This is a genomic window from Paenibacillus sp. USHLN196 (assembly GCF_037144955.1).
Classification (GTDB): Bacteria; Bacillota; Bacilli; order Paenibacillales; family Paenibacillaceae; genus Paenibacillus; species Paenibacillus xylanexedens_C.
Window position 1 is genome coordinate 1 of sequence record NZ_JBBCYH010000024.1, and the last position, 57,671, is coordinate 57,671.

Annotated in this window: 57 protein-coding genes and 1 riboswitch (1 of these 58 running past the window's edge); of the genes, 3 read left to right on the plus strand and 54 right to left on the minus strand. The window is 47.5% G+C overall.

The features are described from left to right. Positions 1 to 247: 247 nt before the first annotated feature. On the minus strand, positions 248 to 799 hold the full coding sequence (locus WFI24_RS31855; protein WP_336765817.1) for a hypothetical protein: 552 nt from the start codon (positions 797 to 799) through the stop codon (positions 248 to 250). Positions 800 to 886: 87 nt separating this feature from the next. Here WFI24_RS31855 and WFI24_RS31860 point away from each other — a divergent pair, with 87 nt between their 5' ends. Continuing rightward, a complete protein-coding gene (locus WFI24_RS31860) occupies positions 887 to 1,477 on the plus strand; it encodes a TetR/AcrR family transcriptional regulator (protein WP_336765818.1) in 591 nt (196 codons plus the stop codon). An 84-nt stretch (positions 1,478 to 1,561) separates the two neighbouring features. On the opposite strand, the gene WFI24_RS31865 is transcribed toward WFI24_RS31860, so the two are convergent. The 37 genes from WFI24_RS31865 to pth all read right to left on the minus strand — a co-directional run bounded on the left by WFI24_RS31865 (position 1,562) and on the right by pth (position 41,829). Next, positions 1,562 to 2,899 carry a TrkH family potassium uptake protein gene (locus tag WFI24_RS31865; protein WP_336765819.1) on the minus strand — a complete coding sequence of 446 codons (1,338 nt, stop codon included), beginning with the start codon at positions 2,897 to 2,899 and terminating at the stop codon, positions 1,562 to 1,564. A 139-nt stretch (positions 2,900 to 3,038) separates the two neighbouring features. After that, entirely contained in the window at positions 3,039 to 4,550 is a 1,512-nt protein-coding gene (gene lysS, locus WFI24_RS31870) for a lysine--tRNA ligase (protein WP_336765821.1), read from the minus strand. A gap of 116 nt (positions 4,551 to 4,666) precedes the next feature. Further along, the gene (greA, locus tag WFI24_RS31875) at positions 4,667 to 5,146 is read right to left on the minus strand and encodes a transcription elongation factor GreA (RefSeq protein WP_336765822.1); all 480 of its coding nucleotides are present in this window, start codon (positions 5,144 to 5,146) and stop codon (positions 4,667 to 4,669) included. Positions 5,147 to 5,397: 251 nt separating this feature from the next. Then, the gene (gene dusB, locus WFI24_RS31880; RefSeq protein WP_145326548.1) at positions 5,398 to 6,417 is read right to left on the minus strand and encodes a tRNA dihydrouridine synthase DusB; all 1,020 of its coding nucleotides are present in this window, start codon (positions 6,415 to 6,417) and stop codon (positions 5,398 to 5,400) included. 91 nt (positions 6,418 to 6,508) lie between these two features. Next, a complete protein-coding gene (locus tag WFI24_RS31885) occupies positions 6,509 to 6,703 on the minus strand; it encodes a helix-turn-helix domain-containing protein (protein WP_440131322.1) in 195 nt (64 codons plus the stop codon). Then, a complete protein-coding gene (gene folK, locus WFI24_RS31890) occupies positions 6,664 to 7,212 on the minus strand; it encodes a 2-amino-4-hydroxy-6-hydroxymethyldihydropteridine diphosphokinase (RefSeq protein ID WP_336765823.1) in 549 nt (182 codons plus the stop codon). Before folK ends, WFI24_RS31885 begins: the two co-directional genes overlap by 40 nt. Before the next feature lie 9 nt (positions 7,213 to 7,221). Next, on the minus strand, positions 7,222 to 7,584 hold the full coding sequence (folB, locus tag WFI24_RS31895; protein ID WP_062838071.1) for a dihydroneopterin aldolase: 363 nt from the start codon (positions 7,582 to 7,584) through the stop codon (positions 7,222 to 7,224). A gap of 115 nt (positions 7,585 to 7,699) precedes the next feature. Further along, the gene (folP, locus tag WFI24_RS31900; protein ID WP_336765827.1) at positions 7,700 to 8,563 is read right to left on the minus strand and encodes a dihydropteroate synthase; all 864 of its coding nucleotides are present in this window, start codon (positions 8,561 to 8,563) and stop codon (positions 7,700 to 7,702) included. Further along, the gene (locus tag WFI24_RS31905; RefSeq protein ID WP_336765828.1) at positions 8,560 to 9,444 is read right to left on the minus strand and encodes an aminotransferase class IV; all 885 of its coding nucleotides are present in this window, start codon (positions 9,442 to 9,444) and stop codon (positions 8,560 to 8,562) included. Before WFI24_RS31905 ends, folP begins: the two co-directional genes overlap by 4 nt. A gap of 1 nt (position 9,445) precedes the next feature. Then, on the minus strand, positions 9,446 to 10,021 hold the full coding sequence (pabA, locus tag WFI24_RS31910) for an aminodeoxychorismate/anthranilate synthase component II (RefSeq protein WP_336765832.1): 576 nt from the start codon (positions 10,019 to 10,021) through the stop codon (positions 9,446 to 9,448). Positions 10,022 to 10,071: 50 nt separating this feature from the next. Further along, a complete protein-coding gene (locus WFI24_RS31915) occupies positions 10,072 to 11,685 on the minus strand; it encodes an anthranilate synthase component I family protein (RefSeq protein ID WP_336765834.1) in 1,614 nt (537 codons plus the stop codon). 139 nt (positions 11,686 to 11,824) lie between these two features. Then, on the minus strand, positions 11,825 to 12,763 hold the full coding sequence (gene cysK / locus WFI24_RS31920; RefSeq protein ID WP_145326541.1) for a cysteine synthase A: 939 nt from the start codon (positions 12,761 to 12,763) through the stop codon (positions 11,825 to 11,827). 348 nt (positions 12,764 to 13,111) lie between these two features. Then, a complete protein-coding gene (locus WFI24_RS31925; RefSeq protein ID WP_336765835.1) occupies positions 13,112 to 14,062 on the minus strand; it encodes a peptidyl-prolyl cis-trans isomerase in 951 nt (316 codons plus the stop codon). Between the two features lie 23 nt (positions 14,063 to 14,085). Further along, a complete protein-coding gene (gene hslO / locus WFI24_RS31930; RefSeq protein ID WP_336765837.1) occupies positions 14,086 to 14,976 on the minus strand; it encodes an Hsp33 family molecular chaperone HslO in 891 nt (296 codons plus the stop codon). A gap of 103 nt (positions 14,977 to 15,079) precedes the next feature. Next, positions 15,080 to 15,850: a type III pantothenate kinase gene (locus WFI24_RS31935; protein ID WP_336765839.1), complete on the minus strand. Its 771-nt coding sequence runs from the start codon at positions 15,848 to 15,850 to the stop codon at positions 15,080 to 15,082. A 6-nt stretch (positions 15,851 to 15,856) separates the two neighbouring features. Next, positions 15,857 to 16,723, minus strand: a complete 867-nt coding sequence (gene nadC, locus WFI24_RS31940) for a carboxylating nicotinate-nucleotide diphosphorylase (protein ID WP_336765841.1) — start codon at positions 16,721 to 16,723, stop codon at positions 15,857 to 15,859. Next, positions 16,720 to 18,354: an L-aspartate oxidase gene (gene nadB / locus WFI24_RS31945; protein ID WP_336765843.1), complete on the minus strand. Its 1,635-nt coding sequence runs from the start codon at positions 18,352 to 18,354 to the stop codon at positions 16,720 to 16,722. The genes nadC and nadB overlap by 4 nt, the downstream gene beginning before the upstream one ends. Positions 18,355 to 18,389: 35 nt before the next feature. Further along, positions 18,390 to 19,328, minus strand: coding sequence for a quinolinate synthase NadA (nadA, locus tag WFI24_RS31950; protein WP_017691350.1), 939 nt, complete (start codon positions 19,326 to 19,328; stop codon positions 18,390 to 18,392). Positions 19,329 to 19,626: 298 nt separating this feature from the next. Further along, entirely contained in the window at positions 19,627 to 21,672 is a 2,046-nt protein-coding gene (gene ftsH, locus WFI24_RS31955; protein ID WP_336765845.1) for an ATP-dependent zinc metalloprotease FtsH, read from the minus strand. A 100-nt stretch (positions 21,673 to 21,772) separates the two neighbouring features. Further along, entirely contained in the window at positions 21,773 to 22,312 is a 540-nt protein-coding gene (gene hpt / locus WFI24_RS31960) for a hypoxanthine phosphoribosyltransferase (RefSeq protein WP_145326534.1), read from the minus strand. A gap of 52 nt (positions 22,313 to 22,364) precedes the next feature. Next, positions 22,365 to 23,804, minus strand: coding sequence for a tRNA lysidine(34) synthetase TilS (tilS, locus tag WFI24_RS31965; RefSeq protein WP_336765846.1), 1,440 nt, complete (start codon positions 23,802 to 23,804; stop codon positions 22,365 to 22,367). Positions 23,805 to 23,848: 44 nt separating this feature from the next. After that, positions 23,849 to 24,796, minus strand: a complete 948-nt coding sequence (locus WFI24_RS31970) for a serine/threonine protein kinase (RefSeq protein ID WP_145326532.1) — start codon at positions 24,794 to 24,796, stop codon at positions 23,849 to 23,851. After that, entirely contained in the window at positions 24,780 to 25,532 is a 753-nt protein-coding gene (locus WFI24_RS31975; protein ID WP_076216755.1) for a VWA domain-containing protein, read from the minus strand. Before WFI24_RS31975 ends, WFI24_RS31970 begins: the two co-directional genes overlap by 17 nt. Positions 25,533 to 25,617: 85 nt before the next feature. Beyond that, positions 25,618 to 28,125: a stage II sporulation protein E gene (gene spoIIE, locus WFI24_RS31980; RefSeq protein WP_336765848.1), complete on the minus strand. Its 2,508-nt coding sequence runs from the start codon at positions 28,123 to 28,125 to the stop codon at positions 25,618 to 25,620. Positions 28,126 to 28,598: 473 nt separating this feature from the next. Further along, positions 28,599 to 29,132: a S1 domain-containing RNA-binding protein gene (locus WFI24_RS31985; RefSeq protein ID WP_237178574.1), complete on the minus strand. Its 534-nt coding sequence runs from the start codon at positions 29,130 to 29,132 to the stop codon at positions 28,599 to 28,601. A 198-nt stretch (positions 29,133 to 29,330) separates the two neighbouring features. Beyond that, positions 29,331 to 29,666: an FtsB family cell division protein gene (locus WFI24_RS31990; protein WP_336765849.1), complete on the minus strand. Its 336-nt coding sequence runs from the start codon at positions 29,664 to 29,666 to the stop codon at positions 29,331 to 29,333. Positions 29,667 to 29,678: 12 nt separating this feature from the next. Further along, positions 29,679 to 30,248 (minus strand): spore cortex biosynthesis protein YabQ, encoded by a 570-nt coding sequence (yabQ, locus tag WFI24_RS31995; protein ID WP_145326530.1) that lies wholly within the window; start codon positions 30,246 to 30,248, stop codon positions 29,679 to 29,681. After that, positions 30,245 to 30,529: a sporulation protein YabP gene (yabP, locus tag WFI24_RS32000; RefSeq protein ID WP_056697424.1), complete on the minus strand. Its 285-nt coding sequence runs from the start codon at positions 30,527 to 30,529 to the stop codon at positions 30,245 to 30,247. Before yabP ends, yabQ begins: the two co-directional genes overlap by 4 nt. A gap of 175 nt (positions 30,530 to 30,704) precedes the next feature. Continuing rightward, positions 30,705 to 30,983, minus strand: a complete 279-nt coding sequence (locus WFI24_RS32005; RefSeq protein ID WP_036606120.1) for an RNA-binding S4 domain-containing protein — start codon at positions 30,981 to 30,983, stop codon at positions 30,705 to 30,707. After that, positions 30,983 to 31,255, minus strand: a complete 273-nt coding sequence (locus WFI24_RS32010; RefSeq protein ID WP_017691362.1) for an HU family DNA-binding protein — start codon at positions 31,253 to 31,255, stop codon at positions 30,983 to 30,985. Before WFI24_RS32010 ends, WFI24_RS32005 begins: the two co-directional genes overlap by 1 nt. Before the next feature lie 309 nt (positions 31,256 to 31,564). Further along, the gene (gene mazG / locus WFI24_RS32015; RefSeq protein ID WP_336765859.1) at positions 31,565 to 33,058 is read right to left on the minus strand and encodes a nucleoside triphosphate pyrophosphohydrolase; all 1,494 of its coding nucleotides are present in this window, start codon (positions 33,056 to 33,058) and stop codon (positions 31,565 to 31,567) included. A gap of 146 nt (positions 33,059 to 33,204) precedes the next feature. Beyond that, complete coding sequence (locus WFI24_RS32020; RefSeq protein ID WP_336765860.1) at positions 33,205 to 34,953, minus strand: putative polysaccharide biosynthesis protein; 1,749 nt, start codon at positions 34,951 to 34,953, stop codon at positions 33,205 to 33,207. Positions 34,954 to 35,120: 167 nt separating this feature from the next. After that, positions 35,121 to 35,663, minus strand: a complete 543-nt coding sequence (gene spoVT, locus WFI24_RS32025; RefSeq protein WP_336765862.1) for a stage V sporulation protein T — start codon at positions 35,661 to 35,663, stop codon at positions 35,121 to 35,123. Positions 35,664 to 35,993: 330 nt separating this feature from the next. Further along, entirely contained in the window at positions 35,994 to 37,154 is a 1,161-nt protein-coding gene (locus WFI24_RS32030) for a peptidylprolyl isomerase (protein ID WP_336765864.1), read from the minus strand. Continuing rightward, a complete protein-coding gene (gene mfd / locus WFI24_RS32035) occupies positions 37,138 to 40,665 on the minus strand; it encodes a transcription-repair coupling factor (RefSeq protein ID WP_336765866.1) in 3,528 nt (1,175 codons plus the stop codon). The genes WFI24_RS32030 and mfd overlap by 17 nt, the downstream gene beginning before the upstream one ends. A gap of 274 nt (positions 40,666 to 40,939) precedes the next feature. After that, positions 40,940 to 41,170, minus strand: a complete 231-nt coding sequence (locus tag WFI24_RS32040; protein ID WP_017691368.1) for an anti-sigma-F factor Fin family protein — start codon at positions 41,168 to 41,170, stop codon at positions 40,940 to 40,942. A 98-nt stretch (positions 41,171 to 41,268) separates the two neighbouring features. After that, positions 41,269 to 41,829 carry an aminoacyl-tRNA hydrolase gene (gene pth / locus WFI24_RS32045; RefSeq protein WP_017691369.1) on the minus strand — a complete coding sequence of 187 codons (561 nt, stop codon included), beginning with the start codon at positions 41,827 to 41,829 and terminating at the stop codon, positions 41,269 to 41,271. Positions 41,830 to 41,969: 140 nt separating this feature from the next. Here pth and WFI24_RS32050 point away from each other — a divergent pair, with 140 nt between their 5' ends. Beyond that, positions 41,970 to 42,170, plus strand: coding sequence for a hypothetical protein (locus tag WFI24_RS32050; protein ID WP_076216763.1), 201 nt, complete (start codon positions 41,970 to 41,972; stop codon positions 42,168 to 42,170). Positions 42,171 to 42,467: 297 nt separating this feature from the next. Here the strand turns inward: WFI24_RS32050 and WFI24_RS32055 are convergent, their stop codons facing one another. The 14 genes from WFI24_RS32055 to WFI24_RS32120 form a co-directional block, all read right to left on the minus strand. Then, positions 42,468 to 43,421 carry a ribose-phosphate diphosphokinase gene (locus tag WFI24_RS32055; protein ID WP_017691370.1) on the minus strand — a complete coding sequence of 318 codons (954 nt, stop codon included), beginning with the start codon at positions 43,419 to 43,421 and terminating at the stop codon, positions 42,468 to 42,470. A gap of 100 nt (positions 43,422 to 43,521) precedes the next feature. Next, the gene (gene glmU / locus WFI24_RS32060; RefSeq protein ID WP_440131323.1) at positions 43,522 to 44,913 is read right to left on the minus strand and encodes a bifunctional UDP-N-acetylglucosamine diphosphorylase/glucosamine-1-phosphate N-acetyltransferase GlmU; all 1,392 of its coding nucleotides are present in this window, start codon (positions 44,911 to 44,913) and stop codon (positions 43,522 to 43,524) included. 78 nt (positions 44,914 to 44,991) lie between these two features. Then, positions 44,992 to 45,186: a hypothetical protein gene (locus tag WFI24_RS32065; RefSeq protein ID WP_336765872.1), complete on the minus strand. Its 195-nt coding sequence runs from the start codon at positions 45,184 to 45,186 to the stop codon at positions 44,992 to 44,994. A gap of 83 nt (positions 45,187 to 45,269) precedes the next feature. Further along, on the minus strand, positions 45,270 to 45,554 hold the full coding sequence (gene spoVG / locus WFI24_RS32070) for a septation regulator SpoVG (RefSeq protein ID WP_017691372.1): 285 nt from the start codon (positions 45,552 to 45,554) through the stop codon (positions 45,270 to 45,272). A 188-nt stretch (positions 45,555 to 45,742) separates the two neighbouring features. Continuing rightward, positions 45,743 to 46,570 carry a pur operon repressor gene (purR, locus tag WFI24_RS32075; protein ID WP_145326525.1) on the minus strand — a complete coding sequence of 276 codons (828 nt, stop codon included), beginning with the start codon at positions 46,568 to 46,570 and terminating at the stop codon, positions 45,743 to 45,745. A gap of 97 nt (positions 46,571 to 46,667) precedes the next feature. Continuing rightward, the gene (ispE, locus tag WFI24_RS32080; protein ID WP_336765874.1) at positions 46,668 to 47,522 is read right to left on the minus strand and encodes a 4-(cytidine 5'-diphospho)-2-C-methyl-D-erythritol kinase; all 855 of its coding nucleotides are present in this window, start codon (positions 47,520 to 47,522) and stop codon (positions 46,668 to 46,670) included. 149 nt (positions 47,523 to 47,671) lie between these two features. After that, on the minus strand, positions 47,672 to 47,848 hold the full coding sequence (locus WFI24_RS32085; protein ID WP_017691375.1) for a small, acid-soluble spore protein, alpha/beta type: 177 nt from the start codon (positions 47,846 to 47,848) through the stop codon (positions 47,672 to 47,674). Positions 47,849 to 48,102: 254 nt separating this feature from the next. Then, positions 48,103 to 48,378, minus strand: coding sequence for a biofilm formation stimulator Veg (gene veg / locus WFI24_RS32090; RefSeq protein WP_017691376.1), 276 nt, complete (start codon positions 48,376 to 48,378; stop codon positions 48,103 to 48,105). 153 nt (positions 48,379 to 48,531) lie between these two features. Then, positions 48,532 to 49,428 carry a sporulation peptidase YabG gene (gene yabG, locus WFI24_RS32095; RefSeq protein WP_336765876.1) on the minus strand — a complete coding sequence of 299 codons (897 nt, stop codon included), beginning with the start codon at positions 49,426 to 49,428 and terminating at the stop codon, positions 48,532 to 48,534. Between the two features lie 59 nt (positions 49,429 to 49,487). After that, positions 49,488 to 50,390, minus strand: coding sequence for a 16S rRNA (adenine(1518)-N(6)/adenine(1519)-N(6))-dimethyltransferase RsmA (gene rsmA, locus WFI24_RS32100; protein WP_272907837.1), 903 nt, complete (start codon positions 50,388 to 50,390; stop codon positions 49,488 to 49,490). Positions 50,391 to 50,394: 4 nt separating this feature from the next. Then, complete coding sequence (gene rnmV / locus WFI24_RS32105; protein WP_062838096.1) at positions 50,395 to 50,940, minus strand: ribonuclease M5; 546 nt, start codon at positions 50,938 to 50,940, stop codon at positions 50,395 to 50,397. Positions 50,941 to 51,095: 155 nt separating this feature from the next. Beyond that, positions 51,096 to 52,280, minus strand: coding sequence for a 3D domain-containing protein (locus WFI24_RS32110; RefSeq protein ID WP_145326520.1), 1,185 nt, complete (start codon positions 52,278 to 52,280; stop codon positions 51,096 to 51,098). 272 nt (positions 52,281 to 52,552) lie between these two features. After that, positions 52,553 to 52,806: riboswitch (cyclic di-AMP (ydaO/yuaA leader) on the minus strand. Positions 52,807 to 53,047: 241 nt separating this feature from the next. Next, the gene (locus WFI24_RS32115; protein ID WP_336765880.1) at positions 53,048 to 53,818 is read right to left on the minus strand and encodes a TatD family hydrolase; all 771 of its coding nucleotides are present in this window, start codon (positions 53,816 to 53,818) and stop codon (positions 53,048 to 53,050) included. Positions 53,819 to 54,150: 332 nt separating this feature from the next. Beyond that, positions 54,151 to 55,428, minus strand: a complete 1,278-nt coding sequence (locus tag WFI24_RS32120; RefSeq protein WP_336765881.1) for an HD domain-containing protein — start codon at positions 55,426 to 55,428, stop codon at positions 54,151 to 54,153. A gap of 306 nt (positions 55,429 to 55,734) precedes the next feature. Between WFI24_RS32120 and WFI24_RS32125 the strand changes: the two genes are divergently transcribed. Next, the gene (locus WFI24_RS32125; RefSeq protein ID WP_017691383.1) at positions 55,735 to 55,989 is read left to right on the plus strand and encodes an AbrB/MazE/SpoVT family DNA-binding domain-containing protein; all 255 of its coding nucleotides are present in this window, start codon (positions 55,735 to 55,737) and stop codon (positions 55,987 to 55,989) included. Positions 55,990 to 56,225: 236 nt separating this feature from the next. Here WFI24_RS32125 and rsmI read toward each other — a convergent pair whose 3' ends face one another. Together rsmI and WFI24_RS32135 are read right to left on the minus strand one after the other, a co-directional pair. Continuing rightward, on the minus strand, positions 56,226 to 57,110 hold the full coding sequence (gene rsmI, locus WFI24_RS32130; RefSeq protein ID WP_076334090.1) for a 16S rRNA (cytidine(1402)-2'-O)-methyltransferase: 885 nt from the start codon (positions 57,108 to 57,110) through the stop codon (positions 56,226 to 56,228). Beyond that, a protein-coding gene (locus WFI24_RS32135; protein ID WP_264935575.1) for a tRNA1(Val) (adenine(37)-N6)-methyltransferase crosses the window boundary here: on the minus strand, positions 57,111 to 57,671 show its 3' portion. 219 nt of this gene lie beyond the right edge of the window; the window shows 561 of its 780 coding nt (coding positions 220–780); the start codon falls outside the window, past its right edge; its stop codon occupies positions 57,111 to 57,113.

Genomic DNA, 57,671 nt, shown 5'->3' on the forward strand with positions numbered 1-57,671 from the left:
TTTTATATCTTATCACATCCGAACCAACTTTGCAAGCTCTTTTTTTAAGTTTCTTTCGAAGCTTATCCGTTTCGCTTGCCGCACCGTGTGAACCGTGTTTTCTTGGCCGGAATTAGAATATACCATGTACAGATTTACATTGCAAGTCTTTTTAAAAAACTATATTAACAATCGGTTTGATCTAATACGGACGTACATACGGTATTCTCCCTACTTAGCAAGTTCGTATGCACGCCGACCTAACTTTTTATTGTTTAACATTTCCGACTGGAACCTTTCGTGGCCATAAACTATAGCTAAAACTTATCAAAAAATCGATACCGAGTATCATTCCCCACACTTTAATCAGATTATAGAAAACAGCCGTACGTTCAGTATCACCAATCCACCATATCATGGCGAATAGAAAAGCACTTCCTATAGCCCAAGCCAATAGATGTCTAAACCATCCACTACGCTCACGACTCGCATGTTCTCTGCCATATAACTTTTTGCTGCGAGGATTCTCCCCGCCCTTGAACCAATATAGGAAATATCGATCCGCCCAAGCGATCATCTGATGACCATAAGCAATGCTTATTCCTATATACACCGCAGCTATACCATGAATCATGCTTGCTGTAGCTCCTCGCTGTAGATCCATAACTGTAGCTACCAGCAATAACAGATCGACAACCGGCGTCGCCATTAACAAACCGATACCTAACCGCTTCATACCAAGAAGATACCTGACACTCAGTCCCCCAAATACAAACACCCAAAAGGCAATTTCACAACCTACAATGAAATAACCAATCATATCAGCCCCTCCTTTTTATGATACAAATGTATTAAATATAATTTAGCACGTGTGTACTATAATAATCAACAGTGATATAATATACCTATGCCTAAAATTGTTGATCACGATAAACAGCGTATGCTCGTAGCCGAGGCAGCCTGGCGTATTATACGAAGAGATGGCATGGAACAAGCCTCTGTTCGGAATATCGCTGATGAAGCTGGAATTTCGGTCGGTTCGATGCGTCACTACTTTTCTACTCAATCGGAACTACTACTATATGCCATGAATTTGGTATCTGAACGGGTGTCTCATCGAGTCCAACAAATGTCCTTCACCGGCTCTCCCATGGACAATATGAAGCGCCTATTGCTCGAATTCTTACCAAACACGGAAGAAAAACTGGCCGAAATGGAGGTGTGGTATGCTTTTACAGCCAGATCGAAAACCGATCCTACACTCAAAGAACTTGCTAATACCGTGTATGATGAACTTAGAAAAGCTGTAGGTTCTGTTATCACCTACCTGATTAAGCTCGATCTGTCCAGACCTGATCTGGACAAAGAACTGGAGATCGAGAGATTATATGCACTGGTGGATGGCTTAGGCATACATACCGTGCTTAGACCGGATCAGATGAATGCCAAGCTCATGGACGATGTCCTCACTTTGCATCTTGCTTCCTTATGCCGCTAAACAAAAAAACCGCAGTCCATTCGTTGTGACTAATGCCCGTTACGTTAACAGGAGTTAGTTCTGAATGTCTGACGGTTTTTCTTTTTATCCGATAATAATCCGGCCCTCCGGATGACGATACAGTTTCTTCTCTTTGCGCGGACGTAGGGCATACGCGATAGTTAATGGCCCAATCCGACCTACAAACATGGTAAAGGTAATAATGATTTTTCCCCAATTGGTCAATTCATCAGTAACACCTACGGAAAGTCCGACGGTGCCAATTGCCGATGCAGCTTCAAACATCAGTGAAAGGAATGGCGCATCCTCTGTCGTAAGTAGCAGCATCACCACGATCATAAATATGATCAGAGAAACCATAATAATGGTCAATGCTCTCATAAGCAGCTCCTTCGGAACACGTTGGCGGAAAAAGACGATGTCCTTATTTCCCCGAATCATGGCATACACCGCACCAATCATAATCAGGAATGTAGTCGTCTTGATTCCGCCCCCGGTCGATCCCGGTGAAGCCCCTATAAACATCAACAGGATGAAAAAGAACTGGGTAGCCTGCCTCATCTCTGTAATATCGATTGTACTTGTTCCGGACGAACGTGTGGAGACAGACTGGAAGAAGGATGCATAGATCTTCTCGCTCCAAGTAAGTGAGGCCAGCGTATGTCCATTGGTGAATTCGAAAACAAACAACACAATCGCTCCTATACCAATCAGTGCCCCCGATACAGACAGCACCAGTTTGGACTGCAGGGATAGACGGCGGCGTTTACGATATTCGAACAGATCATTCAATACTACAAATCCAAGTCCACCAGAGATAACGAGCACAGAAGCGGTCACATTGAATATCCAGTCTCCGGTGTAGTATTGGAAGCTGTTGCCGAACAGATCAAATCCGCCATTATTAAACAGGGAAACGGAATGAAATATTCCATAGTATATAGCCTGACCAAACGGCATCTCCGTTGCCCAGCGCAGCGCCAATATGACAGCAGCCACCCCTTCAATGGTAAAGGAGAAAATCAATACTTTGCGGATAATGCGTACAATCCCCTCCATACTGTCTGCATTAATGGCTTCTTTGAGCAACAGCCTGTCCTTGAGCGAGATTCGCTTGCCCAATACTAGCGCAAAGAGAGTAGCCATAGTCATAAAGCCGAGTCCACCGAGCTGCATTAACACCATAATGACGATCTGACCAAACAAATTAAACGTCGTCCCTACATCCACAACGACCAATCCAGTCACACATGCCGCAGAGGTCGATGTAAAGAGAGCATCAATAAACGCCAAATGCTCACCGCTTTGGTTAGAGATCGGCAACATGAGGAGCACTGTTCCAATCGCAATAATAAGCAGGAAACCGCCGACCAGGATTAATGGAGGGGATATGAACTTGGCAAAGTGAAGCCTGAACTTCATGAAGGGCACCTCTTTTAACAAAATACGAACAGGTTAAACTCAATAGATCCTCCTATGTAAACCTAAAGAGGAACTTGCCCCAGCATGATACTGAACGGCAGGTTCCTCTTCTATTATGAACGTATTCTACGTTCCTTATTTAGTCTTGCGTACGAGGGCGCATGTGCGGGAAGAGCAGTACGTCACGAATCGACGGAGAATTGGTCAGCAGCATGATCAGGCGATCCACTCCGATTCCCAGTCCACCTGTTGGTGGCATACCATATTCGAGTGCACGGATGAAGTCGTCATCCATCTCATGAGCCTCGTCGTTCCCATGCTCTTTCTCCAGCATCTGTGCTTCAAAGCGCTGACGCTGATCGATTGGATCATTCAGCTCTGTGAATGCATTCGCATGCTCGCGTCCAACGATGAACAACTCGAAGCGATCCGTGAAACGCGGATCTACATCGTTTTTCTTCGCCAGAGGTGAAATCTCAAGCGGGTGCCCCGTAATGAAAGTCGGCTGAATCAACGTCTCTTCCACAAACTCTTCAAAGAACGCGTTCAAAATATGACCAAATGTCATATGTTTTTCAACCGGAACTTTATGTTCCTTCGCCAAGCTATGTGCTTCCTCATCCGTCATGTGTACGGAGAAGTCAACGCCCACAACTTCCTTAACTGCATCCACCATCGTAACACGACGCCATTGCGGAGTAAGATCTACTTCATAATCTCCATACTGGATCACTTGTGTACCCAGTACTTCCTGTGCAATATGAGCAACCAGGTTCTCCGTCAATTGCATAATATCCTTGTAGTCGGCATATGCCTCATACAATTCAATCATCGTGAACTCCGGGTTATGGCGTGTGGACATACCTTCGTTCCGATAAACACGACCGATCTCGTATACCTTCTCCAGTCCGCCTACAATCAGACGTTTCAGGTGAAGTTCAATCGCAATCCGCATGTACAGTTCCATATCCAGCGCATTATGATGCGTGATGAATGGACGTGCTGCGGCCCCTCCTGCAATGGTATGCAACGTAGGTGTTTCCACTTCCAGATATCCAAGGGAATCGAGATAACGGCGCATCGATTGAATGATTTTGGAACGTGCGATGAAGGTCTGTTGTACGTCCGGGCTCATGATCAGGTCAACATAACGCTGACGGTAGCGCAGCTCTACGTCCGTGAGACCATGGAATTTATCCGGAAGCGGATAGAGCGATTTGGACAGTACTTCAAGATCTTTAACTTTGACAGAAGTTTCACCTGTTTTGGTCTTAAAGATCACGCCAGTTACCCCAACGATATCGCCAAGGTCCAGCAGGCTGAATGCCGCATACTTGTCTTCAGGCACGGTATCCTGACGAACATAGATCTGGATTCTGCCGCTCAGGTCCTGAATGTGTGCGAAGCTTGCTTTACCCATTCCCCGCTTCGCCATAATCCGTCCGGCAATACTGACTTCGATGTGCTTCTCTTCCAGCTCTTCCTTGGTCAGTTCTTCATACTTCTTCAGAATGGAGCCGGCTTCTTCGGTACGTACGTATTTTTGGCCAAAAGGGTCGATTCCCAATTTGCGGAGCTCGTCCAATTTGTCACGGCGAATTTGTAAAAGCTCGCTAAGTTCGGTTTCCTGATTCAAGACTTCATCCGTCATGATCTGTATTCATCTCCTTATTTACATTGCAGGCATCGCGAGAGGACGCTCTTCCTCAAATGTTGAAAAAGCTTCCCTAAGGAAGCTTTTGTTTACCGTGCCCAACTGCTTCGTTGCTATAGCTTTTTAATGTCTATAATTTTATATTGAATTACGCCAGCAGGCACACTTACATCAACAACAGTACCTGTTTTCTTGCCCAGAATGGCTCTGCCTACAGGGCTCTCATTCGAAATTTTGTTTTGAAGCGGATTCGACTCCGCAGTACCTACAATGGTATATTCCGTGATGTCTCCGAATTCCAAATCTTCTACAGTAACGGTTGCCCCGACGCTTACAACATCAGTATCGATCTCATCGCTGTTGATAATCCGCGCGTTACGAAGCAATTTCTCCAACGTGATTACACGTCCTTCAATGAAAGCTTGCTCATTCTTCGCGTCTTCGTATTCAGAGTTTTCACTGATATCTCCATACCCGATGGCTACCTTAATCCGTTCAGCCACTTCGCGGCGCTTCACTGATTTCAATGTTTCCAATTCTTCTTCCAGCTTCTTGAGTCCTTCTGGTGTAAGGATAACTTCCTTGTCGCTCATCTCAACCGATTCTCCTGTCGTGGGAATAATTTGATTGTACGGCAACGGAATCAGTGCTTATTACATAGCTCCGCCCGCATACATCTTCAAAACTATATGAAGTTCTCCAGAGAAATAGAATATTCCTCCTGATGCTATAGCCTTATTAACGCACATGGCGAATTTATACTGAGAAATTATAGGGGAACGATCTCGAAAAGTCAATGTTACGCCCCCCTACAGCTGTAAACGTTTTACGAATGTGTTTATGGTTAAGATGCATTTCCGGTGATTACCGGTTCTGACTCCAAATTACCTTCGCTTTTCAGCTGACTCACAAAGTTCTCCAGAATCTGTACCATCTCATCGCGCTTGGTACCTTCCATAATAACGTCCTTGATGCGAGCAGATCCTTTCAAGCCTTTCAAATACCAAGCCAGATGTTTGCGCATCTCGCGTACGGCAACCGTCTCGTTCTTCAGTGCGATCAGGCGATCCATATGCAGGATGGCAACACGGATCTTCTCTTCCCCATTCGGGTCAGGAAGCAATTCACCTGTGCTTAAGTATTGAATGGTACGATACAGCATCCATGGATTACCCAGGGCGGCACGCCCAATCATAACTCCGTCACAACCCGTTTCATCCAGCATACGGCGTGCATCCTCTGGTGTATGGACATCACCATTGCCGATCACTGGAATAGAGACAGCCTCTTTTACATCCTTGATATGTGACCAGTCCGCTGTGCCTGTGTATAGCTGCTCCCGCGTGCGGCCGTGTACACTTACCGCCTGTCCACCAGCACGTTCAACCGCGAGCGCATTCTCAACTGCGAAGATATGCTCATTATCCCAGCCAATACGCATCTTGACCGTCACCGGCTTCTCAACTGCGTCCACTACAGCGGATACCATCTCGTAGATTTTGTTCGGATCAAGCAACCAACGTGCGCCTGCATCACACTTCGTCACTTTTGGCACGGGGCATCCCATGTTAATGTCGATAATGTCTGCATTGGTTTCTTGGTCCACAATTTTGGCTGCTTCTACGAGGGAATCACGATCTCCCCCAAAAATCTGAAGGCTGAGCGGTTTCTCACGTTCATCTACAAACAGCATCTCACGTGTGCGCTGGTTGCCATGCACGATGGCTTTACCACTTACCATCTCCGCGCATACGAGGCCTGTTCCGAATTCTTTTGCGATCAAACGAAAAGCCGGATTACATACGCCAGCCATCGGCGCAAGTACGACCTGGTTTTTCATTTCAATGCCACCAATTTTAAGCACGGTAGTTGTTCCACTCCTTTTTTAATTCTGTATAAATCAACGATTAAAGATCGATTAGTGTCTTTGTTGTAACATGACGAAAACGAACGCTCTACCTGCCCTGTAACTCCTCGATACTGATTGCCAGCACTCCAGCAATTCGATCCAGCTCTTGCTGTGATACCTTACGGTTTCCCCGCTCAATGGTTCCCAGAATGGCTAGCGAGATGCCTGTCTCGGCAGCAAGTTCGTGTTGTGTTAAACCTTTCAGCTTCCGGAATGCCCGGATTCGATTGGCCAATTGCATGTTTTCCAAAGCTGTATTCCATCCTTTCCATCCAGTACAGACAACGATGAGTGTACAAAGGTATACAAACCTGACTCCTCGCCCTGCGGTACGATATCCGACAGTGGCACCAGCACAAAGGCCCGTTCACCCATACGGGGATGAGGCAATTGAAGCAATTCAGTATCTCGCGTCTCACCGTGCATCCAAAGCAGATCCAGATCAACGGTGCGCGGTCCCCAACGAATATCACGAACACGGCCGAGTCGGTTCTCGATATCCAATAATTCCGTGAGCAACTGCTCCGGTGTCAGCATCGCCTGTACAGCGACTGCCATATTCAGAAACGCAGGCTGATCTACATATCCTACAGGTTCCGTCTCATATAGTGCAGAACAGCGCAGAACGGATATATGCGGTTGCTCATCCAGCAAAGACAATGCCTCAAGCAGCGTCTGTTCGCGGTCACCCAAATTGGCCCCTAAAGCAATATAAGCCTCTGAAGATTCAGAGGTCGAATGTGCAATCATGATCGGTTCTCACTTTCTTGTGCGGCGAAGCTCTACCGTTACGCCCTCAAAATGGATATCGAATGGCGGATGTGGCTTCGTCACCTTGACTGTCAATGCATTGATAATAGTATAAGTGTCCAGTAAAGAAGATGCAATATGTTCGCCCAAAGCTTCAATTAACTGGAATGATTTATTCTCAACAATCTGTTTTACCAGCTCATGGATCTCCGCATAGTTGATCGTTTTGGTCAGATCATCGTTACGTCCAGCCTCACTCAGGTCCATATCGATCTCCAGATCAATATAGTACCGCTGCCCAAGCTTCCGTTCTTCTGCAAAAACGCCATGATATCCGTAATACTCCATACGGTGCAACACCATTCTATCCATACGATCCGCCTGCCCTCTATATATATTGAAATAGTTCTCTATTTGAAGATACCTTTTGCTTTACCTTTGAAAAACGTTGCACTTCTACTGAACGGGTCACTCAGACCCGCCAGTATTATTTCCTCCGTAGACCCGGAGAAATATATAACATAGCATCACACATGTCTGCCGTCCGCCGAATCGACTTCACATCATGAACCCGGACCATTTGGCAGCCTTGGGCAATGCCAAACGCAACGGTCGCAGCTGTTCCTTCCAGCGCATCATCCGAACCGACATCCAGGGTGTTTTGGATGAATCTTTTGCGTGAAGTGGCTAGCAGAACGGGATATCCCATTTCATTGAGCAAACCGAGCGATGACATGAGCTTCAGATTCTCTCCGAGATCCTTCACAAAACCAATGCCCGGATCCAGGATAATCTGATCTGCTTTTACGCCAGCTTCCAGCGCAATCTGTATACTCTCCTGCACATCGCTGACGACATCACTTAGATAATTGGTGTAATTCCGATCCTGCCGATTATGCATCAGAATAATGGGACATTCCAGTTCTGCTGCTGTGCGAGCCATATCCGGGTCGGCCTTAGCACCCCACACATCATTAATGATATGGGCACCAGCCAGAATGGCCTGACGCGCAACATCGGCCTTGTACGTATCTACGGATATTGGAATATGCGGGGCTTGCTGATGCAGTGCTTCAATAACAGGAATAATCCGGCTAAGCTCTTCATCGGCGTTGACTACCTCTGATCCGGGTCGGGTAGATTCCCCACCGATATCAATCAGGTCAGCACCGTCTTCCATCATCTGCTTGGCATGGGCAACCGCCCGCTCCACGCTGGTATAACGTCCACCATCCGAGAACGAATCAGGCGTGACGTTAAGAATGCCCATAATCTGTGTTCTTGCACCCAGCTTCAACTCCGCTGGCCCCCATGCATATTTCCGTTCATAGATGATCGGTGTGAGTGTCATGAAGTATACCCCGCTTTCTGCCGGTACATACCCAGAAGGACTGCTGTAACTGGGCCTATATGTCCGTTGCTTATTGTCGTTTCTGCTCCGCCCTGATCCCGCAGAGTCGTAACTGGAACCAATTCTGCAACCGAGCCTGTTAGAAATATTTCATCTGCTTGAAGGAGGTCCTCCCACGTAGCTAGCGTTTCGATGCAGGCGAATTCTTGCTGCGAGGCAATCTCCATTACTACAGCTCTAGTGATGCCCGGCAGAATTCCGGTTGAGAGCGCTGGCGTGTAGAGTACTTTTTCCCGTGTCCAAAATATATTGCTGACGATCCCTTCAGCTATATAACCATCGCGGGTTAATTGTAGCCCTTCTGCACCCTGCACATACTGCCCGTACTGGTTCAGCTCCCGTTTCGCCAGAATGCTGTTCATGTAATGCAGCGACTTGAACCGCACTTCTCCTTCGGGCGTGTTGCGGGGGGTAGACAAGCGTTGGAGCATTTTGCCACTCTCATATAAAGAGGGAGAGGGTTCAGATAATGCTTTTGCCAGTACAATATGATTGGGCTTCGTATAGTCACCAGAAGGTAAGCCTAACGGCGCTTCCCCCGCTGATACCGTGTAACGCACGTAGGCATCCTGAAGTCCCCCTGCATGCATGAGACGTTGAATCCAATCCGTCACCTCTGCCGCGGTCGTTGTAAAAGGAATGCCCAGTTCCTCACACCCTGAAGCCATCCGCTCCAAATGCCGTTCCAGCAAATAAGGGGCGCCCTGATACGTTCGAAACGTCTCAAACAATCCAAGTCCGTACAAAAAGCCGTGATCCGTTACAGGAACCACGGCCGCCGCCATATTGACCAACTCTCCGTTTATCGCGGCATATTGCATGTTATACCTTTACTTGTTGGGACAAGAAGTTGCGAAGCATCTGATGTCCGTGGTCTGTAATAATGGATTCCGGGTGGAATTGAACACCTTCAATCGCATATTCTTTGTGACGCAAACCCATAATCTCACCTTCAGTTGTCTCCGCTGTAATCTCCAGGCAGTCAGGCAAGCTGCTGCGCTCCACAATCAGGGAGTGATAACGGGTAGCTGTGAATGGAGATGGCAATCCGGCAAATACCGATGTTCCATTGTGGTGCATCTCGGATGTTTTGCCGTGCATCATGCGCTCCGCACGGATGACATTACCGCCAAATGCTTGTCCAATGGACTGATGACCCAGACACACACCAAAGATCGGGATGCTTCCTTTGAAGTGATCAATGACTGCCAAACTAATGCCTGCTTCATTCGGTGTACACGGGCCCGGAGAGATCAGAATATGATCAGGTGCCAGTACCTCTATGCCTGCCAGATCAATCTCATCGTTGCGGCGAACTTCCACCGTCTCACCCAGTTCACCCAGATATTGAACCAGGTTGTACGTGAAGGAATCGTAATTATCGATAACCAGTATCATATGCCTGCTCCTCCTCATCTTCCGTCAACGCAAGTGACGGTTGCTTCATTTTAATTTAGTTTAACGGCTTCCGTTCGTTCCGCTTGGTCTTGTTCGACAGCTCTGCTTGCTTCCGCTTCCTCGCTGTAGTTCACAGCTCTCATCATCGCTCTTGCTTTGTTGCGGCATTCCTTGTATTCCCGATATGGATCGGAATCAATGACAATCCCTGCACCGGCCTGTACATAGCCAATACCATCCTTGATGGCAAGCGTACGAATGACAATGTTCAATTCCATATTCCCACTGTAATCCATCCAACCGATGGAACCCGTGTAAGGTCCACGCCGAACAGGCTCAAGTTCCTCGATAATCTCCATGGTGCGGACTTTGGGCGCTCCTGTAATCGTTCCACCCGGGAATGTCGCAGCGATCACATCAAATGCCGATAACCCTTCGGCCAGACTACCTTCCACTTGGGAAACAAGATGCATGACATGGGAATACTTCTCGATGGTCATCAATTCAGGCACATGAACTGAACCGTAGGCTGCAATCCGCCCGATATCGTTACGTTCCAGATCGACCAGCATAATATGCTCCGCCCGTTCCTTCTCACTGCCCAGCAGTTCATCTGCCATAGCCTTATCCTCTGCTTCGTCACGGCCCCTTCTTCGGGTCCCTGCGATGGGACGTGCGCTGACTTTGCCATTCTCCACCTTCACCAGTAGTTCGGGAGAGCCGCTTACCAGTTGGAAATCAGGACTGCGCAGCATGCCCATATACGGTGATGGATTCACGAGACGTAGCCACTCATAAATATGCTCAGCGCTCGAACGAAGCCGCTTTTCCTGTCTCAAGGACAAGTTCACCTGGAACACATCACCCTGCCTGATATATTCCTGTACCGTGCGTACAGCTTGTTCAAAGTCATTCTGGGGAAAGGAGGTCTCCCACCCTTCGGATTCTCTTTCCGCATCTTCAGGCTGCGGGATGCGATTGACCCGCTTGTTGCGACGTTCCAGTGCCTGCTGCTGTTCCTCGGCCTGTGCGAATCCCATAATATGAAGCCAACGTTGCTGCATCGCTGTCGCTCGTGCTTCTGCCGTTGCATATAAGCTACGGATATCGGTTTCGTTCCGGTTAGGCTCTATAGGCAGATGAACCATGCAGAAAAGTGCCTGCTGCTCATGGTCGTACGCCCATATTTCCTCAAAACGCATCCACCAATAATCCGGCAGAGCCGGGTTATCTTCAGCCAAATCTGGAAGCTTCTCCAACGTTCTCGCTATATCGTAGCTGAGATAACCTGCATATCCACCCCCAAAGTCTGGAGCTCCAGTAACCTTGGGTGCGCTGTAAGGGGCTGTCCATCTCTTCAATACATCAAGTGGCTTGCCGCTGTCCGTCGATGTGGTTCCCTGCGTCACATCATGAATAACCGCTTCTTGACCTTTACCAGAAATAACGGATACGGGGTCCAGCCCCAGAAATGTATATCTCCCGCCTTTGCCATTCTCCAGCACAATTGCGTATGGTGACGCCTGCTGCCAGGCTGCCTCCCACGATAACGGTAAACCGCCATGATACGGCCCCTCATCCGACTTCGTGATATAGGGCATCATGGTCCAGCCTTGGCCAGCCCAATCCAGCCAGTCGGCGTATGTTGTCATCAGGTGTGTCATTGCGGTGTGCCGCCCTCCATCTTCGCTAGTTCTATTGTCTGATAGTATACTAAAGCGCCGCTCCTTTTAAAAGCATTACGCCAAAAATCCTCCGTACCCGTCATGCGGGCAGGGAGGATTAACTTTGACATTTGTAGGCTTAGGCTTCGAAGTTGTAGAGCGGTGTGCTGAGGTAACGTTCACCGTTACTTGGCACGATTACGACAACACGTTTGCCTGCACCCAGCTGTTTGGCAACCTGAAGACCGGCGCGGATCGCTGCACCGGAAGAGATCCCGGACAGAATGCCCTCTTCCTTCGCTACCTGGCGAGCTGTCTCGAATGCATCATCATTCTCAATGTGAATGATCTCATCATAGATTTCCTGATCCAGAATCTCAGGGATAAAGTTGGCACCAATCCCCTGAATCTTATGAGGACCTGGTTTGCCACCCGCCAGAATTGGCGAAGCTGCTGGCTCAACTGCAACAATTTTAACGCCAGGGAAAGCTTCTTTCAGCACTTCGCCCGTACCTGTGATTGTTCCGCCTGTACCAATTCCTGCAACGAAAGCATCCAACGTACCGCCCACGGATTGAATCGCGTCAACAATCTCAGGGCCAGTCGTTTCACGGTGGATCTTCACGTTGGCTTTATTTTTAAATTGCTCTGCCATGAAATAAGATGGGTTTTCCTTCAGCAATTCTTCGGCTTTCTTAACAGCACCATTCATACCTTCGGCTCCCGGTGTAAGCACAAGCTCAGCACCATACGCACGAAGCAAGTTGCGACGCTCCAAGCTCATCGTCTCAGGCATTACAATAACAGACTTGTAGCCTTTGGCTGCAGCCACCATCGCGAGTCCAATTCCCGTGTTACCACTTGTTGCTTCGATGATGGTATCACCTGGTTTCAGCTTGCCTTCTTTTTCCGCTTCTTCCACAATACTAATTGCGATACGGTCTTTCACGCTTGAACCTGGATTCTGATACTCCAGCTTCACGAGTATTTCAGCACTGCCTTCAGGTACAATACGATTCAGACGAACAAGCGGAGTACCTCCGATGAGTTCTGTTACGTTATTAACTACTTTAGCCATATGAATGCCCTCCTTAGTGGGATGAGTAATACTTAAGTCCTGTTACATTATACTGTGCGGCCGATAGCCTCTGGATGCTATAGAAGAACTGCGGAAATCCTGTTGATCCTATCCCTTACTGCTAAGTTTTCTAGACAGGGCGGAGGTTTCCGAAAGTTTCTTTGTTCATCATTAAATCTTTTATATCCGAGTAAACGAGTAGGTATTTGATTATTTTCATCTTATCAACGTTAACCCTTATTGTCAATATGAGTACTCAAAAAAAATACTCTGCCTTAGGCCCTAGGACCGCAGACAGAGTACTTTTATCAAGATGCAGCAGGACGAGACAATCCTTGCGAATGGAATTCAGGAGGCAGGAATCTCAGACAGGATCACGGCTTCATACTTGTTACGCAGCATTTGCTCTACCTGCGGTAACGGATCAGCCTGACTCAGAGCCAGCTGCATTCGAATTTCCTCACGAACTTCTTCAGCCGACTGCACTTGGCGTTCTTCTATATCATTGAGTCTGATAATCGCATAGCCCGCCTCTACTCGAACAGGACCGGCAATATCGTCAACATCCAGTTCCGCAGCGAGTTGAAGAATTTCTTCAGGCTGGAATGGATCATTCCGCTCAATCCATCCCAGCCTCCCACCAGCTTCACGAGAGAAGCTGTCTGTCGATAGCCTGCGAGCAGCTTCTTCAAAGTCTTCACCATTCTCCAACGCTTCCAGTAAGGAATCCGCTTCCTCTTCTTCCTCTACTACGATGATGGACAAATCATATTTCTCAGGAGAAACGTAATCCTCACGGTGTTCGGTCCAGTAATGCTCAATATCTGCATCTTTGATCTGTATGCCGATCGTGGCGATTTTCTCAAGCAGCAGCCTATATCCGGCTTCCAACTCAAGCTCCTGTTTTGACAGGCCTAATTGGGACTTCATTTCGTCAAAATACGATTTTTCTGAATCGTACCCCTCCATCGCGGCAGCCAGTTCCCTTGCGATCTCTTGGGGAGTGACAATCAGCTTGCGTTCAATTGCCTCGGCATACACAGCTTTACGATTCAGCATTTGAAGTAACAACTCACTGCCGTAACGTCTTTTCAGCGCGTCGGTCCACTCCTTGTCCGTGATGACTTCCCCGTTGATTGTCGCTACGGCGCTTCCTTCTTCCGTATTGGCATCATGGGATGCATCTGTCTCGTCTTTACCCTGTCTGAGACCATGCATGGCCATCACTGTACCCATGACCAGCATGCCCAGTGTCAAGACAATTACGGCAGTCCACAACCCTTTTTCCTGTCTTGTCATTCCGCATCCCGTCCCCGCATAGATCAGTTCTTGGCTTGCTCTAGGATGGTCTCAAGTTGTTCTTTGTTAAATTCGTAAGCTTCATTACAGAATTGGCAAACCACTTCAGCCCGACCCTCTTCTTCAATTAGCTGTTCCATTTCGGATTGGCCCAAGCTGATTAACGTCTTCTCTACCCGCTCACGTGAACATTCACAGCTAAAATGAATATCCAATCCTTCCATCACTTGTACATCTGGCAACAATCGGCGAAGTAACTCTTCCAATTCAAGTCCCTGCTCCAGTAACGTCGTCACTGGTGGCAACGTCCCAATGGCGTTTTCGATCGCTGTGATCTCTTGATCTGTCAATCCCGGCAACAGCTGCATAATGAATCCGCCTGCGACAATAACGGAATTATCCGTATCAACGAGGACACCAACGCCTACAGCAGAAGGTGTTTGCTCCGATTGAGCAAAGTAGTACGTGAAGTCTTCGCCCAGTTCTCCTGAAATAATAGGCACACTGCCACGATATGGCTCTTTCAGTCCCAAATCCTTCGTTATGTTAATGAAACCTTCCGTTCCAACCGCGCCTGCAACATCCAGTTTGCCCACACTATTGCTTGGCAAATGTACATGTGGATTAGAAACATATCCACGTACTTCGCCTTTGGCATTGGCATCAGCTACAATCTGTCCAATGGGCCCATCACCGTTGACTTGTACCGTTAACTTCTCTTCACCTTTGAGCATTGCACCCATGATGGCTGCTGTTGTAACCGTACGCCCCATGGCAGCTGTAGCCGTGGGAAACGTGTCGTGTCTTCTGCGTAGTTCCTCAACCAGTTCCGTAGTCTGGATAGCAAAGGCTCTTACCTTTCCATTCATTGCTGTACCACGAATTAACCGGTCATGCTTGTTGTTGTTTTCCAAGTCATTCAGCCTCCTTTGGCGTATCGTCATAATAGTCGTAACACAGAAAAAACGGCACAACACTTAAGCTGTAATCTCAGCCCGCTGTATGCCGTCTCTAAGCTCACCTTTCCCGGTTCCGCTCATATATAATACGCAGCCCTTCAAGCGTAAGCAGCGGATCAACTTCCTCTATACTACGGGTTTCTTCTGCAATCAGTGTAGCGAGACCACCCGTTGCAATAACTCTGGGCTTGGCTCCCATTTCTTCGCGAATACGCTCTACAATACCATCTACCTGCCCTGCATAGCCAAATATAATGCCCGCTTGCATCGCATGAATAGTATTACGGCCAATCACCTTCTTGGGTTTCTCCAGCTCAATACGAGGCAACTTGGATGCCCGCTCATATAGCGCTTCAGTGGCAATTTGAATGCCAGGTACAATAGCTCCCCCCAGGTAGTGACCTTTCTCGTCAATACAGTCAAAAGTCGTTGCGGTACCGAAATCGACCACGACGAGAGGACCACCATACCTCTCAACGGCTGCCACTGCATTAACAATACGATCTGCACCCACTTCACGGGGGTTCTCGTATCGCAGGTTCAAGCCAGTTTTGATACCAGGCCCAACGAGCAAAGCTTTTTTGCCTACATACTTCTCACACATCGCTTCGATTACATTCACCAGTGGCGGAACCACAGATGAGATGATGACACCTTCGATGTCGCTTGCCCTGATGCCGGACATATGAAATAAATTATAAATCAATACGCCGTATTCATCCACTGTTGACTGACGTGATGTACTCAGACGAAAGTGGTGCAGCAATTCCCGGCCTTGATATACGCCGAGCACCATATTGCTGTTCCCCACGTCTACAACTAGAATCAAAGAGGTTCACCCCTCTTTCTTTTCATTTAAATCCAGGCTGATATCCAGGCTCTCAAAAGAATAGGTTAACCTGCCAACCGAAATTACATCCACACCACTCTCTGCAATACCACGAATGGTCTTGAGGGAGACGTTACCGGATGCTTCAACCTTTACATGAGGAGCCTGTTCACGAATAAATTCAACTGCTTCACGCATCCGCTCTGGATGCATGTTATCCAGCATAATGATATCTGCCCCGGCTTGCAAGGCTTCTCTCACCTGCTCCAGATTTTCAGTCTCCACTTCAATCGTCATCGTATGTGGGATAACGGTTCGCGCACGCTGTACCGCCTCGGTAATTCCGCCTGCACCCTTGATGTGGTTATCCTTAATCATAACAGCATCGTACAGTCCAAATCTATGATTCGCTCCGCCACCCACGCGCACTGCGTATTTCTCAAGTAATCGGTGACCCGGCGTTGTCTTACGTGTATCCACGAGTCTGGTCTCTAGACCATCCAGCACATCCACGTAGGCACGCGTACGCGTAGCTATTCCGGACATACGTTGCAGCAAGTTAAGTGCCAGTCGTTCCCCCGTAAGCAGTGAATGTGTACTTCCCTCTACCTCGGCCAAAATCGTGCCATGGGTAACCTTGTCTCCGTCTGTTACCTTCGGTGTAAATACAAGGTCAGGATCGACGACCTGAAATACGAGTTCGGCTACGGTCATGCCTGCTATAATGCCATTGTCCTTGGCATGTATAATGGCCTTGGATTGATTGCCTGCTGGAATCGTCACACTCGTTGTAACGTCACCTGCACCGACATCTTCACGAAGCCAGTTTTTGATTGATTCGATAAGCCCATCATTATATCCATTTCGTATCATGACATCAATTCCTCCACAATCGCTTGTTCTCGCTGCTGCAGACTATGCTTCTGCCAGACGACATCATCACGTGCCGGGAAATCTTCACGGTAGTGGGCCCCCCGACTCTCCTCGCGGTGTAATGCTCCGCTGGTAACTAACCAGGAACAGGTCAGAAGGTTGGCGTACTCTAGCTCTTCCTTATGGGTGAGTGTCTGATCAAAAAATTGCAATTCCTGGTGCAGCTTGTCCATGGCCTTCTGCAGATTCTCACCATTCCGGCGCAAGCCTACCTGACGAACCATCATTTTCTGTAATCGTAAGCGTCTTTCGGATATCGGTCTTTGCTCTACCATGATTTTGCCCATCTTGCTACTCATGTCCACAGAAGAAGAAGTATTCCCTCTTAGTGAACCAAGCGGAGGAAGAGATTGAATGCGATCTACAATTCTCCGGCCAAATACAATTGCTTCAGACAAAGAGTTGCTTGCCAGACGGTTAGCTCCATGCACTCCTGTAGACGATACCTCTCCACAAGCAAATAACCGGGAGATGCTGCTCTCTCCACTTAGGTCCGTTTTCACTCCGCCCATCATGTAATGGGCAGCAGGTGCAACGGGAATCCAATCCGTTGTCATGTCTAATCCATAACGCATACAAGTCTCATATATGGTAGGGAACCGATGCTTGATCATCTCTGGCTGTTCATGCGTAATATCCAGGTACACAAAGGTGCTGTTGGTCGACTCCATCTCACTAACAATCGCTCGTGCCACGATATCGCGTGGTGCCAGTTCAAGCTGAGCATGATATCGATCCATGAAGCGTTCACCCTTCACATTGCGCAAAAATGCTCCCTCACCGCGCACGGCTTCTGACACAAGGAAACGCGGGGCCCCCGGGTAACAAAGAGAGGTGGGGTGGAATTGGATAAATTCCATGTCACGAACAATCGCCCCAGCCCGATAGGCCATTGCTACACCATCGGCAGTAGCTACATCCGGATTCGTCGTATATCGGTACAGTTGTCCTGCCCCACCAGAGCAGAGAACCGTTGCCTGTGCCTTCACGAAAACTTGCGATCCATCGTCCTTCTGAATCAGAGCGCCGATGCACTCCCCTCGATCTCGATCCGTAATCAGGTCAATCACAAAATGCTCATCCCATACTTCAATTCCGGGATGTTCATTCACTTCGACTGCAAGCGCACGTACAATCTCATATCCCGTTGCATCCCCGTTGGCATGCAAAATACGGCGGTGGCTATGCGCACCTTCCTGCGTCAACGCCAACTCGCCGTTCTCCAGGTCAAACAACGTACCTAAACGAATCAGTTCCTTCACACCGTCCGGCCCCTCATTCACCAATACCTCTACCGCCTCGGAGCGGCATAAGCCCGCTCCTGCAACAAGTGTGTCCTGCAAGTGATAAGCAGGTGAATCATCTTCAGCAATAACCGCAGCGATGCCTCCCTGCGCATACCGAGTGTTACTTTCAAGTAATGACTTCTTCGTGATCATTAATACACGTTGTTGTTCACTTGCTTTAATAGCGGTAAACAAACCAGCAATCCCTGAGCCTATAACCAGTACATCCGTCTCTACTGTGGGTAGCGCAGATAGATCAAAATCAACTAAATATTGCGGTATCATGTTATTCACCTGTCTTGGAGCAAGAGTAGCGCATCCTACTTCACCAATAACATACGCTCTAGTGATTCTCTGGCTTTGTCGGCAACGGCCGGTGGCACATAGATCTGCGGCTTCATCGTTTCCAGGCATTTCACCAGTTTCTTCAAGTTGTTGACCTTCATGTTAGGACATACGAGGAACTTGGTAGCAAAATGGAACTGTTTATCCGGACTATCCAAACGAAGTTGATATCCTGTACCATCTTCCGTACCTACGATAAATTCCTTCGCTGATGAATTTTTGCAATACTCCAAGATGGCTGTTGTACTGCCTACAAAATCACCCATCTCTACAACCTCAGGACGGCACTCCGGATGGACAACAAACTCTGCATTCGGATGCTTGGCTCTCATCTCCACCACATCTTTGACTGTGAGCATATCATGAGTGTTGCAGTATCCTTCCCAGATAATCATTTTCTTGTCTGTATGCTGCTGCACATAGTGTCCCAAGTTTTTATCCGGTACCCAGATAATTTCGTCGGAGTCTACGGATTGAATAACCCGAACTGCATTCGCAGATGTACAACAGATGTCGGTCTCTGCCTTGATCTCAGCCGAGGAGTTGATATAAGTGACCACCTTGGCATTAGGGTGTTGTGCCTTCAATTTGCGTAGTCCATCCACATTCACCATGTCTGCCATTGGGCAACCCGCACGTTCATCCGGGATAATAACCGTTTTGTTCGGCGCCAAAATCTTAGCGCTTTCACCCATAAAGTGAACACCACAGAAAACGATCACATCTGCATCTGTTTGTGCTGCCTTCTGGGCTAATAGAAATGAATCTCCACGGAAGTCAGCAACCTCCTGTACCTCGTCACGTTGATAATAATGGGCAAGAATAATGGCATTACGTTCCTTCTTCAATTCCATCAGCCGCTCACGCAGTTCGCGGTTCATCTCAGCCTTGCGCTCTAAAGCCAGAGCTTCCACCTGTGATCCTCTCCTTTATCGGGACAGCGTCATGCGCTGTTTCGTAGGGCCAACCTAGTCGTTATCTTCGCTTGAGAAACGAATCACAAGCGGTTTAACAACTAATTTACACAACGTTCACGACTCTGTCAATAAATGAAAAAGGCTCAGAACAACGCCGTAACCACCCGTTTGCTAACTGGTTCGCCATCTAACTCCCGTTTATCTTTATCTATCCTCTTTTAAAATAATGGACAAAAAAAGAGAGCCCGAGGGCTCTCTTGATTTCACCTGCTAGCATAGCCAGATGTATTATGCATTAAGACGTTGGCTTCGTTCCGCCATCATCCGGGTTATTGTTATTACCCTTTTCCAGATTCGGAGCTTCGTTTGGAATATCTCCGGCTGGTGGCTCAGACGTTCCATCTTTACCTTGAATACGGACACGCACATCACCGATGTTGTCGATGATTGGCTCTCCGCCTTCAGTTGGCGTACCTTCACCATCATTGTCATTCTCTGCTTTTGGAGTCAAAGAACCTGTTTCGATCAATTGTTTGATCTGATCCATTTCCAAAGTCTCAACTTCAAGCAAAGTTTGAGCGATCAAGTGCATCTCTTTTGAATGTTTAACAAGCAAGTCCTTACACTTCTCATAACAGTCATTGATAAAGCGTTGCATTTCCTGATCAATCTCATAAGCAATGGAATCCGAGTAATTCTGTTCATGACCGATATCCCGACCAAGGAATACCTGTCCTTGTGAACTTCCGAATTGCATAGGTCCCAATTTCTCACTCATACCGTATTCCATAACCATGCTGCGAACAATACCTGTCGCTTGCTGGAAGTCACTGTATGCACCAGTACCAATTTCTCCGATGAACAATTCTTCAGCTACACGACCCCCGAGAAGTCCGGTTACTTTATCCAGCAATTCCTGCTTGGTAACCAGCATACGGTCTTCTTTTGGCAACATGATTACATATCCACCCGCACGTCCGCGCGGAATAATGGTCACTTTATGTACCATATCAGCATGTTCAAGGAAGTATCCTACAATGGTATGACCTGCTTCGTGATAAGCAACGATTCGTTTCTCGCGATCACTGATGACACGGCTTTTCTTCTCCGTACCAACGATGACACGGTCAATCGCTTCGTCAACTTCCTTCATGGAAATATCTTTACGGTTACGACGCGCTGCAAGCAATGCCGCTTCGTTCAAGAGATTCTCCAAATCCGCACCAGAGAAACCTGTTGTACGCTTCGCGATAATATCCATCTTCACATCTTTAGTCAGTGGTTTATTACGGGAATGTACTTTCAGGACAGCTTCACGACCTTTTACATCAGGGCGGTCAACCGTAATTTGACGGTCAAAACGTCCTGGACGCAGCAAGGCAGGGTCCAAAATATCTGCACGGTTCGTTGCGGCTATGATGATAATGCCTTCGTTAACTCCGAATCCGTCCATCTCAACGAGCAACTGGTTGAGTGTCTGTTCACGTTCATCGTGACCACCACCGAGACCAGCACCACGCTGACGTCCTACAGCATCAATCTCATCGATAAAGATGATACATGGGGCATTTTTCTTCGCATTTTCAAACAAATCACGTACACGTGATGCACCGACACCGACAAACATTTCCACGAAGTCGGAACCTGAAATAGTGAAGAATGGTACACCCGCTTCACCGGCTACGGCACGAGCGAGCAATGTTTTACCGGTACCTGGAGGCCCTACGAGCAATACGCCCTTAGGAATCCGTGCACCTACTGCTGCGAATTTACGAGGGTCCTTGAGGAAGTCTACGACCTCAACAAGTTCCTGTTTCTCTTCGTCAGCACCCGCAACATCTTCAAATGTAACCCGCTTCTTCTCTTCGTTGTAGAGACGAGCACGGCTTTTACCAAAGTTCATTACTTTACCGCCGCCGCCTTGAGCCTGATTAAACAGGAAGAAGAACAGCAGGAACATAATGATCAAAGGAATAAAGGAAGTCAGCAACGTCAACCAGATGCTGTCACCTTTCATTGGCTCCTGATGATATTGGAAATTGTTAGTTTCACTTGCAGCTACAAGTTCACTAATTGCCTCATCCGTAGGAGGAATATACGTTGAGAAATTTTCTGATTTGGCGCCATCAGGTGCCTTCTTGTATTGACCGGTCACGAGATACGTTTGACCGTTGAATTGAACCGTCAATTCAGAGACATTGTTGGCTTTGATCGCTGCACGCAACTGATCATATCTAGGATTATCGGTGGCTTCGCCGCCATTGCTGACGAACTGGACTATCCCCACCACAACTAAAAAAAGAATCAAATAAAAACCAGAATTCCGGATGAACCGATTCATCCCCTACCTCCTCTCGAGACACTTTAATTATTTTAACATAGCCCGACATGGCTTCTCAACAGAAGCCAAGAACAGCTCAAGGCTTGGGTCGGGCAGGATATTAGCTACTATAGACTTCCGGCTTCAAAATCCCGATATAGGGCAGGTTCCGGTACTTCTCCGCAAAATCCAAACCGTAACCAACGATGAACGCGTCAGGAATGTCAAAGCCTGTGTAATGAGCTTCCAACTCCACTTTACGGCCTGAAGGCTTGTCGAACAGCGTAACCACACGCACCGATTCGGCACCACGGTTTTGCAGCAGTTCAATCAGATAACTGAGTGTAAGTCCACTGTCGATAATATCTTCGACAATCAGAACTTCCCGTCCTTCAACGGAGACATCCAGATCCTTAATGATTTTGACAACACCTGATGACTTGGTGGAAGCGCCATAACTGGATACCGCCATAAAATCCATTTCAACAGGTACCGTTATGTTTTTAACCAAATCAGCCATAAATATAAACGCACCCTTGAGCACACAAATGACCAAAGGATTGCGGTTTGCATATTCGGCACTTAGTGTTGCGCCTAATTCCTTGACTTTACTCTGAATTTCTTCTTCACTGATCAATACTTCCTGAATGTCGTTCTGCAACTGTGCGAACCTCCTAAGTTATACTATGAAAGCCTTACCTGAACCATAACCACTACCCCTGAATCGCTGAATCGCCTACAGTCATGTACAGGATTGCGGAAGTGCCCTCCCTGACAGGAGCCACATTGGACCGTCGAACACCCGGTAACCAGATGATATGACCTGCTCCATCACATACCACAGGAATACGTGGACGGACAGATGGGGGGATTTTCTCATCGATGAAAATATTTTTCACCTTTTTGCTTCCGTTTAATCCCATCACTTTCATGGTATCTCCAGGTAACCGTGAACGCACAACCAGCGGCATAAGCAGTAGATCCGCATCAAACGCGGCTTGATCCGCCGATTCCGGTACATGATAGTCCTCGGGACTCACCGTCATCAACCGAATATACCGGTTAATTGGGGTGAGTGAAAGCTCATAAGTTCCACTCCATTGCGCAAGACGATACTCGTAAGATTGATCCTGTACGTCCGTCCGTATGCCAAAAGAAATCAGATTATACTCCCGAGTGCAGGCGAGTGTCTGTCCTATATCCAGGCTCCAGGTCGTCACATGGGTCTCCATGACCTTGTGTCGAATGGTTTCTATACGGGTAAAGTCGACAAAATCACTGTCCAAAGGCAGATAATTCAATATTAGTTTAATCAACCTTCGTTGTAAAGCGACATGTAACTTCAAGAAGGAAGGCACCTCAAAGGTTTGCCTTCCGCCGTTCACCTGCACTAGACACCTGTATGTGTCATATGCACTCTGCTCCATGAAATCGTCTTCATCACCCACAATTTCGGCAAGCCGATTCAATGACGGCGTGAGTTGTCCATTATACTGCCCCAAAAAAGGAAGCACATCCAAGCGAATGGCATTACGCCGATATTTACGCAGGGCGTTGCTCTCATCATTGAAATACATAAAACCCTGGGTATTACAAGCTTCTACAAGGTCTGTCTTGTTTATACGAAGGCATGGACGAATAAGTTCCACATTTTTTTCTCGTCTTTTAAACTTCATTCCTGAGAGTCCCGACAAGCCGGTTCCACGAAGCAAATGAAGCATGACCGTCTCCGCCTGATCATCCGCATGATGTGCCAAAGCGATGCTTGCCGCATTATATTTGGTAGCTACTTCATGAAGAAAGGCATATCGCTTGTTGCGTGCCGCTTCCTGTGGCCCTTGACCCGTCAGCTCCATATATGAAGGTACATCGGCCTTGGTCCATTCAAATGTAATACCAAGCTGCTGTGCCAGTTCCATCATTTTCTCCGCTTCTTCATCAGATTCGGTCCGGAAACCATGATGCACGTGAGCACAGATCAATTCAAGTGGCACATGCTGCTTGCTGATCTCATGCATGATATGCAAAAAAGCCACCGAGTCCGGCCCGCCCGATACTGCGACGACAATCCGATCCCCGGGAACCCATAACTGATGCTCTTCCGCTGCATCCAGCACGTTATTCACCAGCATGTTCCAGCGTAAAGCCTTCATACCTGTTCCTCATTCCTTGCGTTATGTATATGCACCCTCACAGATCAGAAACGTAGTGCATAGATGAGCACCCCAATAAGTAGTATCACAGATACAGCAAATGCGTTCTTGAGCCAGCGCGGCGTTGTACTTTTGGAACGACGGCGAAGAGGCGTGGGGCGTGCCATCATTTCCTTCCATCCTTGTGCCGCATGGCCTGCATCACGAAACTGACCTCGTAAGGCCTGGATTGTCCAATTCCGAAAAGGACCCAGTCGTTCACTGCGCTCCACCAGCGCTACGAGCTGATTCACACTTCGCAGTTGCGGTAACCCTTCTGCTGCTAATGCCTTGAGTGCATCCGCTTCTAGTACATGAATCAACAATAATGCAAAAGCAAATACATCATAGGTACCATCTGCTGTTCGGCTGCCTGCATTCCAGAACCCCCGATCATACCATTCGGTGAACTGCTTGACGCTTCGACCAATGGACGTAACTCCGCCGTAGTCGATCAATTCCACATGCCCATAATCAGATACCAGCACATTCTGAGGCTTGAGATCACCGAACACCCATCCCGCCTGATGCAACTGTGCCAGCTTCTGCAAGAGTCTAAGTCCTACCAAAAGTGTCCAGTCTGTCCCCTGACGCCGAATGAAGTGATGAAGAGCCTCACCTCGAACGTAACGCATCACATAAAAGGGAATATCCCGGCCACGAACGGCATAATCATCCACATCTTTAAGATAGGAAGGAATGCCGCTCTGCCGAAGGGCCTCATGATTACGCTGTAGTTGAAAAGATTTGAGCACATTGACTTCCGACTGCAGATCTACCGGATCAAATCCCATTTTAAGCGCGTAGTGTTTGCCATTTTCACCCCGTTGGACAAGAAAAACGATGCCATTGGCTCCTTTGCCCAGTAGCTTCCGAATCGTGTAACGACTGCGATTCCATTTCCCTGTAACCACTGTTCCTGGCGGGAAAGAGGCGTCAGACAACGTTGTCACCGAGCATCCCTTCTCTTTCAATGCGATAGTTCCCTTCTATTTCCTGCTGTTTCTCCAGTGTACCATAACGGTAAAAATCAATCACCTTCTGAATTGCAGGACCTGTCGGCGTTGCACCCTTCATCTGCAACCTTCCAAACAAGGACCGAACACGGCCTGGATCCGTTGTCCAGTCAATATCCATTACCGCATCTTCTCCACTGTGTCGCCCCGGAAAATGAAATACGGAAAGCTTGCTCTGACCTATACGCGCCTGCAAACTTAACATTAAATCACGAATGCCTTCTTCTACCGCAGCCAGTTTGGGCTTCATGCTGGCACTTACGTCGATTAACAATATAACCTGTAAGGCTGTAGTTTCAGCCATATCATCCATCACTTCCACTACCCGGGCGCGTTGTGAAGGCTCCAGATCCGTTACCGTTTTGGGCTCCTTCTCTCCCAAAATTTGTGTTAACTCTCTATTAACCGCCTGCTGAATAGTCTGAACCACCGTTTTCCTTGTCATCATCTGCATGGTATGGGCAAGCTGACGTGTACCTACAATTTGGCTGATTCCACCTCCGGCTCTGGCAATGTCCTCAATCTCCCGGCTACCCAGCTCACCAATGGTTCCATAATCAATCACGCCAACCACATTAACCGTAATCCCTTCTTCCTGCGCTTCGGCCGCTGCCAGCACCGGACTTGGTCCTACATTGGAACAACCGTCGGTGATCAACAAGATTTGCTTCATCCGATATCCCTCCGTTATTCGTTACTCTCCAACTCTATGACTAGCATTGCCAGAATGAAGAGACTTCAAACAGAAGAATATGCAATTAACTGACGGTCCGTGGACGCTCCATCCGGTTGATGCCAGGCACACGCAGTGTGGCCCATTCAGGGCGGAAATGCTCTACTTTTCCAACAACGACAGTCATATCATCCAAAATTTCATGCTGCTGATATCTTATGACACTCTCAAGCAGGCAATCGGCCAACTCTTGTGGATCATCTGTATCAATCTCTTGAATGAGCCGTTTCATCCATAATTCTTTGTTCACCGCATACCCCGGTGCATCATAGATGCCATCCGTCATCATAATGAGTATATCACCAGGTTGAAGCTGTACCGTTACCAGATCCACTTCAATATCCTTAATAATACCGATCGGCAAATTACTGGCTGAAACTTGTATAACCTCCTGTCCTCGTTTGATAAAGCTTGGTGTTGAGCCAATTTTCATAAATGTTGTCTCTGCCGTATATTCATCGATCAATGCCATATCCACTGTCGCATACATCTCTTCAGGTGAGCGCAACATCAGGACGGAGTTCACGGATTTGATCGCTAGTTTCTCATCCATGCCGGACTGTAGTAACTGTTCCAGTATATTTAGGGCTGCGCTACTCTCCATGCGTGCCCGTTCTCCATTGCCCATTCCATCACTAAGCGCCACCGCGAACGTGCCATTGCCTAACTCAACCGTGCTGAAGCTGTCACCTGACATCACATCTCCCCCTTTGGCAGCAGCAGCAACACCTGTGGTAACCTCGAAGGTTTTGGCTGAACCAAACGTGACAGTCGCCAGTCCCTGACGAGGGTCGGTCATGGTCTCATGCAAGACGGCAATATGCTCGTCCAATACATCCGAGATCAGCGGAGCTATCATTTTCCGGCACTCATCGAATCCCCGTGTATACGCATGTACAATCTCAATTTCCACATTACCCGCTTCCAGATTGATAATCTCAATGGAATGAATGGACAGGCCCAGTGACTCTAACGCGTCCCTGATCTGCTCCTCTTGCTGCACCATCTCCTCACTTTCCCGTTGAATTTCTTTTGCCAGGTCCTCCATAACCTGAGATACGCCAGACAATTGCTCCGCAACGAGCTGTCGGCTATCGATAATCTGACGCTTCCATTGCATGTTATGTTGATGCAACCCATACTGGGCACGCATGACTTCAAGGACCTCTTCCGGTTTCGCACACACCCTGTTCCATTCTACTGGAATCTGCTTGCCTGATATCTCCGGGTTCCCCTCAATCGTACTCATCACGTCCGTCATATATTTATAGGTTTGAATAAACTTTGCATCCCAGCATTGCGTACGCTTGAAGCAGCTTGCACATGTGCCCTCGGCAACCGCATTCATGAAATGGTCCATTCCACCTTCTTTCTGTACCGGCTCCCCCGCACCGGACATCTGATCGAAGCTGCGTGACAATTGACGGAATACCTGTGAGAACCGGGTTACCCGTTCGGCCGTGATATCCCGTATCCGTTTGGCATACTCATGCTGGGATTTCGTATGATCCTGCGTACCTGGCACATACTTGGATATCGCCGTCATCAGGCTTTTAGGTGTCAACATAAACAGAACGATAGCTGCACACGTCTCCCATAATGAGTTCATAACATCGCCTGGTCCCCCCAGATATATGGATAGAATGGACGAACCCAGCAGCATGCCCAGTGCAACCCCCGCACGTTTGCCCTCTCGAAGCATACCCGCCAGCATTCCGGCAAAAGCAAGCAGGCTCATCTGATACACCGCTGACATGTCAGCCAGACTCAGAATCAAGCCGGTAATGACCCCAACTGAGGCTCCGAGGGGGGCTCCGCCCACCAGAGCAAAGATTAATATGAGATAACGGGAGAGCATATGCTCGACGGATAAGGACTGAATGGTCCACCCTACAGCTCCCGTCATAACGGAAGCGAGCAATATGATCAGACAAAGGATCTCCTCGTTCTTTAGGCTGAACTTTTTTTTGCGATAGGTGAAGATCGGTATGGCTTGTATAAAAACAAGGGTGAGCACAAAGCTTAGTACGGAATCCATCGTGAGCATCAGCATCGCGTACCAGCTGAAGGATGGCCCGATCACAACCGCGAATAATTTGACCATAAATGTAGTCGTAAATACCATCGTTGGTGCATAAGATAATTCAGCACGATCATATGACTCCAGTCCACGGAAGAACAAATAAAAGATGGCGATCTCCGATGCAACAATGAGTGGTACTGGAAACGGTGCAAAGAGACTACCTGCGAGTAGAGCGGCGCCTACCGGAATGATGTAATCCCTACGCATGAAAGCAATTACGGCGAAATAAGCAATGGCAAAGGGAGATAACTCATTCAGGATCATCGCCTTTCCGAGCAGAAATCCCATGAATGTGAGCAGCAGTACCCATTTGCGGGAAGCAACCATCTGGACAGCCTTGCGGGAGCCAAGCCAATGTTTCAGACGTACCGACAGCTCCTCCCGAGCTTCCGTACCTCCTTTACCTGCTTTCATTCCCGGAAATTGAATGACATTCCACTTTTCCATCATCCTCAAGGCACCCCATTCGATTAATTTGAATTTTCGTGTTTCGTTCTCGATGGTTCTGATTATAGATAGATTAGAAGACGTAGTTTGTCAGAATAGGTGGGCAGGGTCCAAAAAGTTTACGACAAAAGAAACGAGCCTGGCGCGGTGGAGCGAAACCCCCGGCCTTATTGTGGTTTCATTCATTCTCCTACTTGATTCCGACAGTCGGAATGTCTGATTTTGAACCGGCGATGGTTTGGTCTCGCCATCATTTGAGCAGGATAGCTGTGGAATGCCACGGAAACCTGTCGGTAAAAAATGGTAAACGACAAATGTTCTTATGGTTCCATTTTGCCGTGCAGAAAAACTGGGGATATGGAGCTTCACCTTACAAAAAAAGCTATCCAACTCCTTATCTGTGATAGAAACGCAAAAAAACCGCTAGCCCATGGGCTAACGGTTTCACTTATATGTTTAGATCAGGTTGTGACAGATTACACACGCTTAGCCCCACGGCCTCCGCGTTTGCCTTCTGTGTTCTTCTTAAGCGAAGAGATCCGCTCTTCACTATCTTTCAGGAAGCGTGACATTTTATCCTCAAATGAAGGTTTGCCTGCTGCGGGCTTGAAAGAACGGCCTCCGCGGTCACCACGGTTAAATCCACCGCCGCCACCACCACCACGACCTTGGCCACCACTTGGGCCTCCGCCGCTGAATCGTTCGCGATCTCCTCCACTGCGTTCCGGTCTAGGAGCTCTCGGGGGTCTAGATTGGGTTTGTTGCTCAACCGGTTTGTCAACAGCTTGCTTAATGGAAAGTCCGATCTTGCCATCCTTGTCAACGTTGATAACCTTCACTGTAACGAGGTCATTCAGCTTCAGGTGGTCGTTGACATCTTTGACGTAATTGTCGGCGATTTCCGAGATGTGAACGAGACCCGTGACACCTCCTGACAGATCCACAAATGCTCCAAAATGCGTGATTCCTGTCACCTTGCCCTCTAACTTGGTGCCCACTTCAATTGCCATAGAATAAAATGATCCTCCCTTAAAAATATACAACCCGATTTTTTGAATGCCAAAATCAATGCTGCGCTAATGTAATTATACCTTATGCCGTAAACCAAGGTCAACTGAACACTACCCCATCAGAGAGCCTATTTTTTCCGGTTTAACGGCTTCAGACACACGGATAACAAACCTAGCTCGGTAATGGACCGAATTCCATCAGTTCCCTGACTCTTCAACCTGGATCGGCGTTTCCTCAGGAAGATAATATCCTTTTTTTCGTGCCAGCTGTCCTATGTATTCTGGGTCATTCAACCGGCTGACTTCGTACTTCAACTGCTCCAGCTTCTTCAACGTATCTACCTTTGAAGCTTGCTGAGTAGCCAGATGAGAACTCTTGTCCGAAATTTGTGCATTCTGCACAAGGAATGTATATCCTGCCCATATTACAAATACAATCATAAACGTCATCCAAAGCATGAGGCGCCTTCGTGCACCGGCAGATTTTCCTTGGTGAGTTGGAGCCTTAGATCTGCCCACAGGTGTTTTACCCATTATCGGACCTCCTTAAAACCAGCGTTTCCACATCGCTGCAATTCTTGTACCCACACGGATCATCCAATGCGGCGTCACCCAATGTCTCAGGAGCGGCCTAAACATCCAGCGGAATAACTTGCCGAAAGGTACCAAACATTGCAGCACCAGCTTGCCCAGGAATATTAGTATCGCAATTACAAAACCTAATAATACGCGAATCAACTTATAGATTCCTTTAGCCGGCATAACGATCAGGATGTTAAGGATATGTCCACACCAATGAATCAGCGTTCTTGCGAGTTTAATTAACATTACCACAAAACGCTGGGTTGTAACACTTAAAAGCCAAAAATAGAAGCAAACCCCTATAATCAGCCCCAAAAAGACATAAAACCGCAACTGTCCGTGGTTTCCGGCGTATAGCATCCGAAAAACGAACAGCGCGGAGGCAACCCAGTACAACAGATCTAGCGTGTGGATGCTCCATCTCGGAAACCGCAGCTGTCCGGACAGTACCCGGTAACTGTCATAGGCCATCCCCATCACGACCCCCGAAATAAGCATCCACATCAATGTGATCCATTGAGTATCCGGACTCATCGGAACATCTTGCCAAACAGGCCTTTACTGTTTTTGGACTGGGAACCGGGGTCCAGATATTGGAGCGAACTTACTGTACCTTCAATAGATAACAGACCTTCCTCCAGGCTTAAGTTTTTGATATGTAAATTGTGCCCCCGGATGGTCAGATGCCCAAGTTCAGTCTGCAGCAAAAATTCCTCACTGTCGAAGCTCTCCACATTGGAGACACCCGTCAGATCCAGCAGTTTCCGATTCTGCATGCTCAGATGATGCTGTTTGGCCTTACCGTGCTCAACCATGGCATGTACCCCTCCTTCATACACCTAGCTTATGGATGTGGATGTTGGAATAGAACCTGTGTTGCTGAACAAATACCCCGCTGTCTGGTGAAAACAAAAACGCCCTTCCCAGTTACAGGAGGACGTTTCGATTCAACTTGCATTGAATGAACATACAATCATATCAGGTGTACTGTTACCAGTTCATCCCGTTATCCTTGGCGATCGGCTCTTCCTTAACCAAGGTATAGAGGCTGCTCGCCTCATCCTTCTTGGTACTCTCGGCAATTCGTTCCACCTTCACGGTGACCAGTTTCTGACCGAACTGAACCGTCAGCTCATCGCCTACCTTAACAGCGGCGCTGGGCTTCGCTTCACGTCCGTTCACCAGAACACGTCCCTGTTCAGAGACGTCCTTGGCCACAGTACGGCGTTTAATTAACCGGGAGACCTTCAGGAATTTATCAAGACGCATTATTTTACGGCTTCTTTAAGTTTGTTACCTGCTTTGAATGCAGGAACAGTGGACTCAGGAATCACGATTTCATTCCCTGTTTGTGGGTTACGTCCGGTACGACCGGAACGTTTGCGGGTCTCAAAAGTGCCAAAGCCGATCAATTGTACTTTGTCTCCGCTGGCAAGCGCATCTGTAATTTCTCCCAAAAAGCCGTTCAATACGGACTCAACGTCTTTTTTAGTCAAACCACTTTTGGTTGAAATGTTGTTAATCAGATCTGTTTTGTTCATTTTTAAAAGCCTCCCAAATTGAAAAAAAAGTATCTGCGAGCCTGAGCAATAGGTTATTGCCGCTGGTTTCGCGTTAGGTTACTACACATGTATTCTGGCTTGGTATCTGAAATCCTGCCTTGGTCCGCGACTTTTTTTAGCTTTTTGTCGATGGTCCGCAGGCAACAGTCTAAGACCAATACCCGAAACCATCTGTCGCTAAACACCAACCCCAGTTTACACAGATGAACACATGTTCGTATTATCATAACACACTGCATAGCATGAATGGAATAAGGTTATCCGGCTTTTCCCAGAAAATTGAACCTGTTATAATCCTGCCTTTTTCGCATCCTGCCAGAATTGCTCCATCTCTTCTACATTACTATCTGCTGGCGTTTTCCCCTGTTCACGCAGACGCTCCTCGATGTACTGGAACCGTCCAACGAACTTGCGGTTTGTCGCAGCGAGTGCCTCTTCCGGGTCTGTATCGATGAATCTTGCGACGTTTGCTGCAGCGAATAATAAATCACCCAGTTCGAGCTTCCGTTCTTCCGCAGACTGGCCTTGTTGCACCGCTTCTTTCAACTCCGCCAATTCTTCCTCGATCTTGGCAAACACACCTTCAACATCATCCCAGTCAAAGCCCACTTTGGCTGCTTTCTTCTGTAGCTTGTATCCCTTCATCAATGCAGGCAAATCACGCGGTATGCCGTCCAGCACGGAAACCTTCTCCTGATCCTGGCCCTTGCGCTTCTTCTCCTCTGCCTTCATCTGTTCCCAGTTCTGAAGAGCTTCATTCGCATCTTCGGCCTGATGATCACCAAAAACGTGTGGATGACGGAAAATCAGCTTATCGTTCAAGCCTTCGATGACATCATACACATTGAATGTGCCAACCTCTTCTTCCATCTGGGAATGCAATAAAATCTGCAGCAGCAGATCACCCAGCTCTTCTTTCATATGGTCGGGGTCATCCTCATCGATTGTCTCAATGACTTCATAGGTCTCTTCAATCAGGTTTTTGCGAATGGACTGATGTGTCTGTTCCTGATCCCATGGACAGCCACCCGGACTGCGAAGGATATTGACGATCTCATGCAAACGCGCAAAGGAACGGCGACGCAGGGCATCATCGGTGTTCTTCGGTACATAGATCAGTGACAGATTGCCGTACCCTTCGATCCGGTCCAGTTCGTGCAATGGTATCTTGTGAATGACCTCCTGGCCCTGTACGCCCAACGCGTGACCAACAAATACCGGATAATCATCCGGGTAAACCTCCATCAGGCATAGCTTCACATCCGAAGCAGTGAACACATCGTAGACTTGTCCAATCAATGTATGTAGCTGTGGTTGTACCAATTCCGTGTTCAGGCTGCTGGCATCCAGGAGTTGAAACCCTTCGATTGGATCGAATCCAAGTCGTATAAAAGCTTCATCCAGGAAGCTCTCCCCGCCCATGACACGCAATGAGATACCCATCTGCGGACAACGTTCTTTGAGTAGGCGTACACTTGCTTCTGCTACCATCGGATGACCGGGTACGGCGTACACAATCTCGGTTCCAGCCTCACCCTTGCGAGCGGCTTCTATCAGTTGGTTCGCGATCTCATCATATACTTCGGGGAAGGAGGACTTCGCCTCATAGATAGCATCAAATGATGTCATCTCCAGCCCCTCTTGTTGCAGATCATTCAATACGGGATGATCCAGGGTACGTACATACAGCGTAGCTGCATGTTTCATTTTTTTGATAATACCTACGGTCAGTTGGTCTGCATCTCCAGATCCAAGACCCACTACGGTTAAAGCTGAACTCATTACGTAAACCTCCATCCGGACTATGTCCAGGCTCACTGATTCATCGTGCCTGAACAGGACTAATTACACGTATTATACCAGAATCATTCGATATCCTATAATTGCATATTCTCGGTGCTGCATGCAGTAGCACCGTGAGCATGGAGCTAGCGCAGCACACGCAGTCTGCGAAGCAGCTTGGCCAGGCGAGGCCCCAACTTGGGCACAGCCGCCAGCTCCGCGGCGGTCAGTAGCCCTGTCCGGGCCGCCGCCAGCAAAAACACGGCCGAGCCTGCGGCAATGCCCAGCAGGCTCACGCCCATCGCGGCCAGCCTGCGGTCGGCCGCGATACCCATGCCGCCGAGTACCGCTTCGGCGGCCCAGGCCGTGCCTAATGCCGCCAGACTCATGGCGGCGATCACCAGCGCCGGCTTCGCCAGGACGGCGCCAGGGGCTGGGCGCAGGGCGACAAGTCGCGCCAGCAGCGCCACATTCAGGCCAGCCGCCAGCATGTAGGCGACTGCGCCTGCCAGGGCCGCGCCGCTAATGCCCAGCGTCGGCACAAGCATAACGTTCAGCAGCGCCTTAACGCCTGCGGCGGCCAGCATGCTGAACGCGGGTGCACGCACGGCGCCGAGGCCTTGCAGCAGCGCCGCTGCAATAATGCTGACGGTGCTGCCCGCAGCCGTCAGCGCCATGTACCGCAGTGCTTCGGTGCCTGCGGCATCTCCGTAGAGCATGCGGTTAATCGGCTCCGCCAGCACCGCGAGACCTGCGGATGCCGCCAGGCCGATCAACCAGAACCAGCGCAACGCGAGGCCTGCTTGCTGCCGTACGGCTTCTGGCCCGCCCTTCAACCGGGCTTCCGCCATCGCCGGAATAAACAACACAGATAGTGACGTGGCAAGCATCGTCACCAGTTGAACCAACGGCAATCCACGGTTGTAGATGCCGAAGGAAACCATCGACTGAATCTCATCCAGTCCTTCTCCTCGCAGCAGCCGCGGCACGGTGAAGGTATCCACCAGATTCATCAGCGGCACAGCCAATGAACCGAGACAGACCGGAATGGCATACATGAGCAACGTCCGGATCCATTCCCCGTTGGATCGTGACCGTTCTCCCAGAGCGGGATTAATAGTACTCACCGTTTTCTTCTGCGACGTAACCGGCTTATGCTCCTGACGTTCATGCCTGTCTGCTTCAACCTCTTGGCCCTTCCCGCTCCATTCTGAATTCAATTGCCCGGTGACCACTTCCCTGTCTTTCCGCCGATGTCGGACCAAATACCCTAACATCGTTAGCAGTCCAATCATTCCGCCGGCAACAGAGCCCAACATGGCGCCAGCAGCGATGGTTTCGAGCGAAGCATCCCGCCTCATCAACCACAAAAGCAGAACAATCATGACTGTGACACGTATCGTCTGCTCCACCACTTGCGATACGGCTGTCGGTACCATCTGTTGCAAACCCTGAAAATATCCACGTAACCCTGTCATCACCGGGACGAACAACAAAGCCCATGATGCTGCACGAATCGATGGCACCACATGTCGATTGCCAATCAAATCAGCGATCAGTGGCGCACCTGCATACATCAAGAGCGCCATTATAATTCCAATTCCCCCGAGCAGCAGGGAAGATAGTCGAATAATCCTTCTGCTCTCGTCTGGTCTTCCGAGTGCGATCTGTTCTGCTACGAATTTGGATACGGCCAGGGGCAGTCCTGCAGCAGCAAGCGTGATAATGAGCATATATAACGGATATACCGTATTGTAGATGCCAAATACACCGTCTCCCCCCAGATTCTGCAGCGGAATCTTCTGAAAAGCACCAATAATTTTAGAGATAATGGCCGCAAGCCCAAGTACAAATGCACCCTGTAGCAGCCTTGAGCCTGTAGACGGCTGTTTCATAAGTCCCTCCTGCGTAATCCTTTTAAGCATACCTTGCTATTATACCCGCCTGAAGGCACACAGACTAACCCTTCCCCATCACAATCATCCGGATCTACTTCTTTGACCCTTTAAAATGCAAAAACTCCCGTATGCCCAAAACAGGGCATCAGGAGTTCATCTGCGTTCTATTGTTCCATTTGCTTGCCAAGGAAGCCAGCAGCCGTCTCGGACATCTTCACTTCCATCTGAGACATCTTAACTGATTCATCCTTATTGAAAAGGATAACTGTTCCGATGGGGTCACCACCCGAGATAATTGGCGCAATAACAAAAGAGGATAACGTCTCGTCATGATCTTTGCTAAGCTCATAAGTACCATTGTTTGTTTCCAAAATGGTCTTTCTGTTTTCCATACAACCTTCCAACAGTTGACCCACCTGCTTGTCCAAATATTCTTTCTTGGAGCCGCCTGCCACCGTGATAATGGTATCCCGGTCAGAGATCATCGTTACATGGCCTGTACTCTCATACAGGGATTCTGCATATTCTTTGGCAAAATCGCCAAGCTCGCCAATCGGCGAATATTTTTTAAGGATAACTTCTCCATCACGGTCCACGAAAATTTCCAGTGGATCACCTTCACGAATACGTAACGTACGGCGGATTTCTTTTGGAATGACCACACGACCAAGGTCATCTATACGGCGGACAATACCAGTAGCTTTCATTTCACATGTTGCCCCACTTTCTCGAGAAGATTTTTCAACTACTGTTCCTTAATGGGTAGAGGAAAGTCCCAGAACGTTTAGTGTGATATCTTGACCATAGTATTCATCTGTTCCCATTTCCTTATACATGCTTCGGAGAATATAGTTGTGTAACTTTCGAAGAAGGCGACCATGTACCCATACGGCTTGAATATATAAAAGAAGAAGCAAGAAGGAGGTCCTAAGTCCTCCCCTTGCTTCTCTGTATAGTTGTCCATATTTACGTAGTACAAGGCATTCATTCGGGCGAATTTAACCCTGAACGTATGCTAACACAGCAATTTCACCAGCTTACTTGCTGCTTGTACCTTCATCTGTCGTTGCATCTTTGTCTGTTCCAGTCGTACCTTGGTCAGTCTTGGTATTCGTACCTGTGGAGTCATCCGTTTTTGGTTCGGTTGTTTTCTCTCCTTCAGTTCCTGTACCCGTAGTACCTTCAGTTGTGCCTTCAGTCGTACCTTCTTCAGCTTTTTCTGTTTTTGGCAGTTTAACTTCTTTTACGATTTTGTCCAATTCATTTTGCATGAACGTATCGATTTGGGCTGCAGCCAATTGGCTCTTCAGACTTTCTTTTTGTTCAGCCGTCAATTTGGCAAAGTCAGCTTCTGTACGAGCTTCCACTTTCATGACGTGGTAACCGTACTCTGTCTCTACTGGATCACTAATTTTGTTCAGTGGCAACGTTTTTGCAGCTTCCTTAAATGCCTCTACCCAGCTGCCTACAGGTGTTTCTTCATACAATCCACCTTTTTCAGCAGAACCTGGATCTTCGGAATACTCTTTTGCAATTTTAGCAAAATCAGCTCCACCATCCAACTTGGTTTTTACTTCTTTTGCAATCTTCAGTGCATCTTCTTTTTTACGCTCTTTTTGCGTTTTTGGATCTGTGAAGTTAATCAGCACGTGACGAACGGAAGCCGTAGTGAACTGATCTTTGTTTTTCTCAAACTCAGCCTTGATGGCATCTTCTGTAACGCCGGTTTCCTTGTCTTTGATTACCGTCATAATGCGAGTCATATAATCTTTGATGTTCTGGTCAGTCAGGTTCTGAGCTTTCATCATCTCAGTCCATTGATCTGCCTGAACAGAAGCTTTCATTTTATCGAATTGCTCGGTTGCTGTTTTGACACCCGCTGTTTTGGCTTCTTCACTTGCTTTGCCACTCAGATATTCATAAGCAACTTCCTGTTTCACCAGGTACTCCTTGAAATCGTCCATATCCATCATTTGTGCATATTCCGGATACAGGAATTTCATAACGCGTTGTTCCATGTCGAATTCATTGGCTGTAATGGTACCACCATCATACGTAGCGACTACAGCACTCGTATCTGTCGATTCCGGTGCTTTCGCTTCTTCCTTCTTGCCGCAAGCAGCAAGCAATGATAAGGACAGTACTGCGACCATGCTCACAGACAGTACTTTTCCTACCTTTTTATACTTTGGTAACATCCTTTAGTTCCCCCTTTGATTTAAAAGCAGTCTTCATGGACTCCAGAATTTTCTCTACCAGCTCCATCAGTTGCTTATCCCCAAGCCCCTTGCCTTTAGCGTGAATCAGCATATGGGGTCCTTGTTCAAATTGTACACGTCTTTCGAACTGATTTCCAATGTGCGAGATTTTCGAGAGTTCAAAGGCATCTTCTCGCCCTTCATAGAACTTCACCGTGATGTCCTCACCGCGTTGGGTAATGGCCTCAATACCGTAGATTTTGCCGTATACTTTCATCCGCGCAACAGCCAGCAAGTTAATGACGGCCTCCGGAAGATCACCGAATCGGTCAACCAATTCGTCTTCCAATTCCATCGCATCGTCGAAGGAGGCAATGACCGCCACTTTTTTGTAGATCTCAATCTTTTGAATACTGTCATAAATATAATCGGACGGCAAGTAAGCATCGATACTGAGATCGAGGGTTGTATTCCACTGATCAGAAGGTACCGGCTCCTCGCCAAGCATCGTAACTTTGCGTTTGTTGATCTCCTCTGCGAGCATCTGGGAATACAGATCGAACCCGACGGAAGCGATGAAGCCATGCTGCTCTGCTCCTAGCAGATTGCCCGCACCACGGATCGACAAGTCACGCATGGCGATTTTGAATCCGGAACCCAATTCGGTGAATTCTTTGATCGATTGCAGACGTTTCTCGGCAACTTCAGTAAGAACTTTGTCCCGTTGGTACGTAAAATAGGCATACGCAATACGGTTGGAACGACCCACCCGCCCGCGCAGCTGATACAGCTGGGAGAGCCCCATTTTATCTGCATCATGTACGATCAGGGTATTTACGTTCGGAATATCTACCCCGGTCTCGATGATACTTGTGCTCACAAGCACGTCATATTCACCATCCAGGAAGTCCAGAATTGTCTTCTCCAGCTCTGTTTCCGACATCTGACCATGTCCTACACCAACCTTGGCTTCGGGCACCAGTTCAGAAATTTCGGCAGCCATCTCCTGAATTCCCTGAACACGGTTGTAAAGGTAATACACCTGACCACCACGTGCCAGTTCACGCTCAATAGCTTCGCGTACAAGCGCCTGACTGTGTTCAACCACATAGGTCTGTACCGGGAAACGATTCTCTGGGGGAGTCTCAATAACGGAAAGATCACGCACACCGAGCATGGACATATGAAGCGTACGCGGAATCGGCGTTGCCGTCAGCGTCAGTACGTCCACATTCGTTTTCAGCTTCTTCAGTTTTTCCTTATGAGTTACTCCGAAACGCTGTTCTTCGTCGACAATGAGCAGTCCCAGGTCCTTGAACACCAGATCCTGTGACAGCAATCGATGCGTCCCAATCACAATATCCACTGTGCCTGCCTTGATGCCTTTGGCTGTTTCATTTTGCTCTTTGCGGGAGCGGAAACGGCTCAGCACATGAATGTTAAACGGGTAACCGGAGAACCGCTCACGGAATGTCTCAAAATGTTGCTGTGCCAAAATCGTTGTCGGCACGAGTACAGCCACCTGTTTGCCTTCAATTGCAGCTTTGAACGCAGCACGAATAGCCACCTCGGTTTTGCCGTAACCAACATCCCCACACAATAAACGGTCCATTGGACGGTTTTGTTCCATATCCTTCTTGATTTCTTCGATCGCACGCACCTGATCACGTGTCTCATCGTAGGGGAACATGTCCTCAAACTCCTGCTGTTCTGCAGAATCCTTGTCGAATCCAAACCCTTTGGAGGTCTGACGCTCTGCATAGAGCTTGATCAGATCATCAGCAATATCCTGTACGGATGTGCGGACTTTATTTTTAACCCGTGTCCACTCGTTACCGCCCAGCTTGTATATTTTCGGTTCTTTTTCTTCGGAACCTACGTATTTCTGAATCAGATCAATCTGTTCAATAGGTACAGACAGTTTGTCTCCACCCGCATAGAGAATATGCATGTAGTCTTTATGAATGCCGCCAACCTCAAGTGTGCCGATCCCCAGGTACTTACCAATCCCGTGGTTCTGGTGAACGACATAATCGCCCACTTTTAGCTCGCTATAGGATTTGATCCGTTCCGCATTGTCAACATTCCGAATAGGTTTGCGCACTTTACGCTGTTTTTGCGAGAACATTTCGCCCTCAGTCACGACAGCCAAATGAATGGACGGCATCTCAAACCCGGTTTGCAAGTTACCAATCAACATCTCCGGCTCAGGAATATCATAGTCCATCAGTACCCGGCGCATCCGATCCAGTCGTTCCTCACCATTCGCCAGCATGAGCACTTGAACGCCGGCCTTCTGCCAACGCTCCATCTCTGCCTTCAGTACGTTCATCTGTCCATGGAAATCCTGCATGCCACGACTGATGAAGTTCAGAATGTTTTGTGGTTGGGTGTGTGGAACCTGACGCAAAAAGATCGACATAAACAGCGTCTGGAATGGACGCTCATACAAAAGTTCATCGCCATCTGCGGACAATGGAAGATCCGGAAGTGTTTTTCCGTTTTGCATTAAGTGCAGATTCCACTCCGATTCATCACGGTCCAGCTGTTTCGATGTCTCCGATAGTCTGGCAGGCTCATCAAGAACCAGCAGCGTATCTTCTGGCATATAATCGTAAATCGTTTTGTTCTCCGGATAGAGGGGAGAAATATATTTATACATTTCGGAAAAATATACGTGCTCTCGTAAAAGCTCAATCTCCCGGTGAATTTCTTCACGAAGGCGCAGCTTCGCCTGCCGGTCCGTCATTTTCTCAAGCTGTTGCTCCAGCAAAAGAACAGCCGCGTCCGCAGCCTTTTCCATCCGTTCACGGTCTGCGATTAACTCCTTGCATGGCAGAACCGTAATTTCTTCAATCCGTTCAATCGAACGTTGATCCGCCGGGTCAAATGTCCGAATGGAATCGATTTCGTCATCAAATAACTCCACTCGATACGCGATCGATGAAGTAACCGGATAGAAGTCGATGATACCTCCGCGTACACTCATCTCCCCGCGAGATTCCACGCGTTCCACACGCTCGTATCCGAGCTTTACCATCTCCAACAGGAAGGAATCAAGTTGAAGTGTATTGCCCTGTTTAATCAAAATCCGAGCATTGGCCATCACTTCCGGAAGCGGGACATAACGTCTTACCCCGGAAAAGGGAATAACAACAACGCCCCTGAATCCCTGGGCGCATCGGACCAACACATCAATACGCTGACCCAATGTTTCCGGGCTGGAAACAGCAGCTTCAGCAGCGACAAGTTCGTTGGCAGGATAGATCAACACCTGATCAGGTGAAAGCGCTTCCTGTAAATCTTCTGCAATTTTTTGGGCTGAAAACATATTGTGCGTTACTACGAGCAACGGTCGTTTCATTTCCTGATGCAGAGCAGCCAGCATAATCTGACGCGCTGATCCGGACAAACCGGAAACCAATTGCTCTTTCATGCCGGACTTGATTCCGGCTGTAATGGACCCGAAGTCCGGATCTTTGGAAAAAGCCTGTATAAGTGCTTGTAACAAAAGGGGCACCTCTCTTATAACTTACTTGATTATCTCACGCATACGCGTAGCATCACTATTAAAATGGATACAAATTCCTTTTTGTCCTGTTTCATCATAAAGGATTACTCGCAACATTGCCACATCTGTTGATGTGGCTGAGCCTGATATTGGAGATAGCGCTGGCTTTCATACCAACTGAAAAGAAGCCTCAGCAGGCTGCCAAGGCTATAAAAGGTGGAGCGTTATTACGCTGCCGCCCTAAACTGTCATTCGATCCTGTTACAGGCGATGTCTACTGAAGCGGACTCGCGAGCAGGCTAAGCTCCGGATTGTGCTCCAGGGCTTCCTTGCAATAATCACATGTAATCCGAACGGTAATGTCACCACCGGAATTATACGCTATTATATCCCTCCGCTCGTCGGGGGTCAAGAAATGAAAGCCGAGCTCTACTTCCGTTATCCGGGCAGAATCGATTCGTCCAATAAAGGTACGGCAATGCCGACATACGTAATTCACTGACATGTTTATGCCTCCTGAACATAGTTTATACGTCCAGTATGTCCAGTATGGCTGAATCGAACCCGTCTTTTTTGATCAATTTACCAGAATGACTTACAGAATTAACCGTTAAACTTCGCCATCGTTTGTTCAAACGTATGGGTTAAGCTATGCTCCAGGGCATCACACGTTTGTTCAATGGTCTGATCAAGGGCTTCTTTTTCTTTCTTCATAAATGTCGACAGCACATAATCGACAATGGCATGTCCTGGTTCAGGCCGGGATATTCCCATACGTACCCGGTTAAACTGCTGTGTACCGGTATGCTGAATAATGGACTTGATCCCATTATGTCCACCTGCACTGCCTTGGTATCGCAATCTGACTTTGCCAATCTCTGTATCCATATCGTCGTATACAACAATCAGATCTTCAAGGCTAACTTTATAAAAATCCATATATGCCCGAACCGATTCACCAGACAAGTTCATATAGGTCATTGGTTTGATTAGCACGGTTTTCACACCGCCGATATTGCCCTCTCCAATCAGCGCCTTACATTTACTCTGTGTAATGGAGATACTATGACGATCTGCCAACCGGTCCAGTGCCATAAAACCGATATTATGACGGGTTTTGGCATAGTTCGAGCCTGGATTTCCAAGTCCGACAATCCACTTCATCTTGTTCCCTCCTTCGGATTAGCCTGAGGTGAGGCATAGACTTCGAATGTTATATTTCATATAATATCAGGAAAGTAAGTTCCGAATTTACTGTAGTATTCACAGTTCATATTTTATCAACCCAGGAAGGTGAGCGGGTTTTGCGCGAAGACAACGGACAACTGACTCAACATAGCGATTTTATCTATCATCTCGAATATCACGTACCTGTACAGGTATACGACCGCGACACCCATATTGAGATTGGTCTCATCACACGTTTTGATAATCAATTCGTCGAAATTGCCAACACACTTTTTCATCGGCGTCGTTTCCGATTTATCTCCCGCCCCGGGTATTAACCATATAAGATGAACCAACCATTTACACTGGATCACTGCGCGTGCAGAAACATCTTCCGATCGCTGTTATCCCCAGATTTTTTGATTCCCTTTTCAAAGGGAAAATCCGGTGATAAAGGCGAACGTTTCACTTCTTCAGATCTTTTCTGCCCTCTCCGTTATTGTGTAAATTAGTAGTTCAAATTATATGGACTGACCAGCGTCTGTTTCACTTTTAATAAAACGGCACGCCGACAGGGGTTACATTTTCCATTGAACAGGAAAACGTAACCCCTCTACTACTTTATGCAGACATCCTTATTCAATTTCAAACAGCTTGCTGATTGACAATTCCTCATGAACCCGGATAATTGCTTCTCCGAGCAAAGGCGCTACAGACAACACTTTGAGTTTGCTTGTCGGATTAGCATGCGTAATTGGAATGGTATCCGTTACGATGACTTCCTTCAATGGTGCATTCTCCAAACGTTCCATCGCAGGTCCGGACAATACCGGGTGAGTACAGCACGCGTATACTTCTTTTACGCCGCCTTCCATCAGAGCATTCGCTCCCAATACAATCGTTCCCGCTGTGTCAATAATGTCATCGATCAGAATGGCTGTTTTACCCTCGATGTTACCGATAATATTCATCACTTCGCTCACATTCGGCTCAGGACGACGCTTGTCGATAATCGCAAGTGGTGCATTCAAGAAATCAGCCAGTTTACGTGCGCGCACTACGCCGCCGTGGTCAGGTGACACAACAACTGGATTTTCGATCTGTTTCGACCGGAAATATTGAGCCAGAATCGGCACGCCGAGCAAATGATCGACCGGAATGTCGAAGAATCCCTGAATCTGCATTGCATGCAAGTCCATCGCGATGACACGGGTTGCACCCGCTTTTTCGATCAGGTTGGCAACCAGTTTCGCTGTAATCGGGTCACGCGAACGTGCCTTGCGATCCTGTCTAGCATAGCCATAATAAGGAATAACGACGTTAATCGTCTTGGCAGATGCCCGTTTAAGTGCATCGATCATAACGAGCATTTCCATCAGGTTGTCATTAACCGGCAAGCAAGTGGACTGCACGATGTAGACGTGACAACCCCGAACACTCTCGGAGAGTTTCACTTGAATCTCACCATCACTAAAGCTGGTTGTATGAGATTCACCCATAGGAATCCCGATATAATCAGCAATTTGATGGGCGAGCTTGGGGTTAGAATTGCAAGTAAATATTTTTAATTTCGAATCAAAATAAGTCATAAAATAAAAACCCTCCGTGCTGGTTCATTGGAATCTATAAGCGTCTGCGACATGTCGGCACCTCCCGGTCTTCGGGAGGCAATCTTGTTATCAAAACCCCTTATTGGGATTTGGCATTTTGTTTCTTGGCTTTGGCACGTCCGCGAATCTTCTCCGCATAACCAGGTTTATTCTCCTGACGTGGACGAGCAATGGCCAGATCATTCTCGGGAACGGAATGGGTGACGGTGGAGCCAGCAACCACATAAGCGCCTTTTCCTACCGTAATCGGTGCGATTAGATTGACGTTGCTGCCTACAAAAGCATCATCTTCAATCGTTGTCACAGCTTTATTATAACCATCATAATTGACAGTTATTGCCCCGCATCCAACATTTACGTTTTTCCCTACTTTGGCATCCCCAATATAACTGAGATGAGATACTTTGGATCCTTCATCAATTGTAGCATTTTTCACTTCAACAAAGTCACCAATTTTTACGTTGCGACCGAGTTTAGTCCCTGGACGCAAATTAGCAAATGGACCAACCGTTGCATCAGAACCAACCTCGGCATTGGATAACACCGAATGTTTAATTGTAACTCCATCCTGAATAACGCTGTCTTCCACATCTGCCTGAGGACCAATATGACATGCTTCCCCAATGGAAGTGTTGCCTTTGAGGATCGTCCCCGGATACAATACCGTATCTGATCCAATCGTAACATCCGCTCCGATATATGTCGATGACGGATCAATGATCGTAACACCGTTCAACATATGACGTACGGCGAGACGTTCACGCATGAAGGCTTCGGCTTGCGAAAGTGCAAGTCGATCATTAACCCCGATGGATTCTGCGATGTCATCTGACATGTAGGCCTCAACGACTTCTCCATCTTTGCGGAAAATGCCAACCACGTCTGTGAGATAATACTCTCCCTGAGCGTTCTGGTTCGTCACTTTTTCCAGGGCAGCGAACAATTTGGCATTATCGAAACAGTATGTGCCTGTGTTAATCTCATTCACAGCATCTTCCTGCTCCGTGCAATCCTTTTGCTCCACAATCCGTTGTACAGACCCATCTTCTCCGCGAATCACTCGGCCATAGCCTTTGGGATTGTCCAACTGAGCCGTAAGAACCGTCGCTGCTGCTCCGCTGCTCTCATGGAGTTTCATCAGACCTTCCAATGTCTCGCTGGTCACAAGCGGAGTATCTCCACAGACTACAATTGTAGAGCCTGTTTCGCCGCCAAGCAATGATTTAACCTGCTTCACTGCATGACCTGTGCCCAGTTGTTCCGCCTGAAGTGCGTACTCCGCTCTGGAACCCAAAAATGACTGCACCGCTTCGGCACCATGACCGACTACAACTACACTGCGTTCAACGCCTGCGCTGAGTGCTGCATCCAGCACATGTCCAACCATAGGTTTACCGCATACGGGATGCAGTACTTTGTACAATTTTGATTTCATTCGTTTCCCTTGCCCTGCGGCAAGAACGATTGCCATTCGTTTCAAAATTAACGACCTCCTGTTCTGAAAATCCCATTGAAGTGCATTGTTTACCTGATATCCAACGAGTATCGTTCAGCCGGCTTCAAGCCGGTCTTGTTCATCGCCTGCTGTCTCTGTAATCACACGTAACAACGCGGACACCAACGAATCGTGACCTATATGTATACGCCGTGTACCTGCGAGCTTAACCGAATCCCAATGATTCCTAAGATGCCGCCCTGCCATCAAGCGCACGATGCGCTTTTTGTTCTCTGCTAATAAACTCAATACTGAATATATCTTATTCCGGTCAAAAAGAAAAGAGAGCCATAAGACATGGCTCTCTTTTCCTTCGAACCCCAATAATGTTCTCAGGCACCTTCTTCAATGACTTCTTCCTCAGTTGCTGCGCGATCATATTCAGTCAAAACTGCTGCCTGAATCTTCTCACGAGTACCGGAAGAGATCGGGTGGGCGATATCACGGAACTCTCCGTCAGGAGTCCGCTTGCTCGGCATAGCAACAAACATTCCGTTGTTACCATCAATGACACGAATGTCATGAACGACGAATTCGTTATCGATGGTAATGGATGCGATAGCCTTCATTCTCCCCTCCGAGTTAACACGGCGGAGTCTGACATCCGTAATTTGCATGTGTGTGTTCACCACCTTTTTCCATCAGAACTTGGTGTATAATTCCACACAGCCTATACGAACTCCTTCTTTTTATAACCACAAAAATTTCCTAATTTCAGGAATTTTTTTATTTAATACACAATTCGACAACGTTAGTGCCAGGTCGATGGAAAAGAACCTTTCCCGACACGAAATTCGTCATCTTTCTACAGGTCAAAATAGTTGCCAGGCTTCACGGAAATGTGTCTGCTCTTGGCATCAACTGCTGTTAGCTTAGCCAACGATACGTAGTCTGTTAGCAGGCGTTCTTCTGAATCCACAGAACCAGATTCAACCAGTACCCCTACCCCGGCTACCGTAGCATTAAACTCGGCCAAAAGATCGATCATTCCTTGCACCGTACCCCCAGCCTTCATGAAGTCATCCACAATAAGTACTCTAGAGTGCTCACGCATCGCCCTGCGAGACAGGGACATGGTGTGCAGACTTTTATGGGACCCCGATACATAATTGATACTTACGGCCGATCCTTCTGTAGCCTGATGGTCCCTGCGTACGAGCACAACAGGCAGGTTGAGCTGGGCTCCGGTCGCATAAGCCAGTGGAATTCCCTTGGTTTCTACCGTCATAACCACATCAATATTCATGTTGCCAAAGGCCGTTGCAAAGATCTTGCCGGCTTCATTCATCAATGCGGGCTGTCCGAGCAGATCAGACATGTACAGGTATTCTCCAGGCAAGATCCGATCAGGCTGAGCGAGCTGGGTCGAGAGGCGCTCTGCAAAAGCCAATGCCAACTCTCGGGACACCTTCGGAATCCATCTAACTCCCCCGGCTGCTCCAGCCAGTGTATTCAGTTCTCCTGACCCACCTTCTTCGAACACTTCCTTGATAATCGCCAAATCTTCACTAATCGAAGACTTCGCGGCTCCATAGCGTTCGGCAAATGTGGTGAGCGGAATAACCGTATGCGGTCTGGACAATAAGTATTGCGTCATTTCAACCAGCCTTGCGCTTCGTTTTAACTTCTTCACAGAGATCCATCCTCACGATCACGGAAACATCTAAATCCGAATAATTATTTAAAAATATACCACCTTTATACGTGTTTGTACATTATAAAAGCGAATTTTACGTCAACATACGTACAGCGTACACTTCTTTGCAGAAGCCGCGCAGACCATTGTATATCCGGGCAACCTTGGATTCTTTCGACACCAAACCAAATACCGTTGGACCACTGCCTGACATCAGCACACCGTCTGCACCCAGACGAATCATGGCATCCTTCAGATGCTGAACTTCCGGATACAGCTTCAACGTTACATCTTCAAGCACATTGCCCATCTGGTTACATACATCCGTAAATGATTGGTCACGAATAGCCTGCTCCATTTTCTTCGCACTCGGATGCCGAACAATCTTGTCACTACGAAACCGTCCGTATACATCGGCTGTAGACACATTAATAGGAGGCTTGGCCAGAATAACCCAGCATTGCGGCGGATTAGGTATGGGCGTCAATTTCTCACCACGTCCTGTAGCGAGCGCTGTCCCTCCTGTGATACAGAATGGAACATCCGAACCAAGTTCAGCTCCAAGCTCCTGTAGTTCGTGATCCGGTATATTGAGCCGCCAGAGACGGTTCAATCCGCGCAGAGTTGCTGCTGCATCACTGCTACCGCCTGCAAGTCCAGCTGCAACTGGAATCTTTTTGTCCAGATGAATATGAACTCCCGTGCGCACGTTATAGCGTTCCTTAATAAGCCGAGCTGCCTGGAAAGCCAAATTTTTCTCATCCAGTGGGATATACCCTGCCTGACTGGAGATGAAGATGGTATCTCGCGGCAGCTCCGACATTTCCAGTCGATCGGCCAGATCGACCATGGTCATAATCATTTCAACTTCATGGAATCCATCGCTTCTTTTATGTAAAACGTCCAGCATCAAATTAATTTTAGCAGGCGCTTTTTCGTAAATTTTCAAGGCGTTCACCCGTCCTCACCTTTTCCCTAAGACAACTTAACATATTATATCAAAATGGGGCTGTCAAGTCATTTCTATTCCGCATCTATGGGGAAAAAGCGGGGTTATTCCTGACGGATTTCCCCGCTTCTCAATCTGATGGAACCGGATTAGGATTTGCGCGCAGCCTGTTCAGCAAGTTGAATTGCACGTTTTACCATGTTTCCTGCATCCTTGGCTTTGATCCCGCCCCAGCCTTCCTGTTGGACCGTATCATAGAAACCCAGGTCTTTTGCTAGTTCATTCTTCAGATCCTCTGACATGACACTTCTTCTTCTCCGACTCATGAACCATCCTCCTCCTTAGTATCCTTCATGATCTGATGAGTCCGTTCACGCTTTAGACAACATACCTCCAGGCCAATTTCAGTTTCCCACCAATTGCTTAAGAAACTGTTCCTTCACCTGTCCAAATAGTATGCCGCGAGCGACCCTCACTCATTCCTAAGTAGGTATGGTTTACCTTAGAGGACAAATTGGTTGTTTTGTGAAAAACAAAAAAGCGATCCGCCTTGGGGGGCGAATCGCCTGTAAAACGATACTTACGTCTCCATATAGGAGCTATGCGTCTGGCTGCCTGGGTCATAGACCATGACTTCCACCGATTCCGTAAGTATATCCGCATAACTATAAGATACTCGCTTGAAAGTTTCTTGTTCCTCATCAAGCTTAACAATAAAAACAGAAGGGTACGTTTCTTCCAATACACCCGTACGCTCAATGGTCTTACGGCGGCCACCATTAGCCCGCAACATAATTTTCTGACCAATATGTGCGTCGAGATTGCGTTTGATATCCAACAGCGTGTTTTTAGCCATTGTCGACGACCACCTCTTTTCTTGTCCATTATACCGGATTTTACAGTCATTGTCAAATCAAAACTAATTATTATATCAGCATCAAAAAGTTGTTGTCAATGAATTTTTTTGCAAACAAAAAAAGCCCCAAATTGGGACTTTAAATGGCCTACATCAGACTGCAGATGGGTTCACTTTTAGCGTGGATAAATCATTCAAACCCGGCAAACCTACCCGGTAACTCCCACGTGTCTCCACACCACCCACACCTTGGCTACCACTGATGGTATTGTGCAGAACATCACTCATGTTAACTGTTTCCCGCACAGATGTGAAGGAGGCCTTAGCTGCCACATAGACCGGATCAAGTGCATGAATAAGAATTCTGCCCGGAGAACTGGCAAAGTTCGCCCCAGCGCGCAGCAGTGCCTCAAAATGGGACTGACAGGCCCCTGCCACGATGGTGAGTGCATCCAGATGACGTTCATATTGTCTGGCTACCTGAATAGCCGCCACAAAATTTTGCGAGTTCTTGTAGCTACCAAGACTATATAAGTCATAGGGCTGACGTGTCTTTAACACCCCATCATGACCCGTAATTACGACGATATCCGGACGGACTTTGGGTAACAAACGGTATAAGGTATCTGCCATAGCAGATTCATGAACATACTGTCCCTCCGCAGGAACACGTAATTGTTCATAGAGATCCATGCTTTTTTTCAAATAATTCGGGTCTCCATCCAGATGAAGCACCTTGCCAGGCATTTCAAAATAAGCTGGTTCCTGCTGAGCAGACCAATCCTGCACCAGACCTTCACGATTCCGCTCAGCCTGCTCCTTACGATTCTGCTGCAGGCGTGACAAGGTCTGATGTGCTTTAATATGCGCCTGTCTGGTCTTGGCACTTTGCGGTTCGTAGGGAACCTGTATCAAATCATCCACCGGGGAATCGGCAAGCAGCCGGAACTCAGTCCCTTTAATGACCGCAGTATCCAACTGGAGGCCTTCCACCCGAAAAGTCACATCACCACCGTATGACTTCCGAACGACCAAGTCTCCGATATTCATCAACGTAATCACCTCTACCCCATCGTATGGGCAGAGACCCGGTTTGGTTCATTCGAATTTTACAGCGCCGCGCGTACCCCTGCTTCCCACATCACGGTACTGAGCGTAGCATACTCCTGCAGACTCAACGTTTCTCCGCGCCGGGAAGGCTGAATACCTGCCTGCTCCAACAGAATATCTGCCTGTTCCCGGTTCTCCTTTGTGAAGAAGCGTGCTTTCAGGTTGTTCGAGATTGTTTTCCTCCGCTGGGCAAAAGAAGCCTGTACTACTTCGAAGTAGTGTGCTTCATCAGGAATCTCAACTGGCGGTTGCTCACGCACCTTGAGCTTAATAACAGCCGACTCCACATTAGGTTGCGGAATAAAGACTGTAGGAGGCACAATACAAACCAGCTCCGGCATACTGTAATACTGAACTGCAATGCTCAGGCTGCCGTAGTCTTTTGATCCCGGCGCAGCAGCCATACGTTCAGCGACTTCTTTCTGAATCATGACGACGATGCTGTCTACCGGCAGCTTCTCTTCCAGCAGTTTCATCATGATGGGGGTCGTTACATAATAAGGCAGGTTAGCCACGACACTGACTTTATCCACGGAGGCAAAATCGGTATTAAACAACTCAGCCAGATCAAGCTTCAGCACATCCCCATGATGAACACGTACATTTGAATAAGGCTGCATCACTTCTCCCAGGATTGGAATCAAGCGCTGATCAATCTCTACGGCTGTGACAGGACCTGCAACCCGAGCCAATCGCTCCGTAAGGGCTCCAATACCCGGCCCGATCTCCAACGCACCCTTGGACTCGTCCAAATCGGCTGCATTAACGATTTTGTTCAGTATATTTTGATCGATCAGAAAGTTCTGACCCAGACTTTTCTTGAATGAGAATCCGTGTCTTTGAATAATCTCTTTGGTTCGCTTGGGCGTTGCAATTTCAATCGTTTCTTCCATGTCTTTCATATGCTCACAATCCTTCGCGTTCAATTTGCGCTAATGCTGTGGAGAATTCTTCCCGTGTAATCTGAAATACACTCAGACGTTTGTGGAACTGCTTACCATTACAATATCCAATGCCCAGCAGATTGCCCATCTCCATACGACGTGCGGCAGCCTGCGGGTGTACAATGAGTCCTGCCGCGATCAGGTCCTCCCAATCGATGAGGCTTGGAGCACCTTCGTATGAAGTATGTACGCGTTCCAGCGCGTGCCGAATCGCCTCTGGTGAGGCGTTCTCCACCCCGATGTCTCCTTTGCGCGTCGCATCGGCCTCCGGAATGAAGGCATGCTTGCAGCCTGGAACTTTATTCGCAATAATTTTACGAATGCGCTCGCCGGCATGATCTGGATCTGTGAGTACAATGACTCCCCGTCTCTCCTGAGCAAGTGCAATCCGTTTCAGAATGCGTTGGTTGATGGCTGATCCGCCTGTTTCTATCGTATCGGCTTCCACAGCCCGGCGAATGGCTACCGTGTCGTCGCGGCCTTCCACCACAATCACTTCTTTTATCATGTTCCATTTCTTCCTTTCTAACGCAAAAAGAAGAGGAATATCCTCTTCTCTGCCAAACGGCGGGGGAGACTGAATTCAGACCCCTCCGCCGCATATTCCGCATGAATCATTCATGCAACTATTTTATAGCATTCCCATTTCAAAGTAAAACGATTTTAGTTCGCTTCCGGCTTCACCGGGCCGATCACGTAGACCGTCTTGCCTTTCTTACGTCCAAAATTCAGGGCATGCTTCACACTGTCATAATATACATCAATTTTGTTGCCTTTAATGGCACCGCCTGTATCTTCCGCACGACGGAAGCCCAGACCCTCGATATATACCCACCAGCCAATTGGAATGACTTTGGGATCAACCGCAATGGTGCGCCCTTCCGTTACACGAGTACCGGAAGCTGTTTTGGTGCCAATGCCAGGCTCTTCGGAAGAGTAGGCAGTCATGGATACGTTCTTCAGTACTTTGGAGTATTTAAAAGAAGTTCCGGATACGGTAATTACTTTGCTGCCCGAGGCAGATGTTTTCTTCGAGTTCGTTGTTGTAGCCTTTTTGGTTGTAGAAGTTTGAGCCGATACTGTCTGAATCTGAGGTTCTTTCACGACCGGTTTCGCTTTGGTGCCGACAGCAATCACTTTATCTACACGATTATTCGCGACCGATTTGCCAACCATTTTTTTGGAGACCAATTCTCCATCCTGGAATACCTTTTCAATATGCTGTACAAGTTTGCCTTCTTTGCCGTTCACAACGACACGGTTATCCCCTTTGTACAAGCTAGGGTCAGCCGTTTTAATTACTTTGTAAGCAATCGGTTGCTCTACTTCCACTGTACGCTTTGTTACACGCACTACACGGATCTTCATATCCGCTTTGATAGCAGTTCCAAGCGCCGGATATACTTTATCATTATTTTCAACTTGAATACCTGACTTTTGAATTGCATCTTCTACCGATGAATCGGTTGTATACAGAGTCTTGGTGTCTCCGTCTGCCGTAATGTTGACTGGAACGGCCCGCTCAATAACGATTCGGTCTCCATCTGTAATTGCTCCATTGAGCGGAATGGATACCTGATCGTGAGGGCTGACTGTGATTGACTGCTCCTCCAGCATTTCCTGAAGCATTCCTGTACGAGTCTCTACCACCTGAGCTTTGCCATCAATAACCAGTGAAATTTGTTTCCCGGCCTGACCGTAAACGACTAACAAGATCATGATTGTAAGCGCAATTGAGAAAATCGCGATCAATGCCATTTGACGCATGTTCTCATGCTTCCACCGCAACGCGAAAGACTTACTGGATGATCGTGACTCATGGGTCTCTTCTGGTTGGAATGTGCCCACTTCTCCGTCCTCCTTCATAGCCTCGCCGTCTAAAGTAATGCATGATGTCTTTGACGTGACTATACCAATTTTTCTACAGAACACAGATCGGACCATATGACCGGTTCTGCACCATGAATCAATCTTCGCAACATGATGTCATCCTCCTGAATACCTACCGTATGATGACAACCTTTCTTTTATTCAAAAACAAAAAAAGCCAAAGAAAGAGTGTAAGAGGAACTCTTTCGTGGCTTCCGAATGATTTTGAATATCGGAAATTCATGCACGAGGTTGCCTCTCTTTTTCCGCTTGCGAGGTTAGCTGTCGGGTTCGGGCGAAAGAGAGCCGCCCTATCTTGGGTCATCCGCTCATGGCGGACGCCCTTGAATTCACCCCGAGACCCAAAGAAGAAATCAAATATGGCTTCGCAATTCCTTTCGCTGCTTTTGGGTCAGCGAATGATGCGCAGCAGCTAAATACACCGCTGTTTAAGCCTTATTGGTTCCCCCGCTCTCCGTTAACGGAGACTCAGCGAGACTGATTCATGAAAGTAATGTTGTTTCATCGGAAAGTGTCCCTTTGTTCATCCCCCGAACATCTGTCCAATTTTCCGCACAACAATTCACTGAAAAGATGATATCCTGTTTTGATGCATGTTGTAAAGCGTTGATCAAGTACGTTTTTCTGAATATTTGGTTAAAATATTGTAATATTCTTGATTTATTTGGATCAAAGAGCAAATTACCTCCGCTTACCTGCCTTTTTCACCTGATTTACTCAATTTTTTAACGAATCCCAAATCGTTCCATGGCATTTCTGGTCGTTATTGCAGCAATTTCCTCTACCGAAATGCCTTTAATTTCCGCTGCTGCCTCTGCAACCAGACGTACATGCGCTGTTTCATTTCGTTTCCCACGATACGGATGAGGTGTCAGATATGGAGCATCTGTTTCAATGAAAAACCGGTCCATCGGAACCTTCGCCAGCACCTCTTTGGGCTGTTTTGCATTTTTGAATGTGATCGGGCCTCCAAAGGACAGGTGGAAGCCCATATCGAGACAACTTTTCGCGGTTTCCCAGCTGCCTGAGAAGGAGTGCATAACACCACCAACCTCGCTAGCTTTCTCTTCGCGCAAAATTCTTATAATATCTTCGTGCGCATCTCGATTATGGATGACAATGGGCATGTTCACTTCACGAGCCAATGCAATTTGTTGTCGTAATACGCGATGCTGCACTTCCTTTGGTGAAGTATCCCAGTGATAATCCAACCCAATCTCACCAATCGCAACCACTTTTTCATGCTTGCATAAAGATGCAATCCATTCCAGATCGCCCTCCTGCATTGTGATCGCATCTACGGGATGCCACCCTACAGCTGCATATATAAAATCATATGTTTCAGCAAGTTTCATGGTGGTCGGGATCGTCTCACGGTTAAAGCCAATGTTGATCATGCGACCAACTCCGGCATCCACAGCACGCTGAATCATGTCCTCGCGGTCCTCGTCGAATTGTGGTGCATCCAGATGTGTATGTGTGTCGAAAAGCATCATGGTTGTATCTCCCTTCATGTCGAACTAACGACTATCTTTGTTTAAAAATTCAATGTGTAAAATTCAATATATCATTGCTTCATAGATAAAACATTTTGGAGAATCTGTATATTGCCATCATTACATTCATTGCATCGCAACTACAATATATAGAAGATGTATAGATATTCTCATCTACATATGGCTGATTGAGATGATTCCACTTGCTTGCATTTACAAAATTATGTCGATCTACATATACTGCCCATTAAAGCAGATTACTGTATCATGAAAAATAGCTCTTTTAGAAAGTCTTTTGAACACAAAGTTTTCACCAAGTTGTACCCTCATCATTACAAGAAATAGGAGCGTATATGGGACGGTAATTCATGAATAATCGCATCCACCTTGTTTTGCGGGTAATACAAATGATGTTTGCCCCGATGCAGCCCACTAATGGACCGGACAATGTCGGATACTTCTGACAACTCATGTAACTTGTCCTGTCGATCGAGCAGAAGAATCTGCTTATCTGTGGATTCATCCGGACGAAACACATCATACGGATTATCCGACGGAAAATCAATTTCAAGATCATATTCGGGATTGAGACCTGCCTGGATAAAAGCTTCCCGAATCTCTTCCATCATTGTCAAGTCGGTCTGTTCAAGCTCTACATACTTATATAACTTGCGATCCATGAAACGTTCGCATAACTCACTCAGAACAGCATCGTCCTCCTTGCGCCACTGCGCAAATGCCGTCTGAATCAGGGCTTCGTCCAACTGCAAATATTCATCTACCGATAGTTCTCCTTCAAATAATTGAGGAAGTGGATCGATCAAGAAGCGGAATTGGAAACCTTCTTCTATGAGTGCTTTCGCTCGCTTGAATATTTGCCGCAATATGATTTCGGAACTACGGGTTACCGGATGAAAGTAAATCTGCCAATACATCTGGTACCGAGACATTAAGTAATCCTCCACAGCATGCATGCCTGACTCCTTGACTACAATTCGTCCATGATAGGGACGGAGCATGCGAAGGATACGATCAAGGTCGATCGTGCCATAATTTACTCCCGTAAAGTAAGCATCCCTGAGCAAATAATCCATTCGGTCTGCATCCAGAGGACTAGTCACCAGATTGACCACAATGGGCTGCTCATACGTTTTTTGAATCACAGAAGCCACTTTCTCAGGAAAATCATGAGCATACCGTCTTAAGATTGCCCCTACTTCGGTATCACCTGTGATGATGCGACAAGTCCAATCTTCATGATTCATGTCAAAAGCTTCCTCAATGGAATGAGAGAACGGCCCATGCCCAAGATCATGAAGTAGAGCTGCGCATAGCGCTACAATCTTTTCTTCCTTTGGCCAGTCTGAATAATGACTTCTTTCAAATTGAGAGATGATCTTGCGCGTAATCTCATACACACCCAGTGAATGTGAGAAACGACTGTGCTCTGCTCCATGAAAGGTAAGATAAGAAGTCCCCAACTGACGAATCCGGCGTAACCGCTGAAACTCCGGGGTGTTGATTAACTCCCATATAATCGGATCTTGCACGTGGATATAATTATGTACCGGATCTTTAAACACTTTCTCTTCCGTTAGACGTTGTTCCATGTCGACTCACTCCTTTAATTTCTTATATATTAACGCTTTGACCTCTACGATTCGACATGATTTGACGAACTTTGTCGAATAAGGTAGTTTTGTCGTTTTCCAAATCGACAAAGCTGACATTGATGTTTAAATACGAAAAACAGCTTGCAATCCCTTACCACCATTAACCTTAGGAAAAACAGCCTTAATTTTAAGCTAATTTTAAGGTTGACTGATTTGGGAATCGTTGGTATGATGAGTATCATAAAACATAAAATAATGTCGAATAATGACAAAGATAGTTAGCTGAGAGGAGCACTGATTATAATGATGAAATCAACAGGTATTGTAAGAAAAGTGGACGAACTGGGACGGGTAGTTATTCCAATTGAATTGCGCCGTACGCTCGGTATTGGTGAAAAAGATGCTCTGGAAATCTATGTTGACGGCGAGCGCATCATGTTGAAAAAATACGAGCCTGCTTGTATCTTCTGTGGTAATGCAGAGAACGTTACTTACTTCAAAGGTAAAATCGTTTGTAACGAATGTATTTCCGAAATCCCTGCACCTGTAGCAAAATAAAAAATTACAGGTACACTGGACTTATCTACATTGTTATTTCTAACCTTTTTAATATTCCTTAATGGCCTTCCCGGTGTGAATACACCGTGGAAGGTATTTTTTTTCCCTGTTATGGGTTCCATTACCCAAATGAGTCTGTCACACTCCACCAAGGAGAGAGTGGTAAACATTCGTTTGGAATTATTTTGAACCACTCTGTTCTTTTAATGTTCCACTCATGTTGGAGGTCAGATTCGCTATTCGATTAACGCATTATATACATCGCGCTTCGTCAGACCACGATCGGTTGCCGTCTTTTTCATCGCATCTTTGCGGTTATGTCCTTCACCCTCATAATGACTGACATGATCGGCGAGCGACATGAGCTGCCACCACGCTTCGCGCTCAGCCTTACGCTCCTCTTCCTTGATGCCTTCTACCAGTAAACAGTACTCACCCAGAGGCGGATGCTCTTCAAGCCAGTCGATGCATTCCTTCACACTACCCCTTGCAAATTCCTCATGACGCTTGGTTAACTCACGAGCCAGGACGATCGAGCGATCACCCAGAATTTCTTCAAGATGGACTAATGTTTTGCGAATACGGTGAGGTGATTCATAAAATAACAAAGTCCCATTGGATTCGTCAAAAGCTTCCAGCACTTTTCGCATGTCCTTTTTCTCCCGCGGCAAAAAGCCGCCGAATGTAAAACGCTCCGTCGGTAATCCGGACACGATCAGAGCAGACAACGCAGCATTGGGTCCAGGGATGGGAATGACCGTAATTCCAGCTTCAAGCGCAAGCTGTACAAGGTCGGAACCAGGGTCCGAAATGGCCGGCAGACCAGCATCGCTGACGAGTGCCAGATTTTTTCCTTCTATTATATAGCGTATCAGTTCAGGGCCACTTGCTCCCTTATTATGCTCATGATAACTAAACAACATGGACGGTGTAATTTCAAAATGGGTAAGCAGCTTTCGAGTCTGACGTGTATCTTCTGCCGCAATGATGTCGCAGCTCTGCAATGTCTTGATCGCCCGGAAGGTCATATCCTCCAGATTACCAATGGGTGTTCCCACCAGATATAGCTTGCCTGAACCTTCAGGCTGCTCCGCATAGCTTTTCTGAATATGCAAAGTCATCTAAAGTCCTCCTTTCGTTGTACGCTCAGCATGTTGCTGACCATAATAAATATCCATAATCTCTTCACAGTATTTCCCCTCTTCATTGTAGACAATGAGTGGAGGAAGCATCCTCACTTCGGGTTTACCATCTTTCATTCCTTCAATTAACACCATATTGGCCTCCAGATGAGCACGCGGATGTACCATCCGAATTCGTTTTGGCTCCAGCTTATACTCACGCATGAGCGAGATAATCTCTGCAAGCCGCTGTGGACGATGAACCATGGATACTTTGCCACCATTACGTACAAGTCGACTGCAAGCCTGGATCACTTCTTCCAGGGTACATCCAATCTCATGACGTGCCATTGCCTGATGTGTGTTCATCTTGAGATCACTGCCATTCAGAGGCATGTATGGAGGATTAACCGTTATTGCATCGTATACAGCATGTCCTGTTTCTTTCACCAATTCTCGCAAATCACCTTCACGAATCATAATCGACTCGTCCAGTTCATTCAATTGCACACTTCGACGCGCCATATCAGCCAAACGTGGCTGAATCTCGATCCCTTCCAG

Bases quoted from the DNA above. Each gene is read 5' to 3' on its own strand.
- WFI24_RS31865 (WP_336765819.1), bottom strand. From the start codon at position 2,899: ATGAAGTTCAGGCTTCACTTTGCCAAGTTCATATCCCCTCCATTAATC.
- WFI24_RS31975 (WP_076216755.1), bottom strand. From the start codon at position 25,532: ATGAAGCAAATCTTGTTGATCACCGACGGTTGTTCCAATGTAGGACCA.
- WFI24_RS32020 (WP_336765860.1), bottom strand. From the start codon at position 34,953: ATGAAACAGCCGTCTACAGGCTCAAGGCTGCTACAGGGTGCATTTGTA.
- WFI24_RS31855 (WP_336765817.1), bottom strand. From the start codon at position 799: ATGATTGGTTATTTCATTGTAGGTTGTGAAATTGCCTTTTGGGTGTTT.
- WFI24_RS32010 (WP_017691362.1), bottom strand. From the start codon at position 31,255: ATGAACAAAACAGATCTGATTAACAACATTTCAACCAAAAGTGGTTTG.
- lysS (WP_336765821.1), bottom strand. From the start codon at position 4,550: ATGACGGATGAAGTCTTGAATCAGGAAACCGAACTTAGCGAGCTTTTA.
- mazG (WP_336765859.1), bottom strand. From the start codon at position 33,058: ATGAGTTCAGCTTTAACCGTAGTGGGTCTTGGATCTGGAGATGCAGAC.
- WFI24_RS31885 (WP_440131322.1), bottom strand. From the start codon at position 6,703: ATGCAATTGGCCAATCGAATCCGGGCATTCCGGAAGCTGAAAGGTTTA.
- WFI24_RS32055 (WP_017691370.1), bottom strand. From the start codon at position 43,421: ATGACTTATTTTGATTCGAAATTAAAAATATTTACTTGCAATTCTAAC.
- spoVT (WP_336765862.1), bottom strand. From the start codon at position 35,663: ATGAAAGCTACTGGTATTGTCCGCCGTATAGATGACCTTGGTCGTGTG.
- WFI24_RS32085 (WP_017691375.1), bottom strand. From the start codon at position 47,848: ATGAGTCGGAGAAGAAGAAGTGTCATGTCAGAGGATCTGAAGAATGAA.
- yabG (WP_336765876.1), bottom strand. From the start codon at position 49,428: ATGAATATCGGAGACTTGGTCGTTCGGAAGTCATACGGTGGTGATGTG.
- WFI24_RS31915 (WP_336765834.1), bottom strand. From the start codon at position 11,685: ATGACACACCTGATGACAACATACGCCGACTGGCTGGATTGGGCTGGC.
- WFI24_RS32030 (WP_336765864.1), bottom strand. From the start codon at position 37,154: ATGTTACCAAAGTATAAAAAGGTAGGAAAAGTACTGTCTGTGAGCATG.
- WFI24_RS31860 (WP_336765818.1), top strand. From the start codon at position 887: ATGCCTAAAATTGTTGATCACGATAAACAGCGTATGCTCGTAGCCGAG.
- folK (WP_336765823.1), bottom strand. From the start codon at position 7,212: ATGATTGCACATTCGACCTCTGAATCTTCAGAGGCTTATATTGCTTTA.
- WFI24_RS31985 (WP_237178574.1), bottom strand. From the start codon at position 29,132: ATGGCAATTGAAGTGGGCACCAAGTTAGAGGGCAAGGTGACAGGAATC.
- rsmA (WP_272907837.1), bottom strand. From the start codon at position 50,390: ATGAAAGACATGGAAGAAACGATTGAAATTGCAACGCCCAAGCGAACC.
- cysK (WP_145326541.1), bottom strand. From the start codon at position 12,763: ATGGCTAAAGTAGTTAATAACGTAACAGAACTCATCGGAGGTACTCCG.
- folP (WP_336765827.1), bottom strand. From the start codon at position 8,563: ATGACACTCACACCGATCATCTATGAACGGAAATATGCATGGGGGCCA.
- yabP (WP_056697424.1), bottom strand. From the start codon at position 30,529: ATGGTTGAGCACGGTAAGGCCAAACAGCATCATCTGAGCATGCAGAAT.
- rsmI (WP_076334090.1), bottom strand. From the start codon at position 57,110: ATGACTTTGCATATTCAGAAAAGCTATGCGGAGCAGCCTGAAGGTTCA.
- greA (WP_336765822.1), bottom strand. From the start codon at position 5,146: ATGAGCGACAAGGAAGTTATCCTTACACCAGAAGGACTCAAGAAGCTG.
- veg (WP_017691376.1), bottom strand. From the start codon at position 48,378: ATGGCTAAAAACACGCTGTTGGATATCAAACGCAATCTCGACGCACAT.
- pth (WP_017691369.1), bottom strand. From the start codon at position 41,829: ATGAAGTGGATTGTCGGACTTGGAAATCCAGGCTCGAACTATGCCAAA.
- WFI24_RS31905 (WP_336765828.1), bottom strand. From the start codon at position 9,444: ATGCAATATGCCGCGATAAACGGAGAGTTGGTCAATATGGCGGCGGCC.
- spoIIE (WP_336765848.1), bottom strand. From the start codon at position 28,125: ATGATGGAAAAGTGGAATGTCATTCAATTTCCGGGAATGAAAGCAGGT.
- WFI24_RS32040 (WP_017691368.1), bottom strand. From the start codon at position 41,170: ATGTCAGTGAATTACGTATGTCGGCATTGCCGTACCTTTATTGGACGA.
- nadB (WP_336765843.1), bottom strand. From the start codon at position 18,354: ATGATACCGCAATATTTAGTTGATTTTGATCTATCTGCGCTACCCACA.
- WFI24_RS32120 (WP_336765881.1), bottom strand. From the start codon at position 55,428: ATGGAACAACGTCTAACGGAAGAGAAAGTGTTTAAAGATCCGGTACAT.
- pabA (WP_336765832.1), bottom strand. From the start codon at position 10,021: ATGATACTGGTTATCGATAATTACGATTCCTTCACGTACAACCTGGTT.
- WFI24_RS32115 (WP_336765880.1), bottom strand. From the start codon at position 53,818: ATGATGCTTTTCGACACACATACACATCTGGATGCACCACAATTCGAC.
- nadC (WP_336765841.1), bottom strand. From the start codon at position 16,723: ATGATACGAAATGGATATAATGATGGGCTTATCGAATCAATCAAAAAC.
- WFI24_RS31925 (WP_336765835.1), bottom strand. From the start codon at position 14,062: ATGACAAGACAGGAAAAAGGGTTGTGGACTGCCGTAATTGTCTTGACA.
- ftsH (WP_336765845.1), bottom strand. From the start codon at position 21,672: ATGAATCGGTTCATCCGGAATTCTGGTTTTTATTTGATTCTTTTTTTA.
- spoVG (WP_017691372.1), bottom strand. From the start codon at position 45,554: ATGCAAATTACGGATGTCAGACTCCGCCGTGTTAACTCGGAGGGGAGA.
- folB (WP_062838071.1), bottom strand. From the start codon at position 7,584: ATGGATAGAATGGTGTTGCACCGTATGGAGTATTACGGATATCATGGC.
- WFI24_RS32125 (WP_017691383.1), top strand. From the start codon at position 55,735: ATGATGAAATCAACAGGTATTGTAAGAAAAGTGGACGAACTGGGACGG.
- tilS (WP_336765846.1), bottom strand. From the start codon at position 23,804: ATGAAGGCTTTACGCTGGAACATGCTGGTGAATAACGTGCTGGATGCA.
- WFI24_RS32005 (WP_036606120.1), bottom strand. From the start codon at position 30,983: ATGCGTCTTGATAAATTCCTGAAGGTCTCCCGGTTAATTAAACGCCGT.
- glmU (WP_440131323.1), bottom strand. From the start codon at position 44,913: ATGGCAATCGTTCTTGCCGCAGGGCAAGGGAAACGAATGAAATCAAAA.
- WFI24_RS31990 (WP_336765849.1), bottom strand. From the start codon at position 29,666: ATGGGTAAAACACCTGTGGGCAGATCTAAGGCTCCAACTCACCAAGGA.
- yabQ (WP_145326530.1), bottom strand. From the start codon at position 30,248: ATGAGTCCGGATACTCAATGGATCACATTGATGTGGATGCTTATTTCG.
- rnmV (WP_062838096.1), bottom strand. From the start codon at position 50,940: ATGATAAAAGAAGTGATTGTGGTGGAAGGCCGCGACGACACGGTAGCC.